Genomic DNA, 57,671 nt, shown 5'->3' with positions numbered 1-57,671 from the left:
CAGCGAGGCATCCAGCTCCGAGCGGGGCGCGGTGGTGGCGTCTTGGTAAAAGTTTGTGCTCACGGCGTCGCCCGACACCATTTCATGGAAGCCTTGGGCTGTCGAGTGTGGGCTGGTGGGAAGGGGGCTCAGGGGCGCACGCGGCTAGAAGTTATTTGATTGCGCCATTTCTGATTTGCCCCTACAACTCGCGCTATGAATCAAGCTCCCCGCTTTGCTTCGCCCCTTTTTGGCCTGCTTTTGGCGTTTTTTGCCGGGCTTTCTGTGACCGCCCAGGCCCAGGAAGAGCAAATCGTGCGTGAGATCGAGATCGAGTATGACGGTCCCAAAACCATCGCCGAGCAAAGGATTCGCGCCCTCCTGGCCACCAAGGTGGGACAGCCCTATTCCAACGAAAGCGTCGAGCAGGACATTCGCAATCTGCTCGGGAGCGGTGACGTGGAAAACGCGCGCGTCCTGGCGCAGCCTCTGGCCGACGGCCTCAAGCTCATCATCGTGGTCTCGACCCGGGCCGGTTTGGGAGACATCGATTTCATCGGCAATTCCAAATTCAGCAACAAGCGCTTGCTCAGGGAAGTGGACCTGGAGGTGGGGGACCCGGTCAGTGAGCTGAAGTTGGTGGAAGCGCGGGACAAGATCCAGCAAATGTATTTCAATGACGGTTTCCCGGACGTCGTCATCGACTACCGCGTGGAGCAAATGGATGCCGAAGGGCTCTCCCGCTTGGTCTTCACGATCGATGAGGGAGACAAGACCATCGTCGATGAAATCCGCTTCAATGGAAACACCGTTTTCTCTGACGGCGAGCTTCGTGATGTCATGCAGACGAGCGAGCGGGGCCTCTTGTCTTTTATCACCCGCAGCGGCGTCATCGACAATGCGGAGCTGGAGAATGACATCGACCGCATCGAGGAGGCCTATCAAAACGCGGGCTACCTGAAGGCCGAGGTGACGGAGTTTGAGCGGGTGCGAGTCAGCCGCAAGAAGGTCGATCTCGAGGTCACCATTTTCGAAGGGGAGAAGTTTGACGTGGCCGCCATCGAGTTCACGGGCATGCAGGTCTTCACCGAGGAAGAGATTCGTCCCGCTCTCACCCTCCTGGCAGGAGATGCCTACTCGGCCGCCAAGCTTTCCGCCGATGTCGGCCTCATCCAGGATTACTATGGCAGCCGCGGCTATGCCGATGTGCGGGTCGACCCGGTCATCCGGGATGCGGGTCCGCAGCTCCTGCGAATCATTTATGAAATCAGCGAGGGGGGCGTGTCCTACGTGGGCAAGGTGAACATCGAGGGCAACACCAAGACTAAGGACAAGGTCCTGCGGCGCGAGGTTTCCCTTTTGCCAGGCGATATCCTGAACGCGGTCGAACTTCGGACCTCCAAAAACCGCTTGGAGAACCTCGACTACTTCTCCGAGGTGGAAGTGTTTCCCTCCGCCACCGGCGCCACCAACTACAAAGACATCAACGTCATCGTGAACGAGAAGAACACGGGGAAGGTCAGCTTCCAAGTGGCCCTCAACTCGATTGAGTCGATCTTCGGGGATGTCAGCGTTAGCCAGACCAATTTCGATATCACCAATTGGCCGAGCTTCACCGGGGGCGGCCAGCGCTTTGATGCGGCCCTCCGTTACGGAACCGAGCGCCGGGACTTCTCCATCGGCTTGACCGAGCCCTGGTTCTTGGGTCAGAAGCTTTCGGTGGGAGGCGAGGCCTACTTCCGGGACAAGTTCTTCCTATCGGATCGGTTCGATCAGCGGGAAATCGGGGTCAACTTCACGGTCCGCAAACCGATCGATGGCTTTTCCTTTGTTTCCGCGACCTACACTGTCCAGCAAATCAGCCTCGACGATTTTGATTCCTCCGCTTCCCCTGAGCTCCGGGCCGAAGAAGGGGATTTTTTCCAAAATCGGCTTGGGCTCAACTACGTCAGGGACAGTCGGGATGACCTCTTGACGCCGCGCCGTGGTTCGCGCGTCCAGTTGGGGACGGAGGTCTCGGGCTTGGGAGATGTCGAGACCTACGGGTTTTCCGCCGAAGCCATCAAATTCTACAATCTGCGCTGGGACACGATCCTCAGCCTCCAGGGAGATCTCCGCATCAAAGACGGCTGGGGAGATGATCCCCCGATCTTCGAGCGTCTCTTCTTGGGCGGTCAGCGGACGATGCGCGGCTTTGATTTCCGGGACGTCGGTCCGAAAGACTCCACGGGCGAGCCGCTCGGTGGGGGGACGGCCCTCTTTGCCTCGGCTGAATACACTTTCCCGATCATTCAAGCGGTCCGCGGCGCTGTCTTCTATGATGTCGGCTTCGTAAACACCGATTCCTATGACTTTGACACCGGTGATTACAATTCGAACTACGGGATCGGCCTCCGGCTTCAGCTCCCTTTCTTCGGCCCGGTGTCACTCAACTACGGGATCCCGATCGAGGCGGACGAGTTCAATGACTCGGATGGTCGCTTCAGCTTCGCTTTTGGTTTCTGATCAGACGACCAGCCGCGATGGGGTCACCACCATCGAGGCGACCAGTTGACCTGCGCGGAAAGCCGCTTAGAATCCCGCTCCCCAAAACACCGCCTACTCTAGAAAGAAAAACCCAGCCGAGGACACTTGGCTCCTTCCGTTATGAAATTATCCCACTCCCTCGCGGCTTTGGCCATCTCGCTCGGCTTTGGCTGGCCCGCCTCCCTCCAGGCGGCTGAAGACATGAAGATCGGCATCGTCGATATGCAGTCGATTTTCAGCCAATTCTATCGCACCCAAGAAGCGGAAACCGACGTCAATGAACAACGCTCCGTCATCAAAAAAGAGGTGGATGAGCGCCGGGCCCGCCAGCGGGAGCTGATTCAAAAAGCGGAAAACCTCAAGAAGCTGATCGACGAGCCCTCCACCACGGAAGACTTCCGGAAAGCCAAGTTCCAGGAATACAACGGTCTGCTCAATGAGTTGCGGGCTCTCGAGAAGGAGACCCAGGAATACATCGTGCGCAAGCAGCGCCAAATCGCGGATTCCTCCCAGCGAACTGTGAAAGGCATCTTCGAGGAGATCTCCGAGTTGGTCGAAAGCGTGGCCAAGGAAGATGGTTATGACCTGGTTTTCGACAAATCGGGCCTGAGCCAAAACCGCATTCCCTTCCTGCTTTACAGCAAAGACGCGGTCGATTTTTCCCAGAAGATTGTGGACAAGCTGAACGCGGACGCGCCGGAGGACTTTGACGCTTCGGCCGAAGTGGACGTCCCCGTCCCGGCCGTCGAAGGCGAGTAAATTTTTGGCGCCCGCGACCTTGAAGCTTTCCATCGGGGAACTCGCGGATCTCGTCAAAGGCGCGGTCGCTGCCAGTGATCGCTCGAAAGTGCTGACAGGATTTTCGTCCCTCTCCGAAGCATCGGAGGGGGACGTTTCCTTTTTGGGCAATGAGAAATACCTCGCCGATTTCAAGGCGACGCAGGCCACGGCGGTTCTCGTCCCCGAGGGCTATGGCCTGGTGGCCGAGCACACCGCGTTGATCACGGTGGGAAATCCGTCGGCCGCCTTCGGGGAACTGGTGAAGCAGTTTGGCCCGGCTCGGAGGGAGTTTCATCCCGGGGTGCACGCGAGCGCGGCCGTGGCCGATTCCGCGGTTCTGGATCGCGAAAGCGTCTCCATCGGCGCGAACGCGGTCGTGGGAGAGGGAGCCGAAATCGGGGGAGGATCCACCGTGGGGGCCGGGGCCTACATCGGGCGAGAATGCCGCCTCGGCCGGGATTGCTGGATTCACCCCAATGTCACGATCGCGGATGGGTGTGTCTTGGGCGATCGCGTGAGCATCCACAGTGGGACGGTCATTGGCTCGGACGGCTTTGGCTATGAGCAGGTCGATGGCAAGCACGTCAAGATCGATCAAGTGGGCATCGTCCAGATTGATGACGACGTGGAGATCGGGGCCGGGACCACGGTGGACCGGGCTCGCTTTGGCAAAACCTGGATTCAGGAGGGGGTCAAAATCGATAACCAGTGCCAGATCGCCCACAATGTGGTCATCGGGAAACACAGCCTCTTGGTGGCCCAAGTCGGCATCGCCGGGAGCACCCAGATTGGAAAGCATGTCATCTTTGCCGCCCAGACGGGAGCGGCGGGACACCTCAAAATTGGGGACCAAGCCGTCATCATGGCCCGTGGAGGAGTCATCAAGGACTTGCCGGGAGGGCAACACTACATGGGGTTTCCGGCCGTGCCTGAGCGCGATGCCAAAAAGGAAACGATCGCGCTGAGACGACTCCCCCAGCTCCAAAAAAGAGTCAAGGAGCTGGAATCACGACTGAGTGAGCTGGGAGAGGGGGGTTGAACTTTAGGTTTCAGGTTTCAGGTTTCGGTGAGGCTTTTCTACCTAGCTCGAGATGTCCTTTGAGAGCACTTCGAATACGATCTCTGGCTTGAGGTTTTTGAGATCCTGCCCCGGGCTGGGGAGAACGTGGCAGGAGCGGTGAGGGGGTTGCCAGACTTCGGGATGGCTGGGACCGAAGAGCAGGGTGGAGGAGACGCCCGCTAAGGCCGCGAGGTGGGAGACGCCCGTGTCATGGCCGAGGTAATGCTGGCTGTGAGCGAGGAGATGCCCGAGGCTGGGAAGGGGGAGGCAGTCCGCTTGCAGGCGGGGCAGGTGCGTGAAGGCGCTCTCCAGTTCTGGCCGACGTTCGAGTTCGGTTTCGCCCGTGATTTGGAGAAGCTGCCAGCCGGGGTGGCTTTCGAGGAATTTTTCAAGCAGGTCCTTCCAATGGGCCAGCGGCCAATTCTTGCGAGGGCTCCCGCTGCCGGGGTGAAAGGCGAGGGTGGGCTGTTGGCGGATTCGTTCGGCCAGTTTGCCTGAGGAGGTGGTTTCCGGGAAAGACAGGAGGGGGGCTTCCTCCTCCAGGAAGAGCGCGAAGCGTTGCATCGGTTGGCTGAGTTGGTGCACCGCGTGGAGAGGGGGCTGGAGTGTTTCGTCGATCTTGGAAGGCCCCTGGACGAAGGTGCCGATGTCGAGTCGCTCCAAGTTGGAGGCAAAGACTTGTAGGGGATCATCCAGGTAGCTGATGACGATCTGGAAGCTGCGGAGGTAGTCGACTAGCTCTTGCTCCACCGCGGCCCCCGGGGTGAAGAGAGCCGCCATGCTGGCGCGCTCAATGGGGCGGATGGCGTCTGCGATGCCGGTGGCCAGGGCCACTTCCGCGATGGCCGGGTAGCCGATGATTTCCAAGCGGACCTCGGGCAGGGCCTTTTTGATGGTGCGGAGAGCGGGCAGGGTCAGAAGAAAATCGCCGACTGCGCCTCCCCGCAGTATGAGAATGCGTCCCATGGGTTGAGTCAAAATAGGTAGTCGGCGCTCACCCAAGCGCTGCGGGGCTGTCCCAAGCGGCGGAGACCATTGCTGGATTCCCCGGTCGGGATGGCTTCGTCAAAGAGGTTTTCGATCCGGAGGCGGAGCGTCAGGTGATCGCTCGCTTGCCAGCCCGCACCCAGCCGAGCGGTCCAGTAGGAGGAGAGCGCCCGGGTGGCCAAGGCATCGTCAAAGGCCCGGGAGGTATACTCGATCCCGAAGAAAAACCGCAGCGATTCGCGGGGGCGAAATTCGATCTGGCTGTGGGCCTGCCATTCCGGGCTTTGCGGAAAGGGACGGCCTTCCAGGAGCGGTTGCCGGGGAGAGTCCGAGAATTCCGTCTGGCTCCAAAGAGCGTTCACGCTGAGCTGCCAGAGGGGGTGGAGTTGCCAGTCGGCCCCCACTTGGGCTCCCCAAACCGTGGCCTGCTCGACGTTTTGGCGCTGGGCCCCGCTCCCGCCGGCGGGCAGCGTTCCGAAGAGGCGGGAGAGGTCGGCGCCTTCGGTTACGGGAACGTTGGCGATGGCCTGGTCGATCCAGTGATGAAAGACTTCCAGCGAGAACTGGAGGGGGTCGCTCGCCTGCCAATCGAGGCCGGCCTCGAGGGTGAAAAATCGTTCGGGATCCAGCTCGGGATTGGCCTCGGTGATGTCATTTTGCACGCGAAAGGGGCGATAGAGTTCATTCAAGGTGGGGGCGCGGTAGCTCGTTCCCAGCGCGAGTCGGCCTTGCCAGTCGCCGGCCAGCTGCTGATCCAAGGCCAGGCTGAAGGAGGGTTCGTAGCCCTCTCGATCAGGAAATTGTTCGGAGCGGAGCGATCGGCCAGTGGAGGGAACGCTTTCTTCTCGGATCCCTCGGTGGAAGCCCCATCGATCCACTCGCAGACTGGTGGCCACGCTCGTCTCGGGAGAGGGGTCCCAGCGGAGGGTACCAAAGAGGCCGAAGAATGACTGCTCCCCGCCAGCGCGGCGTTGGCGAAAGGTGCCGGCTACTTCGTTGGTCTCCCCTTCGATCCAGCGGAGGTCGAGGCCGTGGGTCAGAGTGAGCGCCTCGCCCAGCGGCCGCCGATGGCTCCAAGCGCCGCCCGCACTGCGGCTGGGGACATCGAACTGGTCAAGCGCCAGCCGTTCGCTTTCGCGGGCCTCATCGACGGCTGTGAATGCGGCTTGGAAGGCTCGCTCTTGCAAATACAAGAGCGCTTGCGTGAGGCTGTCCCGGCCTTGGTGAGTGAGGCGGAGGGAAAGATCGAGCGCTTGCGTGCGATTGCCGCTGAGCGGGGTGCCGTTGCCGCGCTCTTCCTCGAACCAAGCGAGCTGGGTTTCTAGGGTCCACCGCGGCTCGAGTTGGGTGCGAAGGCGGAGTTCGGCCACGTTGGCGGTCAGGTCGAGCGGTTCGTCGAGGGGACCGCGTTGGGTGGGGTCGAGGTCCTGAAAGCCATCGCTCCGGAAATGAGAGAGATGAAAAGAGAGACCGGTCCGGCCATCGGGAGAGAGATGGTGGCTGGTGAGGCCGACTTTTCCGGAAGCCTGTTGCCCGCCGCCTCCTTGGACGAGCAGCTCGGGCTGGAGGACGGGGCGACTGGTGAGATGAACCACGCCCGCCGGACTGAGGTTTCCCCAAGCGGCCGATTCGCTGGAGGGGAGAATCCGGACGGACTCTAGGCTACTGGGCTGGTAGCGCAGCCAAGGGACCCAGCCGCCGAAGGGGTCATTTTGGGGAAGGCCATCGCGGAGGACGAGGGTGCGGGAGGTGGCGGTGGCCCCGGTCCGACGCAGGCTGAGCCCGGTGGTGGTGGGGTTGGCGAAGGTGGCGTTTTGTCGCCGGAAAAGCGAGAAAGCCGGGTCGGTCGCCAAGAGTTCATCCAGGGAACGGGGGGCGAATTCCGAGATCTCCGGACGGCTCCATTCCGCCAGGGCCGGGCGGATTTCTGTGACCCGCTGCGCGATCGCCACCACGGGCGGCAGGGAGTCTTCCGCCACCAGGGGCCCAGCCGAGAGCCCGAGCGCAAGGAGCGTGATTCTTTTCAAGCGAGGGATTCCCGAAGCGGGGCGCGGTCTTTCCCCTCCTGGGGCGGGGTGGGGGGCATCATTCAGTAGAAGAGCAGGGCGGAGAGGATGAGGAGAATCCCGTAGACGATCCCTCCCAGGCAGAGGCCGTTCCAGCGGGCTCGGGTGGCGCTGGCCCATTCGATTTGGTCCCGGAAAACATAGGGGATGCCGACCCAGAACAGGCTGGCGATGATGGCGGCGTAGGCCAAGAGGGGGATGAGTAGCTTGGCTAGGTGCGGGGTGATTTCACGGAGAAAGGCGGCGTCCAGCATGACGCTGGCCAGCAGCATGGCCAAGGCCCCCAAGGCGCGGGGGAAGAGAAACTCATCCACATAGCGCGCCACCAGAAAGCAGCCGATGGGTAGGCCGATCAGGAGCGGCGTTCGCAAGGTGTGGAACTCCCCGAGGTCGAGGGGCGGCCAACTGACGAAGCCCAGGTTGCCCCCGGCCAGGAGGAAAAAGACCCAAGCGGTGGAGAGGCTGAGCAAGACGACGCCGGCACTGTGATGGCGCGGGAGCGATTTCAGCCAGACTTGGAAGCTGAGCGCCTTGACCTTGGCGTAGGTGTGGGTGGCGACCAAGGTCCCGCCCGCCAAGAGCCCGACCAGTTTCAGGCCCCAAGTCGAGTCATTGAGAGAGGAGTAGATCATGACAGTCGCTCAAGGAAGGGACAAGGGGACGGGCTGGACTAGACTCCCGCTAGGGCGGGGACTTCGTGCAGGACGGGGTCGCCGTAAAGGGTGAATCCGGTGCTTTCCTGGATTTCGACCTCCAGGAGTTCGCCCGTGAGGCGCTCGGAGGGTCCTTCCACGATCACGATTTTGTTTTGGCTGGTTCGCCCGCTAAGGGTGGCGGCGTTCGTTTTGCTGGGGCCCTCCACCAGGATTTCCTGGGTGGTGCCGACGAGGGCTTGGTTCTTGCGCTTGGCGAAGCGACCCACCAGCTCGAGCAGGTCCTGATTGCGCTCTTCTTTGACGCGCTCGGACAGCTGGCCCTCCATTTCGGCGGCCGGGGTGTTCCTTCGCTTGGAGTAGCGGAAGACGAAGGCGTTATCGAACTCGAGATGCTCGACGCAGGCGCGGGTCGCGAGGTAGTCCTCTTCGGTTTCGCCCGGGTAGCCGACGATGATATCGGTGGTGATGGCGAGCTCAGGGCGCGCGGCCTTCATTTTTTCGCAGATGTCGATGAACTTCTGCTGCTTGTAAGGCCGCCGCATGGCTTGGAGGATGCGATCACTTCCGCTCTGCATCGGAAAATGGATGTGGCTGCAGAGCTTCGGCAGGTAGGTGAAGGCGGCCACCAGGTCGTCTCGGTAGCCAATGGGATGGGGGCTGGTGAAGCGGATGCGCTCGATTCCCGGGACTTCGTGCACGGCCTCGAGGAGTTGCACAAACGGGGACTTGCCAGCGACTGTGGGAAACTCGGTCCGCCCGTAGAGATTGACGATTTGCCCCAGTAAGGTGACCTCCCGCACCCCTCGGCTGGCTAGACGATGGCATTCTTCCACGATTTCCGGGATGGGGCGGCTGCGCTCCCGGCCGCGGGTGTAGGGGACGATGCAGAAGGAGCACTTCATATTGCAGCCCTGCATGATGCTGACGAAGGCGGTGGCTTGCTGGGGCCGGAGCGAGTGGTCTCGAATGGTGGATTGGGAGCCTGGTTCTTCGTCGAGATCAGCAATGGCGAAGCGGAGATCGTCCATTTCCTGCTCCTCCCGCGCCTTCACGATGGTGTCGACATGTTCGAAGACGCGGTGGTATTTCTGGGTCCCCACCACTAGGTCGAGGTGAGGAATGGTCCCGAAGAGTTCAGACCCGCGCGACTGGGCCATGCAGCCCATGAAGCCGTAGACGAGGTGAGGGCGCTTGCGGCGGTGCTTGCCCATCATGCCCATTTTCCCGATGGCTTTTTGCTCTGCTTGATCGCGCACCGAGCAGGTGTTCACGAGGATGACATCGGCATCGTCTTCCCGGCCGGTCAGGGTGTAGCCCCGCTCCAAGAACATCTGCCCGACTTGCTCGGAGTCCCGCTCGTTCATCTGGCAGCCGTAGGTTTTGATGAAGACGGAAGGCATGGGGGAGAAGGGAGCGTCGGCAGGGTGGGAAGGACGAATGGGGAGTATAGCGAGTTCCGATGACTTTTCGAGTTTTGATTCGCTGGGGATGCGGGAGCTGAAAATCGAAATTCTGGAATTGCTAAAAACAGGAGGATTGGTTAGAACCCTTTCGCCATGGGCAACGATATTTATCTCCGAACGGCTGCGGTTTCTCTAATCGTGGCTGTCTGCGCCATCGCTCCCGCTCTCTGGGGAATTTACCAGCGCGTGGATCAGCTTCGTTTGGCGGAGGAGGAGCATTTGGCGATGACGAAGCTCAATGCCCTGGGCTTGGCGCGGGGGCTGGCGGTCGAGGATCAGGAGATGCAGGTTTTGGTCGAGGGACTTTCCTCGGCTTTTCAGGGGAAACCCGATTTGCGAGCTGGCCTGGCCGAGGCGGGGTCGGGGGAGGCCATGGCCAAGGCGCTGGAGGGTTTCCTGCCTGTGATGGAGCATTATGACCAGCTGGGTGCCATGGTCCGGATGGATTACCTGCCCTTTGATCTTTGCTTTGCCACGATCGATTTTCCGGAGGCTTTCTGGAAGGGTTCAGAGAATTTTCGTCGCTTTGTCAAAGAGCATTGGCGAGGCGAGGGCCAAGCGGAGCTGGACCTCTGGCGGGAGATGGAGTTTCTCCGCGAGGCCTACGCCGAGGAGTGGGTCCGGATCGCTTCCGAGCGGGGCAAGGCTGCTTCCTCGGAGTAGGGGCTCGGGACGAAGGAAGCCGCTGTGGAAGCCGCCCTGGAGGCCGCCGGGGCCCATCGTGCCACCTTGGCAGGCTCGCTTGGTCTGTGGTAGGGTCGGGGGTGGAGGATGCGATCGACCGATTCTTGCTGCATTTGGCGACCGAACGGGGGCTTTCGGAGAATTATCAACTCGGGGTGCGGCGGGTGTTGGAGCGGGTGGCGGAGCGGTCGAGCGAGCGGGATTGGGCGGCTGTCTCTCTGCGGGAGTTGACGGAGTATCTCAGCGCACGACGCCAGGGTGGCCTGGCGGCTTCGAGTCTTCGTCTGGAAGTCATTGCGCTGAAGATTTTTTTCCGTTGGCTGGCTGGGCGGGGTGAGGTGCCGCGTGATTGGGGGGAGGATTTGCAGTCGCCTCGGGGTGAGAAGTCCCTGCCGGAGACCTGGAATGAGCAGGAGGTGAGGCGGCTTTTGGAATCGATCGATCTCGGCCGGGCCCTTGGTCGGCGGGATCGGGCCATTTTGGAGCTGCTTTATGCCAGCGGTCTCCGGGTTTCGGAGCTGGTGGGCTTGCGCTTGGAACGGGTGGATTCCGAAAATGGGGTCTTGCGGGTGACCGGGAAGGGGAACAAGACCCGCTTGGTGCCCGTCGGGCAGCGCGCCCTGCAAGCCTTGCAAGACTACCTGAGCCAAGAACGCCCTCACTTGGTCAGCCCGAAGTCTGGGGCGGAGGTGTTTCTTTCCCACCGCGGGCGGAGGCTCACGACCCAGCGGATTTGGCAGATTCTCCGGGAACGAGCCAAGGGGGCCGGCCTGGAAGGCAAGGCCTACCCCCATTTGCTCCGACATAGTTTTGCGACCCATCTTTTAGGCAACGGGGCCGATTTGCGGGTCATCCAAGAGATGCTCGGCCATGCGGATATCGCCACGACCCAGATTTACACTCATGTGGACCAGCGACGTCTGAAAGGCGTGCATGAGCGTTTTCACCCGCGCGGGTAGCTTCGTCTTGGCTGACGGTGAGGAGAGACGCTCCTTGGTTTCGGCCAAGGTCAACCCGAGCTCGGTCTACCCATTCCTCCGGCAGCTGGGGGTCATTCGTCGATGATGTAGGTGTAGCGGCCTTTGTTGGTGAGGCGGAAGATGCCTTGGCTCAGGTTGCCATCGTCCAGCATGGCGTCCAGTCGAGTCAGCACCTCGAGGCTGGCGGTGGTGCCGAAGAGGGAGATCCCCGCGTAGTCGTGATTGTCGGGTCCCTCCCAATTGTATTGCCCGCTGATGGGGACCTTTTTCACAAAAGAGCCCTCGCTGAGGTATTGCTCAATGTTGAGGCCGTTGGGGAGGACGTTGTGGGAGTCGAGGGGGTAGCTGCCCTCCTGGATGCGGTAAGTCCGGATGGCCTGGGCGAAGTTTTTCAAGTCGCTGGCGGTGGCGGCGATTTGAGTCGTTTCGCTCAAGGAGCTGATTTTCGGGATGGCGATGGCCGAGACAATGCCAATCACAGCGATCACGACGAGCATTTCCACGAGGGAGAAGCCCGACCGGCTCGCGGGAGACGCGCGACTGGACAGAGACAAGGACGAGCGATGAATCTTCTCAAAAGTATAGAGAGAGAGGGGGTCGGGTGGCAATGAAAAAGCGCGGAGGGGCCGTGGCCCGCTCCGCGCTTGGGGTGGGAGACTTGGTATTACCAGGCGAGCTGAATTCCGGCCACCCATTCGCCCCGGCTGCCCAGCTGGGGGCCATCAAGGTCTTGCCAGACGGGGTGGAGGTATTCCAGCCCAAAGCGCAGGCCGGTGCGGGCTTGATAGAGGTTGAGGCCAGCTGCCAGGTCCACTCGGTCGCCTCCACGAAGGTCGGGCCGGGTGGTGGGAACGGGCAAGGGCAAGAGCTGGGGGTCGCGACCTCTAATGTTTTCCCAGCGGCTGTATTTGACTCGCAAGCTTGCGCTGAGCCAGGGGGCAAGTTGGCGGGCCAGCCAAGCGGTGGCCTCGGCGCGGTTGCCCGGACGGTAGTCTTCCTGGTTTTTTTGGAGGAAGAATTGGTAACTGCCTTGGGCCCCGCCCGACCAGGCGCCGCTTTGGACAAGGTAAGTGAGTGAGGGCTGGAGGCCCCAGCTCCCGAAGCCTGACTGCATGGGGTAGGGCAGGCGCGTCTCTCCCGGTCCAGGCACAAAGTCTGTCTGGTCTGTTTTGCCAGTGGGGAGGATGAGCTGGAGGCCGCCGTGGACTTTTTGGCCTCGGAGGTCGAGCAGGTCATAAAGGAGGCCCAGGCTGGCATCGCCAAAGCCTTCTGAGGCGGTCGTGAAGGTCCGGGGCGCTCCTAGCGCGGGGCTGCGGAGGTGGTCCATTTCCAGAAGGACGTAAGGCACCATGGCGAGGAGGGTGAGGTCCTCGGTGGGGGCGAACATGGCTCCCAGCATGTGCATGGTCATGGTCATTTCGGTGGGCGTGACGAGGAAGCCTTGTCCGCCCAACGCGGTCGGCGTGATGACTTGACGGTCGGAGACCTGATCGCTGCCCACGAAGTTGCCCCCCATTGACATGTGCATGACCCGGTAGGAGAGCATGAATTGGCCGGCGCTGTGGGTGTGGTCCCGCATGACGCCGATGGGGGCATGCCCATCCGGGCGGAGAGAGGTCCAGGCCGAGGGAGTGGAAGGGGAAGTCGGTTCCCCGGCCGGAAGCCCGGAAACGATGGTGAGAAAGAAAATGCTAAAAAAGGTGGATTTCATGAATTTGGAGAAGCCGTGGAAAGAAGAGTGGACGGCGCGCAGACACGGCGAAGCCTGAGCGCATCGCTAGAGAAACGGGGTCTAGGCGCCAAGGCCTAGGAGGAAGTGGCCAACGAGAGAGACTCCGGTGGGGGAGTGGGCGGATGGCTTTTCAAGGAGTGCCAAGGGCCTTGGCAGAAACGCTCCCAGTTTTCGAGCCCGGCGGGAGACGGGCGGGGGGAGAGAAGAAGGCTATGAAGGTTGTAAGGGGAGAGAAGCACCCGGGGTTCTGGCGGGCTGGGCGGGGACGAGGGCGCTTTTTCTGGGGGACTTTCGGCAAGCGCGGCGCAGAGCGAGCAAGGCCGCTGGCCGCTGAAGGTTTCGGTGACCCCTGCCACGACGCCTTTCTCACTGGAATAGCGCAGCAACATGCCGGACCAGGCCACCGCCTGGAGAAGGCCAGGCGCGCCCAAACCGAGGGCCAAGCCGATTGGCAAGTAGAGGAGAAGAGCCGCTTTACCCAAACGCATCCTTCACTCCTTTCTCATGACCCACGCCATGACCCATTCCCGATCGGCCTCGCTGAGGTTTTCTTGGCCGAGGGTCATGCGTTTTCCCCATTGGTCCACCACGATGACTTGGCCTCCGGCTAGCTCGACCGGTTTGGCGAAGAGGGTTTTGCCTTGTCGGCTGGTCCAACGCCGGTAGCCATAATCATCCAAGAGGTCTCGCCGCCGAGCGAGTTCCGCTTCGACCCCGCGGACGGCGGCTAAGAGCTCGGTCCGGTAGCTTTCCGAGCGACTCTTCGAGTATCCGCTTTTGCGTCGAGGAGCCTGGCCGTCCGGGGAGACCACCACGGTGGTGGGAAAGGCCCGCACGCCGAGGCTTTCCTGAAGGGTTTCGTAGTATTCGCTTTTGCGGGTGGTCCCGTCCGCGAAGTCGATCTTGACGGGGACGACCCGGTGGGCCACTCCGCGGGCGAAGTCGGGATCATTGAAAACTTCATTTTCCAAGTCCTGGCCCCGCGGGCTAGCCACGCTGTGCGTGAAGAAAAAGAGGAGCGGTTTCCCGATGGAGCGGGCCTCTTCCAAGGCTTCGGATGCGCTCCGACGCCATTCCGTGCTGAGGCTGGGGGCGCTGGCTGGGGCTGGAAAGCCGCCCCGGCCGAAGCCTTCGGTCGGCAGCCCGTTCCCTGGGGTCCAAGGATCGCCCCCGGGCGGAGGGGCGGGGCCGGTCGGCATTTCCCAGTCGTCGAGCCCCTCGGGCAGGGTGGTCGGCAGCCGACTGCCCGCGAGGGCCGAGGCATCGAGGGTGCCATCTGGGATGGGGGGAAGGGCGCTTTCGTTGGGGACGGCCCCCTCGGCCGCGGCAGCCGGGTCTTCCGGCAGGGGACCACAGGCTGGCAGGAGCGCGACTGGCACGATGAGGATCCAAGGCCATTTCTGCATGCACCCGGAGTGTGCATGAAAATGGCGAGGAACGAAAGGGAATCTCGGGCGAAGCAGTCTGCTGGGGAGGTGGTGGGGTCGGCGGATGGGCTCGGCGTTGACTTCTGATGGGGAGCTTTTACAGAACCGACTTCGGTCCATGAAAGCGCTTTCTCTTTTCCTCACTTTGCTCGTCGTCTTCGGAGGAATGCCTTTCGCCCTGGCGGCGGGCGGGGGACAGGGGGAGGCGCACGGCGAGAAGAGCTTTCAAATTCCTCGGACGGTTTCGGAGTATGAGCACGATCGGGAGGCTGGGGTCTGGCAGAAGATTTCCGAGCGGGCGGCCCAGGATCCTTTCAATGTGGTGGCGACGGTCATTTTCCTCTGTGCCATTCTGCACACCTTTGCGGCGGGGGCCATTACCAAGCTGGCTCACAAGGCCCAGCATGCCCATGAGGAGCGGATGGTGGCGGCCAAGCGAAGGGCTCAGGACAAGCCGCAGGCGGGGGCGGTCGACGATGTCAGTTTCAAGGCGGTGGCGCTCCATTACCTGGGGGAGGTGGAGGCGATTTTCGGGATTTGGCTGATCCCGCTGGCGGCGGCCTATGTGTCTTTTTTTGGCTGGCAACCCTTCACCAGTTTCATTGAGAGTGTTCACTACACGGAGCCGGTTTTTGTGGTGGTGATTATGGCGATCTCCGCCTCGCGCCCGGTCATCCGTTTCGCCGAGCAGCTGATGGAGAGGGTGGCCAAGCTTTTTGGGGGGAGCGTGGCGGCTTGGTGGTTCACCATTCTCACGATCGGTCCGGTTTTGGGTTCCTTCATTACGGAACCGGCCGCTATGACGATCTGCGCGCTCCTGCTGAGCAAAAAGTTCTATGAGCTGGAGCCCAAGCCCAAGTTTGCCTACGCCACGCTCGGGCTGCTCTTTGTGAATATCTCGGTGGGCGGGACGTTGACGCATTTCGCCGCTCCCCCGGTCTTGATGGTGGTGAGCCCTTGGGACTGGGACATGGCCTACATGTTCCGGAATTTCGGGGTCTGGGCGGTGGGGGGCATTCTCATTGCGAATGTGGCCTACTATTCTTGTTTTCGGAAGCAGTTCGCCGATCTGGTCGATCGCCAGACGGGCGGGAGTGAGAGTGGGGTGGAGACTTGGGAAGATCGGCGAGATGGCATTCCGCTCTCGGTGACGATCGTGCATCTGGTCCTGTTGGCTTGGACGGTTTTCAATGTCCACAACGTGCCCCTTTTCATGTTCGGTTTGCTGGTGTTCATCGCGTTTGTCTGGGCCACGGAGCACCACCAGAATCCCATCAAGCTGCGCACCCCCATGCTGGTGGGGTTTTTCCTGGCGGCGCTCGTGACGCATGGGAAGTTTCAGGGTTGGTGGATCGATCCCATTCTCTCGGCTCTCGATGCCGTGCCGCTCATGATCGGGGCGACGGTTCTGACGGCCTTCAATGACAATGCTGCCATCACCTTTCTCGCGACGCAGGTGCCAGGCTTGAGCGAGATCGCGAAACAAGCGGTGGTGGCGGGCGCGGTGACTGGAGGAGGCTTGACGGTGATTGCGAATGCGCCCAATCCAGCCGGGCAGTCCATCCTGCAGAAGCACTTCAAGGGGGGCGTCTCGCCCATGGGCTTGCTCCTGGGAGCGCTCGTCCCGACTGTCATCATGGGGATGATCTTGATGATTCCCCGGATGCTGGGAATTGGGTAGAGCGCTTGCCTTTTCCACCAGTGCGCGAGAGAGGTCGAGTATGTTCACAGGCATTGTGGAGGCGACGGGGCAGGTCACGGTGGTGGAGCCTTTCGAGGGCGGTGTCCGTCTGCGGCTAACCAGCGAGGGGCTCCCCTTGGCCGAGCTTTCTCTGGGAGAGAGTGTCGCCATCAACGGCTGCTGTCTCACGGTGGTGGAGAGAGAGCGGGGCGAGGTGGCTTTCGATCTTTTGGAGGAGACGCGCAAGGTGACCAGTTTGGGCGAGTTGGCGGAAGGCGATGAGGTGAATCTCGAGCGAGCCCTTCCTGCCAATGGGCGCTTGAGCGGGCATTTTGTGCAAGGGCATGTCGATTCCAAGGCCGAGGTGCTGGACCTCTCCCAGCAGGGCAGCGATCATCGCTTAGAGATCGCCTTGGCCGAGAGGGAGCGGGCTCTCGTGATTCCGCGCGGGTCGATCGCTATTGACGGGATTAGTTTGACGGCGGCCGAGCTGACGGGGCGCTCGCTGGTCTGCTGGATCATCCCGCATACCTTTGCTGAAACCAATCTGCACACTCGTCGCCCGGGGGACTTCGTGAATCTAGAGTTCGATCTCATCGGGAAATATGTCCGCAATTTCGCGGCGGCTCCGAGTGATACCAAATCCAAGAAACCTTTGGACGATAGGATGTGATGGGGTTGGTAATTCAAGCAGCCTGTGGCTGCGGGAAGAGGCGGGGCGGGCGTCCTTTGGCTTGTGGCGGCGTTGGTCGGGTCAGGCAGGACCGCGGTCCAGCCTGACCACTCCCGCCTTGCCAGAAACCAAAAACCGCTCCGCTATCGTCCAAATCTTTCTTGGATTTGGTATCAGTAGAAGTCGATCCGCAGACCAGCCGAGCGCCATTTGCTGAGGAAGTCTTCGGCGAAAGCCTCGAGGGTTTGGCCTCCGAGGAGGATTTCCTGCCGGGCCTTGCGTTCGGCCGTCTTGTTCTCGAGGGCGGCTAGGTAAGCCTGGAGTGAGCTGCCTTTTTCGTCCCCTTCCAAGTGGGCGAAGTACAGGAATAGGAGCAAGCCCATGGCGTAGTGCTCGAGGGAGTTGGCGCTGTTGTAGAAGGTCAGGGGCGACATTTCGAGGAGGAGATGGACCTGGGGCAGCTTGGGATTGCGGTCGTCCACGCCGCGTCGCTCTTCGAGGTAGCTTTTCGCTTGGCGGGTTTTGTTGGTGAAACTGAAGCGCGCGTTCCGGTAGTCGGTGGAAGCGATGTAGTCGGCCAAGCCTTCGATGAGCCAGGTCGGCCAGCCCCGCTGGCGGTTGGTCACTTGGTGGACGATTTCGTGGATCAGGGTGTGGCTTTCTTCTCCGGCATCGAGAACGAATCTCCGCCCCACTTCACGAACGCCCAGGTTTTCCAAGGGGATCATGATGAGCTTTTCGCGGCCCAGATACACTCCGGCGCTCCCCTCGGGTCCCCCGGCAGCGAAGTAGCCGGCGCGGTCCCGGAAGAGGCGGGTGGTGAAGTAGTCCCGCCCTGGTTCGGGGGCGATGGGGAGTGCCAGGGGGAGGGCGGCGATGGCTTGGCGGGTGGTTTCAAAGATCCGGGAGAATTCTCGCACGATGCTGGCGGAGAGGGCGGCCTCGCTCTGGAATTCGAAGTGGGGCGTCCGGTAAAGGTAGAATCCCGATTCGTCTTGTCCGAGTTCTTCGACTGGGATGTCGAGTTCGCCCCGGACTTCGCTCGGCCAAGGGGTGCCGAAGTCAGCTCCGCGAAGTTTGGCAGCGCCTTGGGAGGGGGAGGGGAGGCGGTCTTTGGCGCCTGGGTCGAGCGATTGCAGATACTGGAGGTCTTCATCGCTGAGAAGCGCGAGCGGGACCGGCACCGTTTTGCCAGAGTCGTCCAGCCGGAGCAGGATGCGGTCGGTCTGCTGTTCGATGAGTTCGCCTTCGAGTTGGCGTCCTTGGCGATCGGTCCAAGTGCGAGCGCTGCCGGTGCCCAAGCCAAGCGCCAGCAGCCAGAGCGTCCAAGCGGCGTTTCGGGGCATGCCCCACCATGGCGAAGCGCCTGAGGGGAGGCAAGGCCTTCTTCCCGAGTTGCGTCGTCCCGGGAGCTTCTCTATTCTGAAACCGATGGCGTCTGACTCTTTCGTCCACCTTCACCTCCACACGGTGTATTCCCTGCTGGACGGTTCCATCCGGACGGAGCCTCTCATGGAGCGGACGGCCGAACTCGGGATGCCCGGAGTGGCCATGACCGACCACGGGGTGCTCTACGGCGCGGTCAATTTTTATCAAAAGGCCAAGCAACAGGAGGTGAACCCCATTTTGGGCTGCGAGGTCTATCTGGCACCGGGCTCCATGCACGAGCGCAAGAAGATGGCCGGTCGGCCCAACGCCCATCACTTGACGCTTCTAGCCGAAAACGAGGTCGGCTACGCCAATCTCATGAAGTTGGTGACCCGGGCCCACCTCGAGGGCCAGTATTACAAGCCTCGCGTCGATAAGGAACTTTTGGCGACCTTTTCTGAGGGCATCCTCTGCCTGACCGGCTGCCTCAATGGGGAGGTCAATTATTTCTTGGCGCAGGACCAAGTGGACTTGGCGCGCGAGAGCCTGCGGAGCTTCGTGAAAATCTACGGTCGGGATCATCTCTACGTCGAACTCCAGAACCACGGACTAGAGGCGCAGACCAAGTGCAATGAGTGGCTTCTGCAATTTTGTGAGGACGAGAAACTCAAGCCGGTGGCCACCAACGATGTGCATTACCTGCGCGCTGAGGATCACGAGGCGCACGATGTCATGATCTGCATCGGCACGGGTTCGCAAATCTACGACGAGAATCGGATGCGCTATCCGGACTCGATGTATTTCAAGACGGCCGAGGAGATGCGGAGTCTCTTCGCGCATTGCCCGCAGGCCTGCGATGCTACGCTCGAGATCGCCGAGCGCTGTCGGGTGGAGATGAAGCTGGATGCCACGAGCATCGCCCGATACCCCAAGTTCAAAGCGCCAGATGGAGGCAGCCCGGAGGCCTATTTCCGCCGGATTTGCCAGGAGGGTCTCGTGTGGCGTTACGGAGAGGAGCGGGCGAGAGAGCGGGAACTGCAAGAGCGGCTGGAACTGGAGATTTCGACCATGGAGGCGAAGGGCTTTGTTTCTTATTTCCTGATCGTGCGCGACTTCATCCAGTGGGCGCGTGATCATCAGGTGCCGGTGGGCCCTGGGCGGGGTTCGGCGGCGGGCTCGCTCGTGGCCTACGCGCTGGCCATCACGGATCTTTGTCCCATTCGCTTTGGCCTGATTTTCGAGCGCTTTCTCAATCCGGAACGAGTCAGCCCGCCGGATATTGATATCGACTTCTGCCAAACGCGTCGGCCGGAAGTCATCGAGTACGTCCGAAACAAATACGGCGAGCGGGCTGTCTCCCACATCATCACTTATGGCACCCTCGGGGCCAAGAGTGTCGTCCGGGATGTCGGTCGCGTGCTGGGCTGGAGCTACGGCGAGGCGGACCAACTGGCCAAAATGGTCCCGACCGAGTTGGGCATTACTTTGAAAAAAGCGGTTGAGAAAAACCAAGAACTTCGGGAGCGCTTGGGCTCGGACGCGAGGGCTGAGGAACTCTGGCGTTACGCGAGCTTTCTCGAAGGGCTGACTCGCGGAGTAGGCATCCACGCGGCCGGGGTGGTCATTGCCGACTTCGATCTGGACGAAGTTTGTCCTCTCACGCGAGGCAATGAAGACGAGGTGGTGAGCCAATTCGACATGGGAGCGATCACCGATCTCGGCCTCCTCAAGATGGATTTCCTCGGGCTCAAAACGCTGACCGTGATCCAGGACGCGCTCTGCCTGGTAGCGCGGAGGGAGCCAGAGTTTGATTTGGACGCCGTGGGTCTGGATGATTTGGCCACTTTCGAACTGATGCAGCGGGGGGAAACCAGTGCGGTCTTCCAGTTGGAGTCCGGAGGCATGGCCAATACCTGCAAGCAATTGGGCCCGGACAGGATTGAAGACATCATCGCCCTCCTGGCGCTCTATCGCCCTGGCCCCATGGACCTGATCCCGGACTACATTGCCCGGAAAAAAGGCCACCAAAAAGTGGAGTATCTCCATCCGCTCTTGGAAGAGGTCAGCCAGGAGACCTACGGCATTCTCATTTATCAGGAGCAGGTGCAAAAAGCGGCCAACTTGCTGGCGGGCTACTCCCTGGGCGAGGCCGACCTCCTCCGCCGCGCCATGGGCAAAAAGAAGATCTCGGAGATGGTCAAGCAGCGAGCCAAGTTCGTGCAGGGCTGCCAAGAGGTGAATGAGATACCCAAGCGGAAAGCCAATGAGATCTTCGACCTGTTGGAGAAGTTTGCCGGCTATGGTTTCAACAAATCGCACTCCGCCGCTTATGGACTCATCAGCTACCAGACGGGGTATCTGAAAGCGAATTACCCAGTGGAGTTCATGGCGGCGGTCCTCTCAAATGAGATCAACAACACGGACAAGATTTCCAGCTTCGTGAGCGAGTGCAAACGAATGGGAATCGAAATTCGCCCGCCGCATATCAATCGCAGTGGGGTCGATTTCCAGCCGGATGGTGATCCTGGTCGAGGAGAGCTGGCCATCCGCTATGGCTTGGCGGCCATCAAGAATGTGGGAGGCGCGGCCATGGAGACCGCCCTGGCTGAGCGCCAGGCGCAGGGCGATTACAAATCGCTCGAGGACTTCGCCAATCGGCTCGATTCGAAGGTCGTGAATCGCAAGATTTTGGAAAGCCTCATCCGGGCGGGGGCCTTTGATTGGACCGGGGAGAGGCGGGAGTCCATGTTTGCTCGGCTGGAGGGCGTCTTGGCTTCCTCGGCCAGCGCGCAGCGGGATCGAGTCAGCGGGCAGGAAAGCCTCTTCGATGCCTTCGAATTGAGTGCGGCCGCGCCGGCCCCGAGGAGTGAAGGGAGGCTAGCCGTGCCAGCCTGGCCCAAGGAAAAAAAGCTGGCCGACGAGAAGGAACTGCTGGGGTTTTACATCACGGGGCACCCGCTCGACTCCTTCAGCGGGGCCATTCGCAAGGGCGAGTACTTCCACTTTGGGGAGCTGGACGAGCTGGAAGAAGGCCGAAAGCGCTACGCTTTTGTCTGCTCGATTTCCGAGATGCAAACCCGCTATTCGAGGGACAACAAGCCTTTTGCCATCCTGACTTGCGAGGACTTTCACGGTCGGGTGGAGGTCATGGTGTGGGACGAAAAATTCACCAAACACCAAGACCTCTTGGCGGCAGGAAAGGTGGTGGCGATGAAAGCCACCGTGCGCTTTGATGATCGCACCGAGAGCAAGCGCCTCTCGGCCGTGGAATTCAGGGAGGTGCAGCCCGAATCTCTTGGCCAGCTCATCGAAATTGCCGTTCCGCTGGAAGCCGTCTCGCAAGCGGCGCTCTCCGAGCTGAAATCACTCTTGAAACGGCATCCGGGAGACCAACCGGTGGATCTGCTGTTCGAGTCCCTCAGGGGAGATTTGCGAATCGAAATCGGAAAAAAACTCTGGGTGCAAGGGGGAGCCGACTTCGAAAGAGCCGTGGAAAACTGGACCCAAGGCCTGCTGAGCCAGGCAACCGCCTTGGCTTCCTAGAAGAAACATTTTTGTCACTTCGTTCATTTTTTATTGAACAAAGTGGCTTTTTAAGATTCTCTTGTTTTCATGGTCAGCGCCAAAATGGAAACGCCTGACGACCTCAGTGCCCTGGAGGTCGAAGTGATTGACCTCTTCGTGGGCGGGGTGCGGGCCTTGGGTTTGCCGAAGTCGATTGGGGAAATTTACGGGCTACTCTACGTTTCCCCCGAGCCCTTGCATTTGGATCGCCTGATTCAACGCTTGAGAATCAGTCGGGGATCGGCCAGCCAAGGGGTGCGATTCTTGAGAAATTTGGGAGCCATTCAGACCAATTACATCCCCGGAGACCGCCGGGATCATTATGTGGCGGTGGCAGAGCTCAAAAAATTGGTTTCAGGCTTTCTCGAGTCAGAGATCCAGCCTCATCTTTTGAGTGGCAAAGAGCGGCTGCATCATTTGGGGAGGACGCTTACCAAAAACAAGGGGGATCGCGAGACGGCGGCTTTCCTGAAAGGCCGCGTCGATCAACTTCGCAAATGGCATCGTTGGGCGAACCAAGTGGTGCCCATGGTGAAAGGGTTTTTGGGCTAGAAGTCATGGTACGAGATAACTTACGAGAACCTGAGGAAAGCCCGCAGCGGTGGTATTGTGTGAAAGCAAAACCCAAGTCGGAGCACTTGGCAGCGGCCTTTCTTCGGCGGGCTTTGTCCTTGGAGGCCTTTTGTCCGCGCATCCGCTACGAGAAGAGCACGGTGCGGGGGAAGCGGTGGTTCGCTGAGGCGATGTTCCCGGGTTACCTCTTCGCTCGCTTCGATCTCGCGGAGAGCCGCCGGGCGGTGCAGTATGGTCAAGGGGTGGCCGGGTTGGTCCATTTTGGTGATGAGATCCCGGAGCTCTCCGACTACGACATCGATTATCTCCGTTCTGAATTGGGTGAGAAAGACCTGGTAGAACTTCCCACCCATTTCGAAGAAGGGGAAGAAGTCCAGATCACCGATGGAGTCTTCTTGGGCATCCAAGTGCTGATCACCCAAGTCCTGCCATCTCACGAGAGACTTCGTGTGCTCATGGAATGGTTGGGGGAAGAGCGAGAAGTGGAGGTCGACTTCGATAAAGTAAGTCGCGTGGACCATCCCGCTGAGCGAATATCTTTCCTTGCGGGCAAGGAAAGATGATCGACACTCCGTAATTACTGGAATGCTCACGCATCCGGAACGCCCTTTCGGTCTTGCTCCAACAGCCCCAGCAAAAGTCCGAGGGCGGCAGCATGTCCCAAGCGTAGTGATGGAGATAGGGTGCGGGGGTCGCCCTGAATAAGATGTTTACCGAACCAGCTTTTTTGATTCCTCTGGGCGTGGCATTGATTGCCTTCGGCGGTTGGATTTTCTTTTACGTGAAAATGCAGCCTCCCCGTTTTCGCCCGAGGGTTGGACAAATCGCGACACTCGGAATGGTCGCGATTGTGGCCTCTGGAGCGATCTCCTTTGGTTTGGCGACCTTGCTTCTGGAGGGAAATGGGGTGGTCAATGCTGCGAAAAAAGCGAGGCCGGAACGTTCCTTTGGGAATGATGGAGTAGAAGTCCGAGCAGGGGCACGCCTTCAAAAGAGAGAGGGCGATGAAGACTCGGGTGCCTCCTTTGGCAACTGAGTCAAAGCGCTCTCGAAACGAAGACCATGGCTGTCCCTCTTTTTGATGCCCGCCAGCAGAATGCGCTTCTCCGGTCGGAGATCAGCGAAGCGATGAGTCGCGTGGTTGAAAGTGGAAGATTCATCTTGGGGGAAGAGGTCGAAGCGTTTGAGAAAGAGTGCGCGGACTACATTGGAGTCAAGCATGCTGTCGGCGTCAGTTCGGGGACCGACGCCATTTTGGCGGCGCTCATGGCCCTGGATATCGGTCCTGGTGATGAAGTGATTTGTCCGGCCTTCACCTTTTTTTCCACCGCGGGTTGTGTGGCTCGTTTGGGAGCGACTCCGGTTTTCGCAGACGTTTCACCGGAGTCATTTAACGTCACTGCAGCCAGCCTAAGACCTCATTTCACCGAGCGGACCAAAGCGGTCATCCCGGTTCATCTATTCGGGCAAGCTTGCTCGATGAGGGAAATTGTCGCCCTCTGCCGTGAACATGAAGTGGCCCTCATCGAAGACGCAGCCCAAGCCATCGGAGCCACTTTCGAGGGCCAGCAAGTCGGAGGCTTCGGGGATCTGGGGGCCTTCAGCTTTTTCCCAACCAAAAATCTGGGTGGCTTTGGAGATGGGGGGCTAGTGACTACCAACGATGGCGACCTGGCGGCGAGACTTCGTCGACTCAGATTGCATGGCATGGAGCCCAAATATTACCATCAAGAAATCGGCGGAAACTTCCGGCTCGACCCCCTGCAAGCGGCTGTCTTACGGGTCAAGCTGGGGAGCCTGGATGACTACACTGAGCGTCGCAAAACCAACGCAAATTTTTACCATAAAAACCTCAGCCATTCAGCCACTTCGCGGCCTCCATCTAGAATACAAGGGCATGAGAACTCTATCGTTAGGGAGGAAGATGCCATCATCCTTCCGTCAGTTCATCCCGGATGCACGCCTGTCTGGAACCAATTTACCATCCGAATTCCTGGCAAAGGCAAGCGCGACCAACTGCGGGAGTTTCTGACAGGCCGAGGTATTGGTTGCGAAGTGTATTACCCGGTTCCTCTTCATCAACAGGAGTGTTTCCGAGGCGCTTCTCTTCCAGGAGTCTCACTTCCGGCTTCCGAACAGGTTGCGCGGGAGGTCCTAAGTCTTCCGATCTTTCCCGAGCTTACAGAGGAGATGCGCAGCGATGTTGTTGCGGTCTTACATGACTTTTCGGCAGGAGCTTTCTCATGAGTAGAAATGCTTCTACAAGGTCCCAAGAGAAACCCAAAAGGAGCTCATTATCGCTGCCAGAAACCGAGACGGTTCTCGGGCTAAACATTGCCAGAACGAACTACGCTGAAGCGGCTGAAATCGCTCTGAGGCGATCCGAAAACAAGGAAAAGCCTTTTTTGATTGCGGCGGCTAATACGCACCTCACGACGCTTGCTCGACATTCAAAGTCTTTTGGAGAAGCGATGAGAGAATTCGATCTCATTTGTCCTGATGGAATGCCATTGGTTTGGGCTCTGAATCAAGGGAAAAAAAGGGAGGAAAAGCTGAGGGATCGCGTCTATGGCCCGGAACTTATGTTGCGGGTTTTCCAAGCTTCGAATGCCCGGGGAAGTGACCGCCATTTCCTAATCGGCGGGCCAGAGGAAACTCTGGAATCGCTTCGGAGGTTCTTCGGAGAGCGCTATCCGAAAGCGCCTATCGTAGGGATGCATTGCCCACCATTCCGCAAATGGGACGAGGCAGATGATGCTGTTGTTTCTCGTTCGGTCGCTGAATCCAAAGCCAATGTGGTTTGGATTGGCTTAGGTTGCCCAAAGCAAGAGTTGTTATTGGCTCGCATCAAAAACCAATTGTCGCCTGCGGCCTATTTTGCGGTTGGAGCTGCGTTTGCTTTCCATGCAGGCCAGGTCCCTCAGGCACCTAGAGTGCTCCAAAGAGCAGGGCTGGAATGGGTGTTTCGCTTGTTGGTGGAACCTCGGCGCCTCGGGTCACGTTATTTGAAGTTCAACTTCCTGTTTTGTTATTATTACGTTCGTTCTCTGCTTTACTAATGGGGTGACATCGCTATGCCTAAGAGAATTTTGATTGCAGGAGCCGGCGGATTCATTGGTGGGCATCTCGTTGGTAAGTTGCTGAGTGATGGCAATGAAGTCATGGCAGTCGACAATAAATCCTTGGACAGGTGGTATCAGCGACATCAACGAGCAGAAAACAGGGTTCTTAATCTGGAGGAAAGGCAAGCGTGTTTCCACGCAGCAGAGGGCTGCCAAGAAATATATAACCTAGCCTGCAATATGGGCGGAATGGGTTTCATTGAGAACAATCGCGCTCTTTGCATGTTGAGCGTTCTTATCAATACCCACCTGCTCATGGCGGCTAAGGATCATGGAATAGAGAAATATTTCTATGCTTCCAGCGCTTGTGTCTATCCGGATTACCGGCAGCAGGAGTCAGCGGTAACCGCGCTAAAGGAATCAGATGCTTATCCTGCCATGCCTGAGAATGGCTACGGATGGGAGAAGCTTTTTTCCGAGAGAATGTGTCGGCATTTTCAAGAAGACTTTGATCTTGAAGTTAGGATTGCTCGTCTTCATAACGTTTATGGTCCGTGGGGCACTTGGGATGGAGGTCGGGAAAAGGCCCCTGCCGCAATCTGCCGAAAAGTCCTAGAGTCAAAGGATTCAGGTCATGACGAGTTAATCATCTGGGGCGACGGGGAGCAGACACGCTCGTTCATGTATATAAATGATTGCCTAGAAGGAATTGCGAGGTTGATGAATTCCGCTCACTCGGAACCGATCAACCTCGGACGGAGCGAATTAGTGACAATCAACCGCCTGGTGGACCTCGTTGAAGAAGTCGCAGGTATCAGAGTGGAGCGACGATATCAGCTGGATGCCCCACAGGGTGTTCGTGGTCGCAATAGCGACAATCAAGAAATTCTATCTGTTCTTGGCTGGCAGCCCGAGATCGACCTCCGTTCTGGTATTGATCCTACCTATATCTGGATTGAAGAGCAATTTCAGCGAAGGAAGAATGGGGCAAGTATTGTTCTGTGACTGAAGATAAGCAGCTCTACCAGGACCCCGATCCTAGGATCAATGTTCTCGGAGTGCGGGTATGTGTTCTAACGCTCGATACGACTGCGGATAAGGTCTTTAAAGCGCTGGATGAAGAACGTCGGGGATATGTTACCGTGACGGGAGTGCATGGAATTGTGGAGTCCCTAGATGATCAAGACCTTCTGGAAATTCACAATCGCTCTTTCCTAACAACCCCGGATGGAATGCCGCTTGTCTGGCTCGGAAAGGCTAAGGGTTTCAGCAGTCAAATGGAACGGGTCTACGGCCCCGACCTAATGTGGAGACTTTTGAGTGATAGCCGAATGGCTTCTTGGAAGCAATTTTTGTTTGGCGGAGCTCTGGGTGTGCCGGAGCTCTTAGCGGAAACGATTTCCCGTCGATTTCCATCGATTGATGTGGTGGGGTCGAATAGCCCACCCTTTCGAGCGCTCACGGATCGCGAAGAACTCGAGCTCGTCGACGGATTCAGAACCCTTGGGGTGAATATCCTTTGGGTTGGTCTGAGCACACCAAAGCAAGAACGCTTTATGCGTGGTTTTCTTTCCCGTCATGCTGCAAAACTACCGAAGCCTTTTATTTGCTTTGGGGTGGGTGCGGCATTTGATATTCACACAGGGCAAACGCGACAGGCACCTCGCTGGATACAAAAAGCAGGGTTGGAGTTTATGTTTCGGGCTTTGATTGAACCGAGGAGGTTGCTGCCTCGCTATGCAAAGATTGTTCCACGGTTTTTGGGGGAGCTGATAATAAGGGGAATCCGCAAAGAAGGCCTCAAGAGTTGATCAGAGGGAGCCTCGAGAAAGCCTAGTGTAGACACTGATTGAAGCATCGCCTGTATCTTAAGAGTTCGCTCTGGCTAGCAATCGAGAAGGTGTTCATGCTTCTCAAAGGCCTTATCTTTGCCTACTTGCTTGCTCGTTTGGTGGGTCCAGAGGGCTTCGGAGAATACTATGTGGGGCTAAGCTTGGTCGGCGTTGCTGGAGCCATTGTCGCGATGGGGCTGGATCCAGTTCTACAACGAGAGCTAGCTGCGCTTCCCACAGGATCTCTTCGTGCAGCTTTCCATGCTGGAGCTCTGATTCGCTTGAGTGTTTGGCTAGGGCTTCTACCCGTCTTGTGGGTCGCGCTCCATTCAGGCGTGCTGTCCGACGTGCCGGTTGAGCTAGTCCTGTGCCTTTATCTCTCGCAGTTGGCTATTGTAGTCGGGATCACTCAAATCGACCTTCGGTTTCAAGGATTTGGGGTTGTCATCGCCAAATCCACTGTCCTAGCTGGAGCCTGCGCATTGCTTGGTATTGTTGTCGGATTCGCCTTTGAATTCGGGCTTCTCTACTTTGGATCGATTTACTCGGGTGAGCAGTTGCTGCGTGGTTTGCTCCTGAGGCGTGCGTCGAGAAACGAGGTCCAACAGGGGAATTTGGACGGGGTAGCCGATCTTGCGAAACGATTGCTCTTTCCTGGACTGCAGATGGCCGTTATCGCGGTCTTAGTCGCAATCTATGCCAGGGTCGATCAAGTCATGTTGGCTTCGATGCGAAGCGTTGAAGAGGCTGGACTCTATTCTGCTTCGGCCCGCCTACTGGAGCTCGGCGCGATGTTTCCAATTCTTTTGATTCACGGTGTTGGCCCGTTGCTGTATCAAGAAAACCGCAGTCGATCGGTGCCAGCAAAGCGGGCTTGGGCATTGTTCCTCAAGCTGGGTGGCTTTCTTCTTCTTTGGTCGATGATTGTCGTCATGTGCTATGCTGGATTCCCGGCCCCGCTTCTGAGGATGCTCTTTGGGGAGGAATTCGTCGCCGGATCGGTATTTTTGGCTTGGCTTGCTCCCTGTGTGCTCCCGCTCGTTCTCATTCCCCTTGTTTCCGTCATGGCAAATTCGACAGGCAGCGCGTTTTGCCTTATTGTGGGTTCAGTTGTTGGCTGCGCGACAAACGTGATTTTGAACCTGATTCTTATTCCTGAGCAGGGTGGAGTAGGCGCAGCAATCGCCTCCCTCATCTCTTACTTAATCGTGATTGTTCTCCAAGGCCTTTCGCTGTGGATGCACTACCGCAATAAGGTGCACGAATGCCGTGAAGAACAGAGCCATCCAAAGCGCTTGCCGATCGAGTTGTAAAAAGATCCTTGGCTTTTTCAGTGGAACTCAGTTACCCAATCAACAACAAATCCAAAAGTAAGCGCTCTTTTTTAATATATGTTAAGCCTACGAAAAAAGGGTCAGCTAATTTGGTTTCAGCATCTTCAAAAGTGTGCAGGATCTACAATTGTTAAGGTAGCGATCAACAATGGAGAGCGACTGTGCCAAAATCACGGAAATGGCAATCCGCTAACCCGCGACGGCCGAGTCATTCCTCTTTGGACCTTCAGCCGGAGTGAGCTTACCGAGTTTATCGATCACACGATAAGTGATGGGGTCACCTTTGTCGCTTGTGAAGAGGGGTCGCCGACTTTTGATGTGCTCTTTGAGGATGAAAGAGTCTACACGATTACCTCTCTTCGAGATCCGTATGAGCGCCTGGTGTCTGCTTACAATTTCGTCTCGAAACGTCGCCGACACCCAGCTCGCAGCCTTCTAGAATATATAAGATCAGAGGATAAGCTCTGGTCCTTTGAAAACTATTACACAAGATTGTTTTCAGGCGTGGGAATGAAGGAAACTGCTGTCGATCAGGAGGATTTCGAGAGGGCTGTAAATACGCTCAATACTTTCGATGCTGTTTCTCATGTTGGAAAATCGGGATGGCTTGAGCAGTTACGTGCTGAATGCGGATGGAGTAAAAGCCTTGCAAAGAAAGCTAATACGGCAAGACATTACCGCGGGAGTCGATATATTGCTTGGCAAATGCTCAGGGGAGATTTTTGGCCTCTAGTAACACGATTTACTAAGCTTGAGAAAGGAAGCGACGCAAAGCGAAGAGTGCTTTCTGTGCTCTTCGAACACGATATCAAACTTGTGAGCTTTGCCTATGATCTCACAAAATGCCGATGACTTTGGCATCAAGCAGCGTGTGATCGGATTGCCGAAGAGCGGCCTCTATAAAGAGTTGTGATAAATTTACTAAAAAAGTCTCGCTGAAAAGAGCAACCAAATCAGTCAATGCAAACATTCGCTGTTTCTTCCTCATTGTTCAGCTACACTTATAATAAAAAGCATTCGATTTCAAGATACTGAATCAATGAATTCTCGAGGGATTGCCGCGGTCATCATATTCGTTGGGGCGTTAATTGTCGCAATCAATTTGCTCAATAATGCATTCACGGCAGGGACGAGTGCAATTTCATATCTGGTAAAATGGGGAGGAATTGGCTTGGCAGCGATTTCTTTTATGAAACCGAGACTTGGCGTTCATATTGTTATCGCTGAAGCTTTTTTAACGGACTACCTCAAAAAGGTGGCGGTCTACTACGGGTCAGCGAGTCCGCTAACGATTATGGAGGTGATGATAGTGGTGATGCTCGCTTTGATCGCAACTTATCTGGGTCGGGTTGTCTCCTCGATAAATGGTTTTTCTAGCCCTGCTTCGTGGACAGAATGGTCGTTTTATATCGGAGGAGCGGTTATAGCGCTTTTAGTCGTTGCTGGTGGTATGTTGCGTGGTGACTTTTTTGGGGCGGTGCAGAACGGCTTTAATTCAGGCGTTTATCTAGGCGTTGGTGGGCTCATCTTCGGGCTTTTTAGGACGAGGGAGGCAGTTTTGAGGTTGATCAGGTTTCAGCTTCTATTCGCAGTCCTCTGGGGTGTGTGGGCGTTGAGGCAACACTATTTTGGGTTCACACACATTGAGTGGGAGTATGCAAAGACCGGTCTGTCGCCGGTAGCTACCGCACAAATGTTTATCCATACTTACGAAAGACCACGTGTTTTTGGGCTTGGATCCGGTCTTCCTAATTTCTTTGTTATGGCGCCTTTTGCGGCGCTTGCGATCTTATTGTTTCTAACAGAGAAAAATAAAAGGCTCTTATATGGATGTGCCGCCGCATTGATTTTATGGGCTGTTGTGGTAGCTAAAGGGAAGACTGGAATCATCGTTGCCATGCTTATCCCAGTTGCATTTATCTTTTTTCGGGCTAAGCTGGGAACAGTTGTTGCCTACATCGCGGGTGTGGGCTTTTTTGGGCTTTTAATAGGATTTGCCGGAACGTTGAGAAATAATTTAGCGGCAATTGATCAGACCTATCGCAAGGTTCTTGGTCTTGCACCGGAATGGTCAATTCAAACCTTCACACCTAGATTAGAAGGGTATTTGGAACTCAAAGATCCCAAAAACTGGTCTTTTTTTGGGATTGGAGAAGGTCGAAATCATGATGCTGTCACAGCAATACTGGTGCAGTATGGCGCGATCGGTATGGTGGGCCTGTTCATTATTATGTTCGCAACCGGATTCGCCTTTCATCACTCAATACTAACAATTAAAGATTCGAGTCATCGCAGTTTAGCTGCAATTTTTGGTGCAGCATTTTCTATCTCTATGGTTGCTGCGCTAATGTCAGGGTACGGACTTTTTGCGCAACCGGTTTGTCTTGCCTTAGGGACTTTCGCTGGTGCTGTTTTTGCAATTCGGAGACAGAACGAAGAGGAGGCGAGTAGCGAAGAACATTCAATGAGTGAGGAACTGCTGTAGATTCTCTTTGGAAGATCGAGGCAAAAAGTTCATTGTTAGATTAGTCTGTAAATCGAACTCATGTTGGAATGGTATGGCTGAATAAAATTTAAGATTCTCACGTTTTATGGTAGATAGCAGTCGGTAAATTAATCCCTAGTCTGATTAAAGATATTCAGGTTTGATGGGTCAGCTCCTAAAGAAAGGTATCCTACTTACTAGCTTGTTTGAAGATCCCTCCAGAAATAGCTGCTCGTCAATGGAGAAATTAAATCTAGGACTCTTTTGGGAGCTGGATAAACAAGAAGTATTCGTCTGCCTAACTAAAGCGATCATTCCCGTGAAGGCCTCCAAAGACATCCTATGGAAGTGGTAAAGCAAGTAGCATGAGATATGGCGTAACGCTGTTTTAAAATTTTCGGCGATGATAAGATTTCTCCATATACCGAAGACTGCAGGCACTTCGTTTGTTAGAGTTTTACAACAACAATACGGTCCAAAAGTATTTACACTCCGCAATACACACCTTTCTGGCGATGTGAATTGCCTGCGAGAAAGGCTAGAGATTGGCGAAAGAATAAATGTGATTTCAGGTCATGCTCCCTTAGATATAGGTTTGCCACAAGTAGACGAGCTCGAGTGTATTTTGTTTCTTAGAAATCCACTCAGGCGACTTCGTTCTATGTGCCAGCACGTATGGGAAGGCAAGAGTGGAAATCTCATATGGAGGTATCCACCCGAAGGATTTGACATAAAGAAGTTGCTGCGTAGCAACGAGTGGGAAATTAACAATACAGCCACACGATCGATTCTCGGCCTAAAGGTCTCCGAACCGCTCGACTCTGAGGCTGGTAGCGTAGCATTTGAGCGTTTACTGGAGCGGGATTTACGTATTGGAATCACGGAAAAATATGATGAAAGTTTAATTAATTTCGGAAAAATTTGTGGTTGGAGGCGAGCATTTATTAAGGAGAAGAAGAACGTGGCTCGGAGGCATGTGGGTAGAAAAATGAAATGGGTCGCAGAGCATGATGAAGTCGTCTGGGAAACGCAAGTAGCTGATAGGGTGCTTTATGAGCTTGCCTCGGCCCACTTTAGTGAACAAGTTCCGTTGAGTGGTGTGCAGAGGCGAGGCAAGCTTCGTGCCCTGCTCGCCTTCTTTAATTATTTTTATTCAAGGGCCTTCTCCTCACAAGCGAATCATATGATTAGGAATGAAAGATAGCGTATATTGGATAATTATTCCGGTTCATAATAGGCGAGACACTACGATGAGGTGTCTTAAAAACTTGAGTTTTGTCGGCGCATTCCTCTCTTATGGAGTCATTGTCGTAGATGATGGATCGTCCGACGGGACGGCTGACGAAGTTCGTTCTCATTTTCCAGAGGTGTTGATCGTGGAAGGAGATGGTCAGCTCTGGTGGGCGGGAGCAACTGAGCTGGGAATGAGGGAGGCGATTAGTCAATCTAATTGCAAGGGGGTGATTTGGCTAAATGACGATTGTCTGCCTGAAGAGGGAACACTAGAAAAGCTCACAAAGTTTGTCGATGACTACCCCGATTCGGTCGTTGGGGGTGTCACCTTCACTGGTCTCTACGGAGTTTATTCAGGATTTAGCAAAGTCGCGTGGGGCTTGAGAAAGGTTCGTCTACCAACAGAAGAAGAGTTCTTGGAGTGCGATTCTCTAAATGGCAATTGTGTGGTATTTTCGAAGATGCTGATTGATGCTCTTGGGTGTGATCTGAGGCAAAAACAATTGCCTCAGTATTTTGGTGATTCTTATTATACATTAAGAGCAAAAGAAGAGGGATTCAGGGTATGTGTAAGTGGCTCGGCGAAATGTCAGGGGATAGATGAACGTGATGAAAAAAGAAAGTCGTGGATACAGAGCAGTATTCCAATGGGCGAGCTCTGGGATGATCGAAGGAAAAAAGGAAGCGCGTTGTATTGGCCTGCTAGGGCTTACTTTTTTCCTCGATTTTGGGGCCTCAATGGCTGGCTGATTGCAATTGCGCCTTATGTAAGAATGTTTCTGATAGCCTCTGTTCGGCTTATGCCGCTTTCCTTAAGAAAATTCTTATTCAAAGGTCGCCAATAGATGAACGTCGAAGGCGCAAGGCTTATTCGCCTTTGGGCACGTCCCTATAAGGTTTTGTGTGAAAAGCAACGGCTTGACCTAGTCGCCGGTTCGAGTTACCTTTCACATGCGCTCTTGCCAACTAGTTGGATTCTGATATACAGGAATTATGGATAGAAAGCCAATATACGCACCTGAGATCTATCGAGTAGATGGTCGAGTTGAGTTTGAGAAAAAACATGCCGATTCGATTCTGCATATAGGTCCGGGCGCTAATAAGCTCATGGGTGCCTACGGGGTAGACATCCTTCAGATGCCCAGTGTTGATCTGGTTCATGACCTTGATCGATTCCCTTGGCCCCTTGAGAGCGAGAGTTACGATTTGGTATTTGCACAAAGTGTTTTCGAGCACTTGAGAGATCAGGTGGCTGCAGTCAAGGAGATTCACCGTGTGCTTAAGCCTGGTGGGCGGTTCTTGGTGATGGTGCCTTATTTTAGACATTTGGATGCCTTTAATGACCCCACGCATGAACACTTTTATACGTCTAGATCGTTCGATTATTTCCTGGCTGGGGATAAGAATAGTCTTTATGAATACACTGATTGTAAGTTTCTAAAGGTTGGATTTTGGTATGGATGGCCAAACAGGAGCAGTTCCTCACTCTTGGAACTTTTCAAGGGTTTCTTAGTTAGGTCGCCTAAGCTATACGATCAGTTTTTTTCATTGATTTTTCCATGTAAGGTTGTAACCTGGGAACTTGAGTCGGCAGGGAGATGAGGGTTTTGCTGATGGTGCATAATCTTCCCGAAAAGGGGAAAAAGTCGGGTGGTGTGCCGATATCAGTTAGTAGAATTGCTGAAGAGTTGGGTTCCCGTGCCGAATTGGATGTGACTGTAGGTTGCATAAGCGGCGACCAAGCAGAAGGCTTCGCTGTTTGGCGGCCAATCAAGTCTACTTGGCTGGTTCGTCTTTGCGCAAATCCAATTGGGATTTTGGTTCTCTATCCGGTATTGTTGAATTTTGTAAAGTTTCCCAAAGCAGATGTCATTCATTTTCATGGAGAAGATTGGTTCTTGTTTCGGAAGAAAAAGGCAATTGTAATAAGAACCTTTCATGGTTCCTCGAAGCTGGAGATGGCCCACACTGAGAATTTGCTTCGAAAGTGCTACTTGGGGTGTGCCGGAATCCTCGAGGGTCTGTCTGCTAAATTAGCCGCAGGTGTTTTGTGCGTGGGCACCGAAACTCAAGCGATTTTTTCAAGCGATTATTATATCGGCAATGGGTTTTCGAAGAATTGTTTTTTCCCCGCTGAGAAACAGCAAAGACCTGTTGTTTTCTATAATGGCTATTGGGCTGGGAGGAAGCGGGGTCAGTTCGCTTATTCAGTATTTATTGAAAAAGTGTTGCCGGAGATGCCAGATGCCGAGTTGTGGTTCCTTTCGGATTTTTGTTCTGCCCATTCGTCCGTAAAACACTTCAGAGGGGTGACCGATGAGCGACTTGGAGAGCTCTATCGGGAATCTTGGGTTTTTCTATATCCCAGCACTTATGAAGGGTTTGGGATGGCTTATATTGAGGCCATGGCTTCTGGAACCGCTATTGTGGCTTCGGATAATGCCGGTGCGCGCGATGTTTTGTTAGATGGGAAATATGGGGTGATTTGTGATGACGCCGAGCTAGGACGTGAGGTTGTTCGTTTGTTGAGAGACAGCAGGGCGCGGTTGCGGCTCGAAATGGATGGGTTGAAGAGATCGGAAAACTATACCATTGAGAAGATTGCGGACGACCACTTGGCTTTCTATCAGAGGACTTTGAAGCTCTGCCAGTAGTTCTAGATTCATGGGGAAAGGGTTGGAGAGTCTTTCAAAAGTGCTGCTCGTGCCAGCGCACCCGTCAGAAGGCAATGCGTCAATGGGTCGCTACTGGTGTGGGATAAATGAGGGGGCTGAAGGAGAAGACCGCTGGGTCATTCAAGCAGCTTCGGCGCTGGAAAATGGTGAGGCAAATCGGAGGTCAGGACGTGCACGTCGCGCATGGAGCCGGTATGTGTCTTATCCTTGGGTTATTTCTAGACGTGCTGCTTCGGTAGACGTGGTTCATATCCTCGACCATAGTTCTGCTCATCTTTTACCGCGGATCGACCGTTCTACGGTATCCGTGGTGACGGTTCATGATTTGATCCCTTTGGAGGATTTTTCTGGGATGACGCCCGGCCAAGCCCAACGATTTCGTCGGCAGATGAAACTTTTGAGAAGGGCAGACGCTTTGATTGCAGTATCGAAGTTCACAAAAAGGGAGGTGATAAGGTTGTTGGGGATTTCCGGGGAGCGGATTCATGTGGTGCCAAATGGTGGCCCGCAGGTTGAACAGTTGATGGACAGAGGGGCGCTTCTTGCAGAGGGCGGAGCGGTGCAGTTGCTGTCGGTGGGAAGTTGCTTGCCGCGGAAAAACTTAAAGATCCTCCCAGCAGTAATAGATGGTTTACGGTCGCGGGGAGTGAATGCCGAATTAATCCGTGTAGGTGAGCGTATGCCGGAAGCGCTTAGGCGAGAGTTTCCCGCTGGCTCATTGGAAGAGCGTGGGTTTTTATCTGATGACGAATTGGAAAAGGCCTATCGAGAAATTCCCTTCGTAATCATCCCTTCGAGAGCTGAGGGTTTTGGCTTGCCGGTATTAGAGGCTATGGCAAGGGGAAGTGTGGTGGTTGCAAGTTCTTCGACGAGCCTTCCGGAAGCCGGAGGAGGTTCCGCTCTGTATTTTCATCCTGATTCTCCGAAGGAAGCAATTCGCTGTGTGGAGCATGCGATGAAACCGGAGGTCTATGCAATTCTTCAGAAGGCTGGATGGGAGAGAGCCAAGGTCTTTTCTTGGAAACAGCATTGGGAAGGGTGTGCGAAGGTCTACAAGAACGTTCTGGAGAAGCGCAGGGCCATTTGCTCTGCGGAGGAGTGAGAAAATGAAGGTGTTTATCACAGGTGGTTCCGGATTCATCGGGTCGAATTTGGTTGCATCATGCTGTGAGCGAAAATGGGAAGTTATAAACTATGATATTGCCGCCTGCCTCAACTCTGAGCAGGAGCAGTTTCGGATTGAGGGGGACTTGATGAATCCTGAAGGGCTCCGTGAGACAATGCGAGAGTCAGCGCCCGACTTTGTTGTTCACTTGGCTGGAAGAACCGATTGTGATGAGTCGACAACAGTGGAGGATGGTTACCAGGCGAATACCCAAGGGACCCAGCATGTTCTATCAGCGATTCGGGAGACTCCATCAGTGAAGCGAGCAATCATCACGTCATCTCAATTTGTCTGTGGACCGGGGCGCCTTCCGCGAGATGATAGCGATTACTTTCCAGAGACAGTATATGGATGGAGTAAGGTGGAAACGGAACGAATGACACGTGCGGCTGACTTGGGTTGCGTCTGGACCCTCACCCGCCCGACGAATGTTTGGGGGCCGTGGCATCCTCGCTATGCCAAAGAGTTTTGGCGCGTGGTGGCGCGCGGCCAATATCTCCACCCTGGGGTGCGCAGTCCAGTTCGCACTTATGGCTATGTCGGTAATGTCGTCTGGCAGATGATGGCGATTCTTGAGCAAGATCCCAAGAAGGTTCACGGAAAGGTTTTCAATCTAGGAGACCCGCCAGCGCCGATTTCTGAATGGATCTGTGCCTTTCATCTTGGATTAAAGGGCACAAAACCTCGTGTCCTTCCAAAATGGTTGATGGTTCCGGTGGCGTTAGCTGGGGACGTAATCAGTGCCGTCCAAAGGAGGCCTTTTTACATCACCAGTTCCAGACTTCGCAGTATGACCACCGATTATCCAACGCCGGTGGATGCAATTCAGAATCTTCTTGGTTCTGCCCCTTATTCGTTGAAACATGGTGTCGATGAGACTGTGCTATGGTTGGCCGAGCATGGAGGCCCTGATTTCGAGTATTTGAGGCCTTGAAAAGTGCTGAACATCCTCGTGTTGTCGTGGCTGGACAGATTCCTCCGCCCATTGGTGGACAGGCTCTCATGGTTAGATTTTTGTTTAAGCTCTTGAACGACTCGAAAGCTTACCGAGTCTCGCTGTGGAAGTTTGATTTCACGCGGCGAATTCAGGAAATTAGGAAAGGCGGATTCTCAAAATTGTTTGCCCTTGCTGCTGTTTTGGGGAGGTTGCTGAGGCTCCGTCTTAGAGGGGAGATTGACTTGGTCATCTTCCCAGCTGGCGGGCCGCATTTGGCTCCGCTCGTGCGGGATGCGCTTCTCCTACCTTGTGCGACTCTTCTCTCAAAAAACGTCGTGATGCATTTTCATGCCGCCGGGCTCGCGTCGGTCTGGGACGATCAGCCTTTTCTTCTTCGGGTTTGGCTCAAATTTTGGGGACAGCGGGTGGACGGCGCGATAGTGCTCACTGATTTTGGTAAGGTCGATCCCCAAGTCATGGGAATCCAGAGGGTGTTGCGAGTGCCTAATGGGTTGAAGGATCGCAATCCAATGGGGCTACTTCCCAAAGCTCCTCGATCCGGTTCCGGCGGCACGCAATTTCTTTATGTAGGCCATTTGTGCAATGATAAGGGGATTCCGGAGTTGCTAAGAGCCTTCGCAGTTCACGTTGAGAAGTATCCACAGGCAACTCTAGCCCTAGTGGGGGAGTGCTTGGGGGAGTTTTCCGAAGAGCGCCTTCAAGCCGAATTGGACTCGCTGGGGCTCCGGACGGCAGTCGCCTTGGTAGGTGTTTTAGAGGGAAGCGAGCTCGACCAACAATTCCGGGATGCAGATGTTCTCGTATTCCCAACCCATGCGCCCTACGAATCGTTTGGTCTGGTCATGGTAGAGGCAATGATGTGGGGCTTGCCTGTAATCGCAACCGACTGGCGGGCCAACTCGGAGGTGATGGGAAATCCTCTGCCTGGGATTTGTTATGAAATAGAGAAGACGCCATCCGGATCTCTCTCGGAGAGTCTAGGCAAGTTCGAGGACTCGACAAACCTTTGGCCTACCTGGTCTGCAATTGGCAGGCAGCGGTTTTTAGATTGTTACTCCCAGGAGAGGTTTCTTGGTCGGATTGAAGACATGATCTCCGATGTCTTGGACAGGACGTCTGAAGTAGTATGAAAAGCTTGATTCCATCGATGACTCAGCGAGGGGCTTTCCCGGCGGCAGCCTTAATGGTTTTGCTGACCATGTATCTACTCTTTCCCTTCGCTACAGGCTATGAGGCGGAGAGGATGACGGTTTGGGACAATATGCGGAATGGGTATTCGCTAGACGGTGGTGAATGGTCTTTTGGGTATGTGGTGCCTTGGGCGGTGTTGGTTTTGTTTTGGTTGACCCGTAAGCGTTATGCGGAGGTTTCTATTCAGCCGTCTTGGTGGGGGTTGGCAATTCTGGTTTTTGGTTGTTTTCTTTATTTCGCGGGATACAAAACCAATGAAAAATATATCGCTTACGTTTCGGGACAAGTATTAGTGGCGGGGGCGGTTTTTTGGTTTTTGGGTAAAGCCTGGTTTCAGCGGTTGTTCTGGCTTTGGGTGCTTTTTGGTATGACTTGGCCGCTTGGTCCTTTATTTGAAGAGGTGAGTTTTGCGCTGCAGAAGGGGTTGGCCGCTTCTACTGAGTGGGTGTTGCGGACGCTGGGGGAGGGCGTAGAAAGGATTGGGACTTCGGTCTTTTCCGCGGCTACGGAGACCATGGAGCGGGGTGAGCGATTTAGCCTCAAGGTGGCGGCCGCTTGTGCGGGTTTGCGATCGCTCTTCGCACTCATCATGATCAGTATCGCCTATGCCTACTTGATTCTGAAGAAGGATTGGCACCGATGGGTTCTGGTCGCTTCGGCAGTGCCCTTGGCGGTGCTGGGCAATTTGGTTCGGATGATGTTGCTCTATGTAGGCACGATCACAATGGGCTCCGAGTTTGCGATCGGCAAAGGTGAGCTGGATCCTTCAGCCTATCATATATTGGCTGGTCTCATGGTGTTTATTGTAGCGTTGTCAGGGATGGTGGCCTTTGCAGGGCTTTTGGAGAAAAAGGGGCGTTGGTGGAAACGGAGTAAGGCGCAAATTCGCAGGAGCACTGCGCAGGAAGGAGGTGCTGCATGAAGGGGAGTGTGTGGACGAGATCGGGGGTGTTCGCGGCCTTGAGTGGAGCGACAATGGGGCTGTGTGCGCTTTTTCCCAATGCGGTGATGAGCCCGGAGTCGGGGGTGGAGATGAAGTTGCCGGACAATATAAAGGGCTATGTGGGGGTGGAGCGGGAACCTTCGTTGGAGGAGCTTCGCTGGCTGCCGGCGGATACACAGATTCTCAAGCGAGTGTATTACCCGCGTGATGTCTATTCAGAGGAGGAGGCAATTATGGGCTCCCTTTGGGCGACGTTGATTTTGAGCGGAAATGACTCGCGAAGTTTGCACCGTCCTGAGATTTGTTTGGATGGTCAGGGGTGGGAAATTGACGGGCAAGCGTTTCATTCTCTTGAGTTGGCTGGGACTTCTCTGGAAGTGAAGGTGCTGACCCTGAAAGGACAACCGCGAGCCAACGGACAGGGGCATCTGCGCGCGCATTACGTTTACTGGTGGGTGGGGCATGATCTCTCCACGGCGAGAACGAGAGATCGGAAAATAATCAGCGCACTCGATAATGTGTTTCGGAATGTCAACCATCGCTGGGGCTATCCCAGTGTGATGGTGTATTTCGAAGAGGGGAGTTCCAACGAGCGTGAGCAGGCTTTGAAGCGGGCCCTTGATTTTATCCAGAGCCATGCGCCCGTCTTTCAAAAATCGCTGAGGTCGGACTTGTCTTTGGCGGAAACAAAAGGGTTGTGACCAAGCAGGAGAACTCTGCGGAGGCCGCCAAACCCTGGGCTTGGGTGTGGTTGGCGTTCGCCTTGGGAGCAGCGGTCGTTTTGGGCAATGGCGATCAACTGGCATTCCAAGCGCCAGCACTGATACTGCTCTGTCTCGGGGCGATTGCGATTTGGTCGACAAGTTTTAAGCAAGCGCAGTCGTGGTGCTGGCTTGATGTCATTACTGTATTGACCGCAGGGTATTTTCTAATTCGAGCCCATTTGTCACCGGTGCCGGAATTTGCATTGCAGGACCAAGCCTTGGTGATCGGGGCGCTCGCTTTTTATTGGATTCTAGTCTTTGGCGCAGATAGCAAAGCTTTTCTTCGCTTAGAGTCGGTGATATTTTGGCTCGCTTGGGTAGGTTGTGCTCTAGGAGTATATCAATCGCTGAAGGCCCCCCAATTTCACATTCTCGCTTTTCTCGGGTATGAGCGAACGGAAGGGGCGACAGAGCGACCTAGCGGATTTTACAACTATTATGGGCACTTTGGAAACTTTCTTCTGATTGCTTCGGTGTTGAGTTTGCGCCGCTTGTTGAATAAGACTTCAGGGTTTGACTGGTGGTCGCTCTTTCGGACGCTCGTGTTTGTAGGTATGTTGGGGTGGACAGGTTCGCGCGGGAGTTTTCTGGCCTTAGGGGTGGCGGGTGTTGTTTTTGGCGTGCTCTTGCTGATTTCGCCCGGCTCGCCAGTGCGGGGGAAACGGTTTTGGATCTGGCTTGGGGCGGGAACGGCCCTTGTGCTAGTGGCGGGTTCGCTATTTTACCTAGGATTTGGAGAGAGAGTGGCAGGCGAGCGGGCCACGGCAGAAGATTTACTCGATGGAGGAACGAGACCGTTCATGAGGGCGATTGCTTGGAAGCAGGCGGCGGAGAATCCCTTGATGGGAACGGGTTCGCGTTCTTTCGATTACTACTTCGATCGATTTTTTAATTCGGTGTCGGTGAAGAGTCATGGAGGCACACAAGACGCTGTCTACACTCACAATGAGTTTTTCCAAGTATTGGCAGAATATGGGTGGATGGGGGTGATCGCCTTGGTGAGCGTTTTTGGCGGACATTTTTCCCTGGCGGCAAAAGGACTCTTTCAGGTTTCGGGTTCCTGGGAGGAAAGAAGTTGGTTGGTTGCTGGCGCAGCTGGTTTGGCTGGAACCTTGGCGCAGGCTTGGGTGGATTTTCACCTGCATGTGCTTCCGAATCTTCTTTTGGCGGTTTTTTTCTTGGCGGCCATTCGCGGTTTTGGGAGAGGGGCGGACTTGCGAAGCAACAGCGCCGACTGGGGGTGGCATGGAAAAATGGCGAGCGGTTTGGCTTTATTGTTTCTTTGTGTCTGGTGTTGTTTGCAATTGCTGTATTCTGCCTGCGCGGGCGTGCATTTGTTTTTTGCATCTCAAGAAGAGGGTCCTGATGCGAACCAGCGCTTGGAACGCCTCCTACGAGCCAATGCGGCTTTTCCCAGTTACAAGACGGCTGGAGCCATTGCAGAGATTTATCGCCAGCAGGCACTGGAGTTATCGCTAACAGAGCGAGTGAACTTGCTCAATCATGCAGAGGGCTTCAGTGCTTTGGCGTCGGCTTTGCATCCGGCTGATATCCGGACCTTGATGCTGCGAGCGAAGATTTTGGACCATTTGGGGCGGAAGGAGGATTCGGTGAAGGTGTGGGACCGAGCGATGGTGTGGGGTGAGGAACGACGCCTCTATCGGGTGCAAGAACACTTCTGCGATTTTTTGGGTCGCTGGGCGGCGGATGCCTTTGTGGAGGGCAATTGGGACAAAGCCCGTCAACTGGCCCGGCGAGCGGTCGAGCTGATGGTGTTTGTGCCTCAAAATAGGAAGAAGCCGGAGCAACAGAATCCGAGGCGATGGGATTCTCGCTATCGAGCGATGATGACGATTCTTGACTCCCCTGAGGTTCGGCGTTGACCTGGGTTCGGGCGGTTAGTAAGACCTCTCCCTACTTCAATGAAGATCATTAGTGGCACAGCGCACCGGGTTTTGGGGGAGAGGATTGCCGAGAGTGTGGGGACTCGCTTGACCGATGTGAGTGTGACGCGCTTTCCCGATGGGGAGACCTTTGTCAAGATCAATGAGAACATCCGGGGGAGGGATGTGTTTCTCATCCAGCCGACTTGCCCGCCGACCAACGAGAATCTCATGGAGCTTTTGATCATGGTGGATGCGGCTCGCCGGGCGAGCGCCAAGCAGATCACCGCGGTCATCCCTTTCTTCGGCTATGCCAGGCAGGACCGGAAGGACCAACCGAGGGTTGCCATCACGGCAAAATTGGTGGCCAATTTGTTGGTGGCTTCCGGGGTGGATCGGGTGCTGACGATGGATTTGCACGCGGCCCAAATTCAGGGGTTTTTCGACATCCCGGTCGATCATCTTTACGCCTCGCCCATCATGATCAAGCATATCCGGGATCAGGGCTTGCACGATTTGACGATTGTCTCGCCCGACGTGGGCGGCCTCAAGATGTGTTATGCCTTTTCCAAGGTGCTGGGGGGCGATTTGGCGATCGTGGCCAAGCACCGGGTGAGCGCGACCGAGGTGGAGGCGCTCAATGTGATCGGTGAGGTGAAAGGGCGGGATGTGTTGATTGTGGACGATATGACGGAGACGGCCGGGACGCTGGTGTCAGCCGCCAAGATCCTGAAGGAGCGGGGCGCTCGTTCCATCCGAGCGGGGGTGTCTCACTGCGTTTTGAGCGAACTCGGCCGGGAACGCTTGTTGGAGTCTCCGATTGAGGAGCTGATCTCGACCGATAGCGTTCCCATGGCGAAGGGAGAGAAGGTGACGGCGTTGTCGGTAGCGCCACTCTTGGGGGAAGCCATCCGGAGGGTTCACAATGGCCAATCGGTGACCTCACTTTTCGATCTCTAGGGCGTTTGGTAGGCCACCGTTGACAAATTCGAGTGCCTTCCTATACTTCCGCCCGCTCGCTTGCTATCTGAGCGACCCATCCAAAAGTTTGACCCATGGCTACTGACACACCCACCCTCCAGGCAAGCGAGCGGAAACGCTCCGGTTCCAGCCTCCTGAAGCAAATGCGGCGCGAGGGCTCGACCCCGGCGATTCTTTACGGTGCCAAGGAAGACAATTTGAATTTGAAGGTTTCGACCAAGAGCTTTTCCGACCTGCTCCACCACAGCGCCAGCGAGTCCATTCTGGTCAATTTGGAGGTGGAAGGGGCCGGAACGAAAATGGCCATGATCCAAGACGTTCAGCACCACCCGCTGACCGGCGCCATCTTGCATGCGGATTTCCATGCGGTCAGTGCGACCGATACCATCCACGCCACGATTCCGGTGGAGTTAGAAGGGGAAGCCAAGGGCGTGAAGGCCGGTGGGGTTTTGGACCAGCTTCTCTACGAACTGGAGATCGCTTGTTTGCCTGCGCAACTCCCTGAGGTTTTGCATTTCGACGTCAGCCACTTGGAAATGGGCTCTGCGCTCCACGTGGGGGAGGTGACTTTCCCGGACGGGGTGACGCCCTCTCTCAATTCCGAGGTCGTGATCGCATCAGTTTCCGAGCCTCGCGTTTCGGGAGATGAGGAGGAGGCCGACGCGGGGAGCACGCCTGAGTTGGAGGTGACCAGTGAAAAGAAGGAGACCGCTGACTCTTGATCACGTGAATGCAGTCTCATGAAGTGAGCAAGACCATGCGAATGGTGGTGGGCTTGGGAAATCCGGGTCCCGAATATGAAGAAACCCGACACAACGTCGGGTTTTTTGTTCTCGACCAGATGGCGGCTGGCTTATCGGTTCCCTTCGAGAGAGAGCGAAAGTGGAAGGCTGAGATGGCCAAGACGCCCGAGGGTCTTTTTTTGGTCAAGCCGCAGACCTACATGAATTTAAGCGGAGAGGCCGTGCAAAGGCTTTGCTCTTTCCATCGAATCTCCCCGGCGGAGTTGCTGGTGGTGGTGGATGATATGGATTTGCCTTTTGGGCGTCTGCGCCTTCGTCGGGAGGGATCAGCCGGAGGCCACAATGGCCTGCGCTCGATCTTCCAACATCTGGGCACGACCTCAGTGGCCCGGCTGAAGGTGGGGGTGGGACGACCTGACAACTCGACACCGGGGGCGGCTCACGTCTTGGGCAAATTCCGGGAAGAGGAGCGATCCTTGCTTGAAAAAGTCGGAAACGCCGCCATAGAAGCCGTCCTCGATGTCGCAGCCCTCGGTTTGGAGCAAGCAATGAACCGGCACAACGTGCGCAGGGCGGTCGGAGAGGAAGGAAACGCATGACGACAATGAAGAACAAATACGAGGCTGTGATCGTGCTCAATGCCCAAGGCAAGGAGGAATCCGTGGAAGCCATGGTGGGCGCGATCGGTAAGGAAATCGAAGGCTTGGGAGCGCGTTTGGAGAAGGTGGAAAATCTCGGGCGCAAACAATTCGCCTACAACGCTCGCCATGTGGATGGGGGCTATTACGTCAACTACACTTTTGAGGCTGAAGGGGATGCGATTGAGCAGATCCAGTCGACTTTGAAGTTGAATGACGACGTCCACTTGCAGTTCTACAAGCGTCTTTGACCTAGGCGGGGGCGGCGGAACTTTTCCTCTTTTTTGATTGTCCTTGGGTCCGGTTCTCGGGTATTTCTGGGCGCTATGGCCAACGTCAACAAAGTCATCCTGATCGGCAATCTCACTCGTGATCCCGAGGTCCGCTACACGCCGAAGGGGACGGCGGTGACGGACGTTTCCTTGGCGGTCAACCGGACCTTTGCCGCTGGGGAGGGGGACCGGAAGGAAGAGACCACTTTTGTGGATGTGACGCTTTGGGGCCGAACGGCGGAAGTGGCGGGGAAATACCTGAGCAAAGGACGGCCGGTTTTCATCGAGGGCCGATTGCAAATGGACTCTTGGGAAGACAAGAACACCGGCCAAAAGCGGTCCAAGCTGAAAGTCGTAGGGGAAAACATGCAGCTGCTCGGCGGGCCTGGCGGGGGCGGCAATCGCTCCGAGGGTGGCGATTTCCAGCGGGGCGGAGAGGGAGAGAGCAGCGACCGAGCGCCTTCTTCGGATCGAGCGCCGGCTAGCTCCTTCGATGAGGATGATGATGACATTCCTTTTTGAGGGGATTGGTTTTCAGTTTTCAGTTTTCAGTTTTCAGTTTTCAGTTTTCAGGGTTCAGGGTTCAGGGTTCGGGGTTCGGGGTTCGGGGTTCGGGGTTCGGGGTTCGGAGGAGGTGCGAGATTCACTTGGTCGTTCTGCTGGCTGCTCTAGGAGCTTGGGATCAGGCGCCTAGGACTCTCTGACTTCCAAAGCCAAGACCGCTCTTTTCGAGCGGTTTTTTTTGGTGTTCGACAAGTGTCCCAGCTCCTCCTAGTTTCTTGCCGTCTCGCACTTTCACCCCTCTTTTATGAAACAGCTCTCTCACCTCCTCTCCCAGTTCACTCTCGCAGCGGTCTCCCTTTTTGCCTTCAGCAGTTGCGTGGAGTCCATCACCACGGTCAACGTCAAAAAGGACGGCTCGGGCACCATTGTGGAGGAACTCTACATGGGCGAAGGGATGAAGATGATGATGGCCCAGATGGCTATGCAATTTGGCGGGGATGCCGGAGACCTCCCAGAAAATCCCCTTCTAGACCAGCGGGGAGAGTTTGAAGGGAAAGCTGGAATTTATGGCGAGGGCGTGGAATTCACTTCGTTTGAGGAGTCGAGGACTGAGGACGGTCGCGTCGGCATCAAGGCAGTCTATTCCTTCGCTGACATCACCACCGTGGTCATCAGCCCCGCCGGCGCCATGGATGCCGCCAACCCCATGGGCGGGGGCCAGGAAGAGGTGGAAGAGGATCCGGTGACTTTCGCGTTCGAAAAAGGAGACGTCCCAAAATTGACTGTGCTCCTCCCCCAGCCTGAGCCCGGGGCCGCCGATCTGCCCGAAGAAATGGGCGAAGCCGAGATGCCAGCCGAGGAAGAATTGGCCCAAGCCAAGCAGCTCCTAGGTGACATGGCGGTGCGGATTTTCTTGGCGGTGGAAGGAGAGATCAGCGAGACCAATGCCAGCCATGTGGAGGGAAATCGCATCTCTCTTTTGGAAATGGAAATGGGCAAGCTGCTCGACAATCCCGAAGCACTTCAAAAAATGCAGAGGCTCTCAGAAGGGGATCAGCCGGATATGGCGAAGATCCAAGAGACCTTTGCGGAGATGGAAGGCATGAAGATGGAGACGGAGTCAGCGGTCGAGGTCTCTTTCCAGTAGGCGCAGCCGCGAGTCTTCCTGTCTTGTGACCGAGTTCGAGAAGGGCTCGGTGGGAGGGGGTGTGGGGCTGCAGCCGGACTTTTTGAGAGGATTCGACGTTTTAATACCAACCTCCAGAATTCACTGGAAGAATGGAGGGGAGGTGATGTGGGGAAGAGGCGCTGAAGCGCGGGGAAGGGAGAGCCGGTGTCTTTCGAGCCAGCCCTGCGTTGCTCCTCGGTTACGGTGGCTACACCGCGCTCTCGTCGCGCCTTGGTCTGGCCCGAAATCCACTCGGCCATTCTACCAGCCAATTCTGCAGCTTGGTATAAGGGAAAGGAAATTCGCGCGAGGGGCGGCGAGACAGCTCCTGCTCCCTTTGGCTTTCGAAAGTCCCTTGGGCTTTCTCGAGAGACGAAGCACAACATAATTGACATGTTTTGAGCCATGCCCACTATATGTAGGTATGGAGGCGACGTTCTCGATGCTGTCTTTCTTGGAGCGGGATTCCGACGAGGAAAGTGCCATTGTGCTGGCGGATTGACGAAGGACGGAATGGCGAGAGCCTGGGAAGTGCGCTGGGTTTCTCATTGGCCAAGTGAGGGTTCTGCGGTGTAGGTAGTTTCGATGACCAACCCGTCAGCCCCCCTCTCTCCAGATACCCAAGCTCAAATCGACGCGATCGTCGGCGCGTATCATGAAAATCCTTTCGGTTTCCTTGGCCGCCATCCGGCCGCCAACGGTGGGAGTGAGTTGCGGGTTTTCCGCCCGGAGGCTCGCGAGGTGCACGTTCATTTCGGCGAGACGGTGGTTCCTGCGGAAAAACGACATGAGAATGGATTTTTTCTCGCGGCCATTCCGCCCGAAGTGCCAGAGCAGCTGTATGAAATCGAGATCGTCCCTTTCGAAGGCGATTCCTTTCGCTATGCGGATCCCTACCAATTTGGCAACATCCTTGGCGAGCAGGATGTTTTCTATTTAGGGGAGGGAAGTCACGAGCGGCTTTACGAAAAGCTTGGGGCGCACCCGGCCAATTTTGGGGGAGTGGAGGGCATGACCTTCGCGGTCTGGGCCCCCAATGCCCGACGAGTCAGTATCGTGGGGGATTTCAATCGCTGGGATGGCCGGACGTTCCCCATGCGCAAGCGGGTCGAGGCGGGTGTCTGGGAAATTTTCCTTCCCCGAGCGGGCTTCGATGTGCATTACAAGTTCGAGATCCTGGGGGCGGACGGCTGTCTGTCTCTGAAAACCGATCCTTTTGCCTTCTTCGCCCAAAACGGACCGCAGACCGCTTCCATCACCTGGAACCTCAAGGCTTACCCTTGGAACGATGCCGAGTGGATGGATACGCGCTCTTCACGCAACTGGTATCAGACGCCCGTCTCCATCTATGAGGTCCACTTGGGCAGCTGGCAGCGGACGGAGGATGACCGTCCCCTTTCCTACCGAGAAGCGGCCGAGCGCTTGGTGGACCACGTCGACAAAATGGGATTCACCCACATCGAGCTTTTGCCCATTACCGAGTATCCTTTTGATGGCTCCTGGGGCTACCAAGTGACGGGTTTCTTTGCGCCCACTAGCCGTTTTGGCAATCCAGATGACTTCCGCTACTTGGTGGACCGCTGCCACCAGCGGGGGATCGGAGTGCTGCTGGACTGGGTTCCCGCGCACTTTCCGAAAGACGCCCATGGCTTGGGCCGGTTCGATGGCACCAATCTTTACGAGCATGCCGATCCCCGGCAGGGCGAGCATCAGGACTGGGGCACGCTCATCTTCAACTTCGACCGCAATGAGGTCCGCAATTTCCTCATCTCAAGCGCGCTCTTTTGGCTGAACGAATACCATATAGATGGTCTCAGGGTGGATGCGGTCGCCTCCATGCTCTACCTCGACTATTCCCGAGAAGAAGGCGGATGGGTGCCGAATGTCCACGGAGGTCGGGAGAATCTGGGTGCGATTGAGTTTCTCAAGCAGCTCAATCACGTTTGTTACACCAATCACCCGGGGATCATGATGATCGCTGAGGAGTCGACGGCTTGGGGAGGCGTTTCCCGGCCGGTCGATTCAGGGGGGCTGGGTTTTGGCTTCAAGTGGAACATGGGTTGGATGAACGACACGCTCGATTACATGTCGCGCGATCCCATCCATCGCCGCCACCATCACGGGGAGGCCACCTTTTCGATGCTGTATGCTTATGACGAGAACTTCATGCTCGTGCTCAGCCATGATGAGGTGGTGCACGGCAAGCGCTCTTTGCTGCAAAAAATGCCCGGGGATGATTGGCAAAAGTTCGCCAACCTGCGTCTTCTTTACGCGTGGATGTATGCCCATCCCGGAAAGAAGCTGCTTTTCATGGGTTCGGAGATGGCTCCCTGGGACGAGTGGAATCACAGCCAAAGCCTCGACTGGCATCTCCTGATGGGAGAAAAGCACGAGGGCATCCGGAAGCTGGTCGAAGATCTCAATGCGCTCTATCGCCGGCTGCCCGCCCTGCACACCTTGGACCATGATCCGCATGGCTTCGATTGGTTGGAAGTGTCGGATTCGGACAACAGCACCTTCGCCTTTCTCCGCCAAGATGGCTGCGGGCACGAGGTGGTGGTGGCCATCAACGCCACTCCTGTGCCGAGAGAAGGCTATCGGCTCGGCGTGCCGGCACCGGGTCCTTACCGCGAGGTCTTCAATAGCGATGCCGCCATCTATGGAGGCTCGAACCAAGGCAACGCTGGCGGCTTGCACTCGGAGGACTTTGGGAGCCACGGCCGGCCTTGTTCGCTCGTGATGACCTTGCCGCCTCTGGCGGTGGTGATTTTCGAGCGCCAGTGACGCTTGGTAGCTTGCTCTGCGCAGCAGCGAGATTCCCCTTGCTTGCCCCTGCTGCTCGACCTATCTTGGGAATGCGGGTGAGAGTTTTCTGACCCGACAACCGCAGTCATAACGGGGTGAGGTTTTTTCCTATTTTATCGAGATTCCTTCCCCCAAAATCATAGAACACCCCAAACTCCTAGTAACAAAATGACAACGATTCAAAAACGTGAGGGTTTCACCCTCATCGAACTCCTGACCGTGATCACGATCATTGCGATCTTGGCCGGTCTTTCGGTCCCCGTTTACAACTCCGTCCGCGAGAAAGCCAGCCTAGCTGAGACGTCCAACAATGCGCGTCAGATCGTGATGGCTCTCAAAGTGTATGCAAGTGACGAGGGAAATGGTTCTTTCGTGAAAGCGAAATACAACTTCGATGGCGAAGCGGAAGGTCCCATTGCCAGTGCCAATGAGGCCTACCGGACCCTGATCAATCTGGGCTACCTCGACACCGAGTCCATCTTCGCGAGCGCGAACAGCCTGGCTCGGCCCGATGACAACATTAGCTCCTCTGCCGATGTCTTGGCAGACGTCAATCCGGAAGGGGCTCCCGAGAATCATTGGGGCTACACCAAAGGCCTGACCGATTCGTCCCCTTCTCGCTTCCCGCTGGTCTGGGAGAATTCGGTCGGTGACCCGGGTGACAACCCCGAGTGGGACCCAGCCAAGGCCGGGACCGAAGAGCCGGGACGCACTTGGAGCGGTGGCAAGATCATGATCGGCTTCGCTGATGGCAGTGCCAAGACCAAACGCACGGCCAAGCGCGATGAACAAAGCCCGCTCCGCAACGAGAACGGCCCTCAAACCATCTTCGAGGAAATGACGGCCAATTCCCGAACGGTGTCCCTCTTCAACCCGGAAGGCCTCGACCTCTAAAACGCCGTCCGCCTGCGGTTTTCCGACGCCCGATTGGTTCGCCAATCGGGCGTTTTTTTGTTTCCCGCTCATACCAAGCTGCAGAATTGGCTCGAAAGACACCGGCTCTCCCTTCCCCGAAATTCACGCGGCCGTTCTACCACTCTATCCGGCAGCTTGGTATAAGGCCGATTGACGAGAGAGGAGGCGGGATGGGGCGGTCGAGAAAGGGACCTCGGGAGGTTCAGCCCTTCGCCGGCCAGAGCATCCAATCATTCCGGGAGCTGGGAGGAGCAGACTTCGCTCTCCACCTCGCCCTCGGCCAGGCGGGTGCGCAGTCTCTGCCCTTTCTTCACCTGGCGAGCACTGCGCAAGAAATGGCCGTCCTTGTCCAGCGTGAGTGAGAAGCCTCGCTTCAAGATGCTTTCAGGACTCGAGGCCGTGAGGAGAGCCCGCAAGGTATGCAAGCGCTGGTTTTTTTGTTCCCGTTGCTGCCGGCTGGAGCGGCGCAGGCGCCCACGAATCTCGCCCAACTGTTCTTGCTTCTGCCTGATTTCGCGGGCGGGTTGGCGTCGGCTCAAGCGCAGCCGGAGTTCGGCGAGCTGGCGCAGGCTTCGTTCAAAGAGTTGGCCTTGGGTTCGGCGAAGGGCTTCTCCGGCAAAGTCGAGCCGCTGCGTCCATTCCCGGATCTGTTGCTTGGGAGAGCGTTGCGCCAGCCGGGAGGCTTGCAGTTGCCACTGGGCGGTGGCGGAATCCAGGCGGCTGCCCACAGCCCCGCGAAGGCTTTGGCGAAAGGCTCGCAAGCTGGCTCGGAGGTCTTCGGCATTGGGGACAGCCAGCTCGGCCGCGGCGCTCGGGGTGGGGGCGCGCAGGTCAGCCGCGAAGTCGGCAATCGTGAAGTCGATTTCGTGGCCCACCGCGCTGATCACGGGAAGGTCGCTCTCGGCGATGGCCCGCGCGACCTCTTCCTCATTGAAGTTCCAGAGATCTTCTAGGCTGCCCCCGCCCCGGCCTACCAGCAGGGTATCGATGGCGGGAAAGTCCCGGCCTGAGCCTTGGTTGGCTTGGCGAATGGCGGCTGCGATTTCGGCTTCCGCCCCTTTTCCTTGGACCCGCACTGGAAAGAGGAGGAGCCGCACCCAAGGGGCGCGTCGCCCCAGGATTTGAATCATGTCCTGGATAGCGGCGCTGCTAGGCGAGGTAACCAGACCCAAGGTTCGCGGAAAACGAGGAAGGGCTTTCTTACGCTCGTTCTCGAAAAGGCCTTCCTCTGCCAAGCGGTTTTTCAGCGCTTCGAAACGAGCCTGGAGCGCGCCTTTCCCGCGGCCCACGGCCTGCTTCACGATCAACTGGTATTGGCCCCGGGCCTCGTAGACCGAGACTTCTCCCAGAAGTTGGACCTCCACCCCATTGGCCAGTTCGACCTCGGCGAAGCGCTTTTGGCCGCGAAAAAGCACGCAAGCGAGCTGCGCTGTCTCGTCCTTGAGCGTGAAGTATTGGTGGCCCGAGGCTTGCGCCCGGTAATTGCTGATTTCTCCCTCGACCCAGATTTCCGCGATTTCGATTTCCAAGAGATCGCGGATTTGGCGGGTCAGTTGAGTGACGCTCAGGGCCTGGGAGTCGGGCGAGTTCAAGAAGCAGCGAGTTGCAGCAGGACCTTTCCGTCTCGACCGGATTCGGAGGCCCGACGGAGGGCAGCCTGGACGTCGCTGAGACGAAAAAGAGAGTCAATGGGCATTTTTAAGCGACCTTCCGCCATCCACCCGGCCAGGCGTTGGTAGAGCGCCGCTTCGGCTTGCTGGGTGACCGACTCCCGCCAGCGAGTGAGCCAGAAGCCTTCGAGGGCAAGCCCTTGGAAGAGGAGCAGGCCATTGGGAACCTTCAAGGGCTGGCGAGCCATGGCTCCGTAGGTCAAGAGCGTCCCGCCGGCACCGAGGCCGTTCATGAGACGGAGAGCACTGGCTCCGCCGACGGTGTTGCAGGCCAAGCGCGGGCGAGGGGTCAGCTCTTGGAGCGCGGCCAGGGATTCGTCTTGATCGAGCAGAACGAGATCGGCCCCCAGGGCCTCCAAGGCCGCCCGACTGGCTTCCCGCCGCACGAGGCTAGCCGTTTTCAGCCCGAGCAGGCGGGCCAGTTGCACGAGGCAGTGCCCCACGGCGGAGCTGGCTCCGTTCTGTAGAATCCAATCGCCCGCCGCGGGCTCACCCTTTTGGTGCAGGAGAAGCCAAGCCGTGGCCGGATTGATCCGCAGCATGGCAGCCTGTTGCAAATCGATCTCTGGAGGAAGGGGCCAGACTTCTTCTTCCCGCAGCAAAAGGCGGGTGGCCCAAGCGCCGGGTCCGCCTCTCAGACAGACTTTTTGGCCAGGCGAAAGGGTGCAGCCCTCACCGACCGATTCAATCGTCCCCGCGCCTTCCATCCCAACCGGACTGGGCAAGGTGGGGCGGAGTCCGTAAGTGCCTTCCAGGTAGTTGAGGTCGGCTGGATTGACGGGGGCGAAGGCCAGGCGCACCCGTATCTGCCCCGGCCCCGGATCCGCCATTTGGGTGGTCTGGAGGGTCGCCACCTCGGGTCCGGGCCCGAATTTTGCGAAAGAGACAGCGAGGTCTGGCATGAGCGAGCTAGCGACACTCCGGCCCCCCTCGCAAGGAAAGGTTCTTGGCAGGAGGCGGCGCTACGTTTATTATGGCAATAATAGAGCAGATTTTGTGATCCGGGTCGCTCTCAGGGCGTAACTTTTATACGAAATGGCAACCAAAGTAATCCGCACACCGAAGCTCCAGGAAAATGAGTTGGAGGAGGCTCGGCTTCTCGAGGCCATTGCCACTCACGACCACGAGGCCTTCGAGCAACTTCACAAACGGTTTTCTGGCGTCCTCTACAGCACGATTTATAAGGTCCTGAACGACGACAACGACACCAAAGATGTCCTCCAGGAGGTCTTCGCGCAGATTTGGAAAAAGGCGGATACCTATGAGCGGAAAAAAGGCAAGCCGCTCACTTGGGCCGCCACCATGGCTCGAAATCGCGCCATCGACCGACTTCGCTCCCACCAGCGCCGCAGCCGCTTGAATCGCGATTTCCGAGATGAATCCGAAACCAAGGAAAAAATCAGTAGCCGTGATGCTTCTGACGAGGTTTTCGACAGCGAGAAGAAGCAAATCGTGCGCTCCGCTGTCATGGATCTGTCAGCCGAGCAGCGGGAAGCCATCGAATTGGCCTTCTTCGGTGGCCTGACGCAGAATGAGGTGGCTGAGCGACTCGGCAAACCTGTCGGGACGATCAAGGCGCGCATCCGCCGGGGAGTGATGAGTTTGCGGAGCACCGTTCCGCAGAAGGTGTAGAGTCCCAGGTTGCAAAATTTTTCCAAGGCCCAGTGGCGAAAGCCAGCTGGGCCTTGCTGTTTTATGGGGACCAGACATGATGCTTGAACATGGAAGCCACCCCCTCGCCTGCTCCCCGCCTCCGTGTGGCCGGCAAGCGGTTTTGGCTGGGGGAGGAGGCCCAGTTTTTACGGGTCGTCACTTACGGCCCCTTTCCCCATCGGGAGGGCGAGTCGCCTTTTCCCGATCGAGAAACGCTCGCGAATGATTTCCGTCGGCTGAAGCGCTTTGGTTTCCAAGCCGTCCGGCTCTATGACCTCCCGAACGAGGCCGTCCTGGGTGAGTTGGAAGCACAAGGTATCTATTTTTTCCTGGGGATTCCTTGGACTTGGCAGGTCGACTATCGCCGGGAAGCGCATTGCTTCGCTGAAGGAGAGCGTCTTCTTAAGGAAACCCTGGAAGCCATGGGGGGGCACCCTTTTCTGGCGGGTCTGCTGGTGGCCAACGAGATCCCTGCCGAGATGGTGCGCTGGATGGGCCGCGCTTGGGTGGCGGATTCTCTCGAACGATTGGTGGGGGTGGCGAAGGCCATGCTACCGGACTTGCCCTGCGGTTACGCCACCTTTCCTCCGACGGAATTTCTTTGTCCGCGGAACGCCGATTTCTACGCAGCCAACGTCTACCTCGAGGTCATGGCAGACTGGCGGGCCTACCTCCGGCGGCTCCATCACTTCGCGGGAGATCGGCCGCTTTTGCTGAGTGAGTTTGGGGTGGACGCCTCCACGCACGGCAAAATTGGCCAAGCCAACCTGCTGTCCGAGGCGGCTTTCGCGGCGGAGGAGGAGGGAGCGGCTGGCTTCACCGTGTTTTCCTGGTCGGACGCTTGGCATGCCCCGGACGGCGATGGTGGCGATTGGGCCTTCGGGATCGTGGATGCGCAAGGGCATGAAAAGCTGGCGGCGGGGGCCTTGCGGGCCACTTTTGAAGCCCTGGGCAAGCAGCCCGCCCTCCCGCAACCGAAGGTCTCCCTCATCGTCTGCACTCGCAATGGAGCGCCCACCTTAGCCGCCTGTCTCGAGTCTCTCCGCCAGCAAAGCTATCCTGACTATGAGGTCATCGTGGTGGATGACGGATCGACCGATGAAACCTCCCGGATTCTCAAGGGCCTGCGAGGGATCGAGGTGATTTCGCAAGAGCCGGCCGGCCTTTCCGCTGCTCGCAATGAAGGAGCGGCCGCGGCCAGGGGAGAACTTTTGGTCTACACGGATGACGATTGCGTAGCGCCCTCCTTTTGGCTGCACGAGTTGGTATCGGTCCTCGAGCGAGAAGGGGCCGAGGTCGCCGGCGGACCGAATGTGCCTTTCGCCCCCGCGGCCGGGCTGGCCGGGGTGGTGGCGCGGGCTCCGGGCAATCCGGCTCACGTTCTTCTGGATGATGTCGAGGCCGAGCATCTCCCGGGCTGCAATCTGGCCGTGACGAAGGCTGCCTGGGGAGCAATCGGGGGTTTTGATCCGCAATTCCGGACCGCGGGGGACGATGTCGATTTTTGTTGGCGATTGCGCGAGGCGGGCTATCGCCTGGTGTTTGCTGGCGGTGCGATGGTTTGGCACCATCGGCGCGGGAGCCTCGCCGGGTATCTTCGGCAGCAGATCGGCTATGGCCGGGCCGAGGCGCTTCTGCTGGCCAAACATCCCGAGCGCTTCCGGGGGGGAGGGGGAGCCCGTTGGAGGGGGGTGGTCTATGAGGGCCTCGGTCGTCTAGGGGGAAGGCCGGGTCGCCTCTATCAGGGCGTCTTCGCCACCGCGGGCTACCCCCGGCTGTATGGCACGAGCTGCGCGGCGCCAGCCGATTGGTTAGGCGGGGTGAGTGTGCTGGCTTTGGGCTTGCTCGCGAGCCTGGCTAGTCTGCTTTCGATCTGGTTTCTGGTGCTGGCGATTCCTCTGTGGGCGGCACACGCTTGGCCCGCCTTCTGGCAAGCGCGCTCCCGGGTGAGCGTTCACGAGGCGGGGTTTCGCGGGAGACGCTGGCAAGTCTTTCTGCTGACTTGGCTGCAAGGCATTGCGCGGAGCGCAGCCCGGCTGGTGGGCGCTTTGGCCAAGGGCAGGCTGGCTCCCTGGGAGTGGCCTCGGGTGGCATGGCCCCAGTCCCTGGCTCCCTTGCCGCTGCTGGTGGGACGGGTTTCCTTCTGGAATCGCAGCGGGGTGGACCGTCATGCTTGGCTGGCTGCGGTTTTGGAGGAACTGCCTGGCAAGGGCTGGCAGGTGGAGGTCGATCCCGGTTGGCAAGCGTGGGATCTCAGGCTTCGCGCAAGAGATCCCTTTCAGACGGAGGTCATGACCGCCACGGAATACCACCCGGCTGGAGGGCGCTTGCTTCGCATCCGGCTGAAGCTTTCGCTGCGAGTTTTCTGCTGGGCGCTTCTTGTGCAGCTCTTTGCCCTGGCTCTCGGGGCCTCGCTCGGTCTGGGATCGCTTCTGCCTCTCGCTGGGTCGATGGCCCTCAGCTTGGGAGTCTTGGGGGCGGCTTGGCTTCGCTATCGTCGGCTCTTCTACCTCGTGGCCAGGCTGGCGCGCCAGGTGGGCTTTCATTGAGGGTGGAAGGGTTCGGGGTTCAGGTTTCGGGTTTCAGGGTCTTGGATTCGAAGGATGGCAGGGCCACTAGGACTTCGACCCAGGCGGTGCGGGCGGCGTTGAAGCCGGTCACGATTTGGTAGCGGTAGCCTTCTGTCGGGAGAAGGGGCCGGAGGAGGTCTTCATACTCGCGTTCGACCTCGATGTTCTTGAAATCGGGGAAGGCGTCGAAGACTTGTTCGGTGGTCCACTCCCGCAAGAGAAACACGGCCAGTCGGTTCTTTCCGGGCGCAAGCCAGGCAGCGGTGGCGGCTTCGTCGTCTCTCATTTCCCAGGCTCCCTGGCTGTAAAAGACCAGACTGGGCTCGGTGAAGCGACAGGCGCGGAACTCGGTGCCCGTGGGCAGGTCTTTGGCTAGTTCTTGAATGGCAAGCGCGGGATGGAGGGCGCGCACCTGCCGACCCAGCCCTTCTACCACCAAGGCGCTCACGAGATTGGCCCCCAGAAAGAGGCCGAGGGCTTGTTTCCTGAGGAATCCCAGGCCTAGAACCAGGCCGGCGATGAGCAGGCCGGCCAGCCCGAAGAGATTCCGGAGGCCGGAGAGGCCTTCTGGGAGAGGGGCAGCCACGGCCAGCAGGAAGAGAAAGAGGGCCGCCCCGGCAAAGAGGCCAAAGGGCAGCCAAAACCAGCGGCGTTGGGCCGGGCTGGCCAGCTGCGGGAGGCGGCCCTCGGCCAAGAGCAGGAGGAAGAACCCGCCAAAACCGGGCAGGACATAGTGGGGCAGCTGGGTTCGGTAGAGAGCGAAGACCAGGTAGGGCGCCAGAAACCAGGCCAGGAGAAAGGCCCCTTTCGGCCCCAGTTTGCGGCATCGCTCCCGGGTGAGGGTCAAGAGAAAGGCCATCCAGGGGAAGAGGCTGATGAGGGCAAACAGGAGATAGGGCAGGACGGGGAGGAAGAGCCGACCATTGAATGATTGGAGGCCTCTTTCGATGACATGCTCTCCCATCCCCCCTTCCCAGAAGGCGCCTTCGGTCTGCCAGAGGGCCGGTATGCCCCAGGTGCCTAGGCCGAGGAGGTAAAAGACGAGGAAGGAGAGGGGCTGAAGTCGCCCCCAAGGCACCGCCACCCGTCCCAGTGGCCAACGGTAGAGCAGCAGCCCCAGCACGAGGACCACCAGGGGGATGGGCCCCTTCACGAGGAAGGCGAAGGCTTGCGAGCCCACCAGGAGCCAAAACCAACGATTGAAGCGAGGGGGCTCTTCCTGGGCGAAGAGCAGGCGAGCCAGGGCGTAGAAGCTGAGGACCGTGCCCAAGATCATGGGCATGTCCGCCACGCAGAGACGTCCATGGATGAGAACTTGGGCCGAGGTCAGCCAAGCGAGGCCGGCCAGGAATCCGGCCCGCGCGCTAAAGAGAAAACGGCCGAGGGCGCCCAAGGTGACCGCCACCAACCAAGCCGACCACACGGAGTGCAAGCGTGCGCCGATTTCTGATTTTCCGAAAATCCAGTAGTGGACCCGCATCAGCCAGTAGGAGCCGACGGGTTTGTCGAATCGGTAGTCTCCATTGAAGTAGGGCACGATCCATTCGCCGCGTTCCCTCATTTCATGGGTGGCTTGGGCGAAACGAGGTTCGTCCCGGTCCATGAGCGGCAGGGAGGAGATTCCCGGGAGGAGGAGGCCTAGGGCGAGAGCGAGGAAGACCAGCGCCGAGGCCCGGGGCGATTCCAAGCGGGTCCAGAAGGGGTTCGGCGCGGTCGCGGGCATGAGACCGGCATGGGTAGTGGGTCAGCCTTCTCTGGTCAACGGCCGTTGTGGAGCGCCGAGCCGGAACGGGGGAGGCCGGGCGCGTCCTGCGGCGAGGGCGCTTTTTTTGCCGGGGGGCTTATACCAAGCTCCAGAATTCACTGGAAGAATGGAGGGAAGGTGGAGTGGGGAAGAGGCGCTGAAGCGCGGGGAAGGAAGAGCCGGAGTCTTTCGAGCCAGCCCTGCGTTGCTCCTCGGTTACGGTGCCTGCACCGCGCCCTCGTCGCGCCTTGGTCTGGCCCGAAATCCACTCGGCCATTCTACCA

At 57.1% G+C, this 57,671-nt stretch carries 49 protein-coding genes (1 of these 49 running past the window's edge); 36 read left to right on the top strand and 13 right to left on the bottom strand.

The window, feature by feature from the left end; all coding sequences use genetic code 11:
* Positions 1-81, bottom strand: partial view of a Holliday junction branch migration DNA helicase RuvB gene (gene ruvB / locus AAF555_04725; GenBank protein ID MEM6910868.1) — the 5' portion only. Its footprint begins 957 nt before the window's first position; 81 of the gene's 1,038 nt are visible here — the first part of the coding sequence; it begins with the start codon at positions 79-81; its stop codon lies off the left edge, out of view.
* A gap of 114 nt (positions 82-195) precedes the next feature.
* On the opposite strand from ruvB, the gene bamA reads away from it, so the two are divergent.
* The 3 genes from bamA to lpxD all read left to right on the top strand — a co-directional run bounded on the left by bamA (position 196) and on the right by lpxD (position 4,324).
* Complete coding sequence (bamA, locus tag AAF555_04720) at positions 196-2,484, top strand: outer membrane protein assembly factor BamA (protein MEM6910867.1); 2,289 nt, start codon at positions 196-198, stop codon at positions 2,482-2,484.
* A 141-nt stretch (positions 2,485-2,625) separates the two neighbouring features.
* Positions 2,626-3,264 carry an OmpH family outer membrane protein gene (locus AAF555_04715; GenBank protein ID MEM6910866.1) on the top strand — a complete coding sequence of 213 codons (639 nt, stop codon included), beginning with the start codon at positions 2,626-2,628 and terminating at the stop codon, positions 3,262-3,264.
* Between the two features lie 19 nt (positions 3,265-3,283).
* Positions 3,284-4,324: a UDP-3-O-(3-hydroxymyristoyl)glucosamine N-acyltransferase gene (lpxD, locus tag AAF555_04710; GenBank protein ID MEM6910865.1), complete on the top strand. Its 1,041-nt coding sequence runs from the start codon at positions 3,284-3,286 to the stop codon at positions 4,322-4,324.
* 42 nt (positions 4,325-4,366) lie between these two features.
* Here the strand turns inward: lpxD and AAF555_04705 are convergent, their stop codons facing one another.
* The 4 genes from AAF555_04705 to miaB all read right to left on the bottom strand — a co-directional run bounded on the left by AAF555_04705 (position 4,367) and on the right by miaB (position 9,454).
* Positions 4,367-5,311, bottom strand: coding sequence for a glycosyltransferase family 9 protein (locus AAF555_04705; protein ID MEM6910864.1), 945 nt, complete (start codon positions 5,309-5,311; stop codon positions 4,367-4,369).
* Positions 5,312-5,319: 8 nt separating this feature from the next.
* On the bottom strand, positions 5,320-7,359 hold the full coding sequence (locus AAF555_04700) for a TonB-dependent receptor (protein MEM6910863.1): 2,040 nt from the start codon (positions 7,357-7,359) through the stop codon (positions 5,320-5,322).
* Between the two features lie 62 nt (positions 7,360-7,421).
* Positions 7,422-8,030 carry a hypothetical protein gene (locus tag AAF555_04695; GenBank protein ID MEM6910862.1) on the bottom strand — a complete coding sequence of 203 codons (609 nt, stop codon included), beginning with the start codon at positions 8,028-8,030 and terminating at the stop codon, positions 7,422-7,424.
* A gap of 38 nt (positions 8,031-8,068) precedes the next feature.
* Entirely contained in the window at positions 8,069-9,454 is a 1,386-nt protein-coding gene (gene miaB, locus AAF555_04690; protein ID MEM6910861.1) for a tRNA (N6-isopentenyl adenosine(37)-C2)-methylthiotransferase MiaB, read from the bottom strand.
* 156 nt (positions 9,455-9,610) lie between these two features.
* On the opposite strand from miaB, the gene AAF555_04685 reads away from it, so the two are divergent.
* Together AAF555_04685 and xerA are read left to right on the top strand one after the other, a co-directional pair.
* On the top strand, positions 9,611-10,180 hold the full coding sequence (locus AAF555_04685; GenBank protein ID MEM6910860.1) for a hypothetical protein: 570 nt from the start codon (positions 9,611-9,613) through the stop codon (positions 10,178-10,180).
* Positions 10,181-10,281: 101 nt separating this feature from the next.
* Positions 10,282-11,160, top strand: coding sequence for a site-specific tyrosine recombinase/integron integrase (gene xerA / locus AAF555_04680; protein ID MEM6910859.1), 879 nt, complete (start codon positions 10,282-10,284; stop codon positions 11,158-11,160).
* 92 nt (positions 11,161-11,252) lie between these two features.
* Here xerA and AAF555_04675 read toward each other — a convergent pair whose 3' ends face one another.
* The 4 genes from AAF555_04675 to AAF555_04660 all read right to left on the bottom strand — a co-directional run bounded on the left by AAF555_04675 (position 11,253) and on the right by AAF555_04660 (position 14,319).
* The gene (locus tag AAF555_04675; GenBank protein ID MEM6910858.1) at positions 11,253-11,876 is read right to left on the bottom strand and encodes a prepilin-type N-terminal cleavage/methylation domain-containing protein; all 624 of its coding nucleotides are present in this window, start codon (positions 11,874-11,876) and stop codon (positions 11,253-11,255) included.
* Positions 11,846-12,892 (bottom strand): transporter, encoded by a 1,047-nt coding sequence (locus AAF555_04670; GenBank protein ID MEM6910857.1) that lies wholly within the window; start codon positions 12,890-12,892, stop codon positions 11,846-11,848. The genes AAF555_04675 and AAF555_04670 overlap by 31 nt, the downstream gene beginning before the upstream one ends.
* A gap of 95 nt (positions 12,893-12,987) precedes the next feature.
* Entirely contained in the window at positions 12,988-13,401 is a 414-nt protein-coding gene (locus tag AAF555_04665) for a hypothetical protein (protein ID MEM6910856.1), read from the bottom strand.
* Between the two features lie 3 nt (positions 13,402-13,404).
* The gene (locus tag AAF555_04660; protein ID MEM6910855.1) at positions 13,405-14,319 is read right to left on the bottom strand and encodes a DUF255 domain-containing protein; all 915 of its coding nucleotides are present in this window, start codon (positions 14,317-14,319) and stop codon (positions 13,405-13,407) included.
* Between the two features lie 139 nt (positions 14,320-14,458).
* Here AAF555_04660 and AAF555_04655 point away from each other — a divergent pair, with 139 nt between their 5' ends.
* Together AAF555_04655 and AAF555_04650 are read left to right on the top strand one after the other, a co-directional pair.
* Complete coding sequence (locus AAF555_04655; protein MEM6910854.1) at positions 14,459-16,021, top strand: putative Na+/H+ antiporter; 1,563 nt, start codon at positions 14,459-14,461, stop codon at positions 16,019-16,021.
* Positions 16,022-16,061: 40 nt separating this feature from the next.
* A complete protein-coding gene (locus tag AAF555_04650; protein ID MEM6910853.1) occupies positions 16,062-16,694 on the top strand; it encodes a riboflavin synthase in 633 nt (210 codons plus the stop codon).
* Between the two features lie 173 nt (positions 16,695-16,867).
* Here AAF555_04650 and AAF555_04645 read toward each other — a convergent pair whose 3' ends face one another.
* Positions 16,868-18,040, bottom strand: coding sequence for an SHD1 domain-containing protein (locus tag AAF555_04645; protein ID MEM6910852.1), 1,173 nt, complete (start codon positions 18,038-18,040; stop codon positions 16,868-16,870).
* Between the two features lie 85 nt (positions 18,041-18,125).
* On the opposite strand from AAF555_04645, the gene dnaE reads away from it, so the two are divergent.
* From dnaE to AAF555_04510, 27 genes are all read left to right on the top strand, one after another.
* Complete coding sequence (gene dnaE / locus AAF555_04640) at positions 18,126-21,605, top strand: DNA polymerase III subunit alpha (protein ID MEM6910851.1); 3,480 nt, start codon at positions 18,126-18,128, stop codon at positions 21,603-21,605.
* A gap of 84 nt (positions 21,606-21,689) precedes the next feature.
* Positions 21,690-22,178 (top strand): hypothetical protein, encoded by a 489-nt coding sequence (locus AAF555_04635; protein ID MEM6910850.1) that lies wholly within the window; start codon positions 21,690-21,692, stop codon positions 22,176-22,178.
* A gap of 59 nt (positions 22,179-22,237) precedes the next feature.
* Entirely contained in the window at positions 22,238-22,762 is a 525-nt protein-coding gene (locus AAF555_04630; protein MEM6910849.1) for a transcription termination/antitermination NusG family protein, read from the top strand.
* A gap of 499 nt (positions 22,763-23,261) precedes the next feature.
* Positions 23,262-24,446: a DegT/DnrJ/EryC1/StrS family aminotransferase gene (locus tag AAF555_04625; protein MEM6910848.1), complete on the top strand. Its 1,185-nt coding sequence runs from the start codon at positions 23,262-23,264 to the stop codon at positions 24,444-24,446.
* Positions 24,443-25,258 (top strand): WecB/TagA/CpsF family glycosyltransferase, encoded by an 816-nt coding sequence (locus tag AAF555_04620; GenBank protein ID MEM6910847.1) that lies wholly within the window; start codon positions 24,443-24,445, stop codon positions 25,256-25,258. Before AAF555_04625 ends, AAF555_04620 begins: the two co-directional genes overlap by 4 nt.
* A 15-nt stretch (positions 25,259-25,273) precedes the next feature.
* Positions 25,274-26,266 (top strand): NAD-dependent epimerase/dehydratase family protein, encoded by a 993-nt coding sequence (locus AAF555_04615; GenBank protein ID MEM6910846.1) that lies wholly within the window; start codon positions 25,274-25,276, stop codon positions 26,264-26,266.
* Positions 26,263-27,072, top strand: coding sequence for a WecB/TagA/CpsF family glycosyltransferase (locus AAF555_04610; GenBank protein ID MEM6910845.1), 810 nt, complete (start codon positions 26,263-26,265; stop codon positions 27,070-27,072). The genes AAF555_04615 and AAF555_04610 overlap by 4 nt, the downstream gene beginning before the upstream one ends.
* Positions 27,073-27,110: 38 nt before the next feature.
* The gene (locus tag AAF555_04605; GenBank protein ID MEM6910844.1) at positions 27,111-28,406 is read left to right on the top strand and encodes an oligosaccharide flippase family protein; all 1,296 of its coding nucleotides are present in this window, start codon (positions 27,111-27,113) and stop codon (positions 28,404-28,406) included.
* 78 nt (positions 28,407-28,484) lie between these two features.
* A complete protein-coding gene (locus tag AAF555_04600; protein ID MEM6910843.1) occupies positions 28,485-29,279 on the top strand; it encodes a sulfotransferase family 2 domain-containing protein in 795 nt (264 codons plus the stop codon).
* 187 nt (positions 29,280-29,466) lie between these two features.
* Positions 29,467-30,912: a hypothetical protein gene (locus AAF555_04595; GenBank protein MEM6910842.1), complete on the top strand. Its 1,446-nt coding sequence runs from the start codon at positions 29,467-29,469 to the stop codon at positions 30,910-30,912.
* Positions 30,913-31,315: 403 nt separating this feature from the next.
* Entirely contained in the window at positions 31,316-32,116 is an 801-nt protein-coding gene (locus AAF555_04590; GenBank protein MEM6910841.1) for a hypothetical protein, read from the top strand.
* Entirely contained in the window at positions 32,106-32,990 is an 885-nt protein-coding gene (locus AAF555_04585) for a glycosyltransferase (GenBank protein MEM6910840.1), read from the top strand. Before AAF555_04590 ends, AAF555_04585 begins: the two co-directional genes overlap by 11 nt.
* Before the next feature lie 753 nt (positions 32,991-33,743).
* On the top strand, positions 33,744-34,799 hold the full coding sequence (locus tag AAF555_04580; GenBank protein ID MEM6910839.1) for a glycosyltransferase family 4 protein: 1,056 nt from the start codon (positions 33,744-33,746) through the stop codon (positions 34,797-34,799).
* A 10-nt stretch (positions 34,800-34,809) separates the two neighbouring features.
* A complete protein-coding gene (locus AAF555_04575) occupies positions 34,810-35,922 on the top strand; it encodes a glycosyltransferase family 1 protein (GenBank protein ID MEM6910838.1) in 1,113 nt (370 codons plus the stop codon).
* A 4-nt stretch (positions 35,923-35,926) separates the two neighbouring features.
* Positions 35,927-36,919, top strand: a complete 993-nt coding sequence (locus tag AAF555_04570; protein ID MEM6910837.1) for an NAD(P)-dependent oxidoreductase — start codon at positions 35,927-35,929, stop codon at positions 36,917-36,919.
* On the top strand, positions 36,916-38,073 hold the full coding sequence (locus tag AAF555_04565; GenBank protein MEM6910836.1) for a glycosyltransferase family 4 protein: 1,158 nt from the start codon (positions 36,916-36,918) through the stop codon (positions 38,071-38,073). Before AAF555_04570 ends, AAF555_04565 begins: the two co-directional genes overlap by 4 nt.
* Positions 38,070-39,056 (top strand): exosortase/archaeosortase family protein, encoded by a 987-nt coding sequence (locus tag AAF555_04560; GenBank protein ID MEM6910835.1) that lies wholly within the window; start codon positions 38,070-38,072, stop codon positions 39,054-39,056. Before AAF555_04565 ends, AAF555_04560 begins: the two co-directional genes overlap by 4 nt.
* 26 nt (positions 39,057-39,082) lie before the next feature.
* Positions 39,083-39,778: an exosortase-associated EpsI family protein gene (locus AAF555_04555; protein MEM6910834.1), complete on the top strand. Its 696-nt coding sequence runs from the start codon at positions 39,083-39,085 to the stop codon at positions 39,776-39,778.
* Positions 39,779-39,840: 62 nt separating this feature from the next.
* The gene (locus AAF555_04550) at positions 39,841-41,724 is read left to right on the top strand and encodes an O-antigen ligase family protein (GenBank protein ID MEM6910833.1); all 1,884 of its coding nucleotides are present in this window, start codon (positions 39,841-39,843) and stop codon (positions 41,722-41,724) included.
* Between the two features lie 39 nt (positions 41,725-41,763).
* Complete coding sequence (locus AAF555_04545; GenBank protein MEM6910832.1) at positions 41,764-42,684, top strand: ribose-phosphate pyrophosphokinase; 921 nt, start codon at positions 41,764-41,766, stop codon at positions 42,682-42,684.
* A gap of 95 nt (positions 42,685-42,779) precedes the next feature.
* Positions 42,780-43,427, top strand: coding sequence for a 50S ribosomal protein L25 (locus tag AAF555_04540; GenBank protein ID MEM6910831.1), 648 nt, complete (start codon positions 42,780-42,782; stop codon positions 43,425-43,427).
* Between the two features lie 8 nt (positions 43,428-43,435).
* Positions 43,436-44,047, top strand: coding sequence for an aminoacyl-tRNA hydrolase (pth, locus tag AAF555_04535; GenBank protein ID MEM6910830.1), 612 nt, complete (start codon positions 43,436-43,438; stop codon positions 44,045-44,047).
* On the top strand, positions 44,044-44,337 hold the full coding sequence (gene rpsF, locus AAF555_04530; protein MEM6910829.1) for a 30S ribosomal protein S6: 294 nt from the start codon (positions 44,044-44,046) through the stop codon (positions 44,335-44,337). Before pth ends, rpsF begins: the two co-directional genes overlap by 4 nt.
* A 75-nt stretch (positions 44,338-44,412) precedes the next feature.
* Positions 44,413-44,880, top strand: coding sequence for a single-stranded DNA-binding protein (locus tag AAF555_04525; protein MEM6910828.1), 468 nt, complete (start codon positions 44,413-44,415; stop codon positions 44,878-44,880).
* 286 nt (positions 44,881-45,166) lie between these two features.
* Complete coding sequence (locus tag AAF555_04520) at positions 45,167-46,009, top strand: hypothetical protein (protein ID MEM6910827.1); 843 nt, start codon at positions 45,167-45,169, stop codon at positions 46,007-46,009.
* A 606-nt stretch (positions 46,010-46,615) separates the two neighbouring features.
* On the top strand, positions 46,616-48,814 hold the full coding sequence (gene glgB, locus AAF555_04515; GenBank protein MEM6910826.1) for a 1,4-alpha-glucan branching protein GlgB: 2,199 nt from the start codon (positions 46,616-46,618) through the stop codon (positions 48,812-48,814).
* A 189-nt stretch (positions 48,815-49,003) separates the two neighbouring features.
* Positions 49,004-49,729 (top strand): type II secretion system protein, encoded by a 726-nt coding sequence (locus AAF555_04510; GenBank protein MEM6910825.1) that lies wholly within the window; start codon positions 49,004-49,006, stop codon positions 49,727-49,729.
* Between the two features lie 251 nt (positions 49,730-49,980).
* Here AAF555_04510 and xseA read toward each other — a convergent pair whose 3' ends face one another.
* Both xseA and AAF555_04500 read right to left on the bottom strand, forming a co-directional pair.
* The gene (xseA, locus tag AAF555_04505) at positions 49,981-51,342 is read right to left on the bottom strand and encodes an exodeoxyribonuclease VII large subunit (GenBank protein ID MEM6910824.1); all 1,362 of its coding nucleotides are present in this window, start codon (positions 51,340-51,342) and stop codon (positions 49,981-49,983) included.
* On the bottom strand, positions 51,339-52,322 hold the full coding sequence (locus AAF555_04500; protein MEM6910823.1) for a 2-enoyl thioester reductase domain-containing protein: 984 nt from the start codon (positions 52,320-52,322) through the stop codon (positions 51,339-51,341). The genes xseA and AAF555_04500 overlap by 4 nt, the downstream gene beginning before the upstream one ends.
* A 133-nt stretch (positions 52,323-52,455) precedes the next feature.
* Here AAF555_04500 and AAF555_04495 point away from each other — a divergent pair, with 133 nt between their 5' ends.
* Positions 52,456-53,052 (top strand): sigma-70 family RNA polymerase sigma factor, encoded by a 597-nt coding sequence (locus tag AAF555_04495; protein ID MEM6910822.1) that lies wholly within the window; start codon positions 52,456-52,458, stop codon positions 53,050-53,052.
* 89 nt (positions 53,053-53,141) lie between these two features.
* On the top strand, positions 53,142-55,622 hold the full coding sequence (locus AAF555_04490; GenBank protein MEM6910821.1) for a glycosyltransferase: 2,481 nt from the start codon (positions 53,142-53,144) through the stop codon (positions 55,620-55,622).
* Between the two features lie 19 nt (positions 55,623-55,641).
* Here the strand turns inward: AAF555_04490 and AAF555_04485 are convergent, their stop codons facing one another.
* Positions 55,642-57,366, bottom strand: a complete 1,725-nt coding sequence (locus AAF555_04485; GenBank protein ID MEM6910820.1) for a phospholipid carrier-dependent glycosyltransferase — start codon at positions 57,364-57,366, stop codon at positions 55,642-55,644.
* Between the last annotated feature and the right edge of the window lie 305 nt (positions 57,367-57,671).

The sequence above is a fragment of the Verrucomicrobiota bacterium genome, assembly GCA_039027815.1.
Classification (GTDB): Bacteria; Verrucomicrobiota; Verrucomicrobiia; order Verrucomicrobiales; family JBCCJK01; genus JBCCJK01.
The sequence above is the reverse complement of the archived record's forward strand: the minus strand, read 5'-3'. Positions and strand labels throughout refer to the sequence as shown.

Bases quoted from the DNA above. Each gene is read 5' to 3' on its own strand.
- AAF555_04615 (MEM6910846.1), top strand. From the start codon at position 25,274: ATGCCTAAGAGAATTTTGATTGCAGGAGCCGGCGGATTCATTGGTGGG.
- miaB (MEM6910861.1), bottom strand. From the start codon at position 9,454: ATGCCTTCCGTCTTCATCAAAACCTACGGCTGCCAGATGAACGAGCGG.
- AAF555_04575 (MEM6910838.1), top strand. From the start codon at position 34,810: ATGGGGAAAGGGTTGGAGAGTCTTTCAAAAGTGCTGCTCGTGCCAGCG.
- AAF555_04545 (MEM6910832.1), top strand. From the start codon at position 41,764: ATGAAGATCATTAGTGGCACAGCGCACCGGGTTTTGGGGGAGAGGATT.
- AAF555_04595 (MEM6910842.1), top strand. From the start codon at position 29,467: ATGAATTCTCGAGGGATTGCCGCGGTCATCATATTCGTTGGGGCGTTA.
- AAF555_04570 (MEM6910837.1), top strand. From the start codon at position 35,927: ATGAAGGTGTTTATCACAGGTGGTTCCGGATTCATCGGGTCGAATTTG.
- AAF555_04635 (MEM6910850.1), top strand. From the start codon at position 21,690: ATGGAAACGCCTGACGACCTCAGTGCCCTGGAGGTCGAAGTGATTGAC.
- AAF555_04705 (MEM6910864.1), bottom strand. From the start codon at position 5,311: ATGGGACGCATTCTCATACTGCGGGGAGGCGCAGTCGGCGATTTTCTT.
- dnaE (MEM6910851.1), top strand. From the start codon at position 18,126: ATGGCGTCTGACTCTTTCGTCCACCTTCACCTCCACACGGTGTATTCC.
- AAF555_04540 (MEM6910831.1), top strand. From the start codon at position 42,780: ATGGCTACTGACACACCCACCCTCCAGGCAAGCGAGCGGAAACGCTCC.
- AAF555_04625 (MEM6910848.1), top strand. From the start codon at position 23,262: ATGGCTGTCCCTCTTTTTGATGCCCGCCAGCAGAATGCGCTTCTCCGG.
- AAF555_04675 (MEM6910858.1), bottom strand. From the start codon at position 11,876: ATGGGTGGCCGGAATTCAGCTCGCCTGGTAATACCAAGTCTCCCACCC.
- AAF555_04645 (MEM6910852.1), bottom strand. From the start codon at position 18,040: ATGCCCCGAAACGCCGCTTGGACGCTCTGGCTGCTGGCGCTTGGCTTG.
- AAF555_04670 (MEM6910857.1), bottom strand. From the start codon at position 12,892: ATGAAATCCACCTTTTTTAGCATTTTCTTTCTCACCATCGTTTCCGGG.
- pth (MEM6910830.1), top strand. From the start codon at position 43,436: ATGCAGTCTCATGAAGTGAGCAAGACCATGCGAATGGTGGTGGGCTTG.
- AAF555_04585 (MEM6910840.1), top strand. From the start codon at position 32,106: ATGAAAGATAGCGTATATTGGATAATTATTCCGGTTCATAATAGGCGA.
- bamA (MEM6910867.1), top strand. From the start codon at position 196: ATGAATCAAGCTCCCCGCTTTGCTTCGCCCCTTTTTGGCCTGCTTTTG.
- AAF555_04485 (MEM6910820.1), bottom strand. From the start codon at position 57,366: ATGCCCGCGACCGCGCCGAACCCCTTCTGGACCCGCTTGGAATCGCCC.
- AAF555_04500 (MEM6910823.1), bottom strand. From the start codon at position 52,322: ATGCCAGACCTCGCTGTCTCTTTCGCAAAATTCGGGCCCGGACCCGAG.
- rpsF (MEM6910829.1), top strand. From the start codon at position 44,044: ATGACGACAATGAAGAACAAATACGAGGCTGTGATCGTGCTCAATGCC.
- AAF555_04590 (MEM6910841.1), top strand. From the start codon at position 31,316: ATGATAAGATTTCTCCATATACCGAAGACTGCAGGCACTTCGTTTGTT.
- AAF555_04510 (MEM6910825.1), top strand. From the start codon at position 49,004: ATGACAACGATTCAAAAACGTGAGGGTTTCACCCTCATCGAACTCCTG.
- AAF555_04620 (MEM6910847.1), top strand. From the start codon at position 24,443: ATGAGTAGAAATGCTTCTACAAGGTCCCAAGAGAAACCCAAAAGGAGC.
- AAF555_04660 (MEM6910855.1), bottom strand. From the start codon at position 14,319: ATGCAGAAATGGCCTTGGATCCTCATCGTGCCAGTCGCGCTCCTGCCA.
- AAF555_04580 (MEM6910839.1), top strand. From the start codon at position 33,744: ATGAGGGTTTTGCTGATGGTGCATAATCTTCCCGAAAAGGGGAAAAAG.
- AAF555_04525 (MEM6910828.1), top strand. From the start codon at position 44,413: ATGGCCAACGTCAACAAAGTCATCCTGATCGGCAATCTCACTCGTGAT.
- AAF555_04560 (MEM6910835.1), top strand. From the start codon at position 38,070: ATGAAAAGCTTGATTCCATCGATGACTCAGCGAGGGGCTTTCCCGGCG.
- glgB (MEM6910826.1), top strand. From the start codon at position 46,616: ATGACCAACCCGTCAGCCCCCCTCTCTCCAGATACCCAAGCTCAAATC.
- AAF555_04655 (MEM6910854.1), top strand. From the start codon at position 14,459: ATGAAAGCGCTTTCTCTTTTCCTCACTTTGCTCGTCGTCTTCGGAGGA.
- AAF555_04715 (MEM6910866.1), top strand. From the start codon at position 2,626: ATGAAATTATCCCACTCCCTCGCGGCTTTGGCCATCTCGCTCGGCTTT.
- AAF555_04665 (MEM6910856.1), bottom strand. From the start codon at position 13,401: ATGCGTTTGGGTAAAGCGGCTCTTCTCCTCTACTTGCCAATCGGCTTG.
- AAF555_04650 (MEM6910853.1), top strand. From the start codon at position 16,062: ATGTTCACAGGCATTGTGGAGGCGACGGGGCAGGTCACGGTGGTGGAG.
- AAF555_04490 (MEM6910821.1), top strand. From the start codon at position 53,142: ATGGAAGCCACCCCCTCGCCTGCTCCCCGCCTCCGTGTGGCCGGCAAG.
- AAF555_04600 (MEM6910843.1), top strand. From the start codon at position 28,485: ATGTTAAGCCTACGAAAAAAGGGTCAGCTAATTTGGTTTCAGCATCTT.
- AAF555_04520 (MEM6910827.1), top strand. From the start codon at position 45,167: ATGAAACAGCTCTCTCACCTCCTCTCCCAGTTCACTCTCGCAGCGGTC.
- AAF555_04685 (MEM6910860.1), top strand. From the start codon at position 9,611: ATGGGCAACGATATTTATCTCCGAACGGCTGCGGTTTCTCTAATCGTG.
- AAF555_04495 (MEM6910822.1), top strand. From the start codon at position 52,456: ATGGCAACCAAAGTAATCCGCACACCGAAGCTCCAGGAAAATGAGTTG.
- AAF555_04695 (MEM6910862.1), bottom strand. From the start codon at position 8,030: ATGATCTACTCCTCTCTCAATGACTCGACTTGGGGCCTGAAACTGGTC.